Raw genomic sequence first — 49906 nt, forward strand, 5'->3', positions numbered from 1 at the left:
GCCTGGCTTCAGTCTCCTCGTCGCTGGAAAAAGAGCTGCTCCTGCATCGCTGCGCTAGCTTCGTCGCAAACGAGGTTCTTCAAACCTCGCTTCCTGCGGGGCCTTCAGCTCAGGCTTTGCCCGCTGGAGTCGCCGCCTTCCGCTTCATTCAAAGATATTTCTTATTTGAGAGTTATTTCTTTTACAGAAGAACACCAAAGATACACTTTCTGCAGTTTCTTTTGGGTTCTCCAGATATGGAGCAAAACAGCGGAGAAAACCGTACTGCTCCTGCAGCGCTTTGCGCTTCGTCGCAAAGTCTTGCCTGCGGGGCAGCGTAGCGACGAGTCAGCCGAGACCCCGCAAGGAGCGAAGCGACTGAGGAGGCTTGGCGCTCGCCCGCGGCAAAAAACATGTGCTCCTGCAGCACTACGTGCTTCGTCGCAAAGGCATAGCCCCAATGCTTGGGTCCATGCCTTCGCAGCTGTTTTGCGGAATATCGTTTACCATATTAGCTCAAAAAGCAGAAATTTAATGAATAACTTCAGTTAAATTAAAAACAGCCCCGCCGGGATGGCGGGGCTGTCTCTGATTGACTTTATTCTGTTGTAAACTTGTAGCCGAAGCCTCTGACGGTCCGGATATGCACCGGATTGGCTGGATCTTTCTCCACTTTCCGCCGCAAGTTGCTGATATGGACTTTGACCGTTTGGATATCCCCTTCGGAATAATAGCCCCAGATGCGGTCGTATAATTGTTCTGCCGTCCACACGCGGTTTGGGTTTTGGGCCAGCAGGAGAAGCAATTGGAATTCCTTGTGGTAAAGCCGGACCTGCTTGTCGTTGACGTAAAGTTCCCGTGCATCGATATGGATTTTCATATCCCCGAATTCCAGAATGGCCAATTTATCTTCGTCGCCGTTTTTCCAGCCGTTCCTCCGGAGGATGGCACGGATGCGGGCTTCAAGTTCATTGAAGTCGAAAGGTTTGGTTATATAATCATCCCCTCCCGCTTCAAGGCCATTGATCTTATAGGACAGCTCTTTGCGGTAGCTGACAAATAAAATCGGCATTTTCGTCTGCAGACGGATTTGTTCACAGACTTCCAGGCCATTCATCCCCGGCATTTCGATGTCGAGCAAAATGATGTCCGGGTTTTCCTTCGCTAATTTATCCATCGCTTCATAGCCATCTTCAGCGTCTATGACGCGGTAGCCTTTTTTAATCAGGAACAACCGCATGAGTTCGCGGATTCCTTCTTCGTCTTCGACGACCATTACAGTTGCTTCGCTCATGGCGCACACCTCCTATCGTTTTTAAAAACTCAGCGGCAAAGCGATATAGAACACGCTTCCCTTGCCCGGTTCACTTTCAGCCCAGATCTCCCCTTTATGGGAAAGAATGATTTCTTTTGCGATGGCGAGGCCCAAGCCGCTTCCTTTGTAATGTTCCGATTTCTCCATTTTAAAGAATCGGTCAAAAATATGCGGCAATACTTCCTGGTCAATTCCGCTTCCGGTGTCCGCCACTTTTATGATGACTTCGCCCTCAAACTCCTCCAGGTCAAGCACTGCCCCTTCCGTGCCGCTTGCGTAAACTTCAGTTGAAATGGTGATTTTCCCATCTTCAGAGGATGTATGCTTTACTGCATTCCACAGGACATTGGAAAACACTTGATCGATTCTGTCGACGTCAATTGACAGGATAAACTGATCTTCGAGCGGATTGCGTCCTCTTAGGCTGTGTTCGAATTTCCGGCCGCTTTGGGTGACATCGGATTCCATGCCGGTGGTTAGGCGGTTCAGCCACTGGCTCAGCTTCACTTCTTCAAAGCGCAATGTCATATTGCCCGATTTGTATTTGGACAGCTCAGTTAAATCTTCTGTCAGGCGTTCCAGCAGCAACAATTTGTTGTGGATCATGTCCAGGTATCTTGGGTTTTTCTCGTCGATGAGACTTTCTTTGACCGCTTGGATATAGCTGTGGATCAGCGTAATCGGCGTCCCCAGTTCATGTGAGATCGTCGACAGCATTTCGTTTCTGGATTTCTCGATTTCCTGGATTTCATCGTTGACCGTCACCAAGTTCATATTGGTGATTTCCAGCGCCATCGTGCGTTCTTTGATATTGCGCTCCAGGAAATAATTGACGTTCGTGATTTCCTGCGTCAGGCTTCTCAAATTCGCCAGCGTCTCGACGCGCAGCAGAAACTCTTCCTTGTCGCACGGCTTCACCAAATAATCATTGGCGCCTGCCGTGAAAGCGTTCGTCTTATGGCGCATCCCTTCTTCTTCCGACATCATCAGAATCGGCAGTTCCGTTAACGTGAATTCTTTTCGGATGCTGCGGCATAATTCGTCTCCGGTCATATCAGCCAGCGCCCATTCAAGGATAACCAGGTCAATCGGCTGCTCACCAAGAAGTTTCAGCGCTTCTTTCCCTTCGGAAACCCCGGTCACTTCAAACCCTTCCCTCATTAGATGGTAAGTGACCATCTGTCGATTGACATCGATATGGTCGACAACCAGGATGCGGATTTGTTTTTGTTCCCGTCTGCGCTGGCTAAGCGATTGTGTCAGCTCCGCAGCGGACAATTCTTCGATTTCGACTTTCTCGGCTTCCTGCGGTTCGGCCAACTCTTCTTTCATATAGATTGGCAGTGTAAAACTGAACGTCGAACCTTTCCCAGCTTTCGATTCCACTTCCAGCCAGCCGCCTTGCAATTCGACGAGCCGTTTGGAGATGTTCAATCCGATGCCGATACCTGTGCCATGGATTCCGTCAACGTCTGATTCCAGCTTCAATGGAAACGGTTCGAATAAAGTCGGAATCTCTTCTTCTTTAATGCCGATACCGGTATCCCGTACGGAAATTTGAATCTGTTTGCCGATTTGATTAGCGGTAATGACAATTTCGCCCGAAACTGTGTATTTGATGGAGTTGTCCAGCAGGTTGAAAAGAACCTGCTGCACCCTGTCCGGATCAGCAATAACTTCCGGAAGGTCATCCGGAATCGTGTGGTACAAGGAAACGTCTTTGTCTTTGAGCAATGGCCGGCATACCGTTAGCACTGTTTCAGCCAAATCAAGCAGTTTTACCGGTTCGACATGGACATCGAGCGCATTCTGTTTGAGCTTGGAAAAATCCAGAATATCGTTGATCATATGCGCCAATTTCTTCCCGCTTGTAACGATGGTTCCAAGCTGCTGGTTCGCATTTTGAGGAATGCGGCCATAGGTCATTTCCTGCAGCGACTCGGCAATGCCGATCATGCCGTATAAGGGCGTTCTTAAATTATGGGATGTGATGGCAAGCAGCTCATCTTTGCGCTCATTGGCATGCTTCAACGACTCCATTGCCAAGCGCTGCCGTTCAACAGCCTTCCGTTCTAATTCCTGTTTCTCCAGTCGTTTTACTGCAGCTTTATCATTCAGTGCGAGGGCGGCCATCAGAATTCCCAGGCCTACTGCCAGATAACCGCCATGCCGCGTTCTCAGCGTGAAAGGCATATAGCCATTCATCACCAGGAACGAAACTGCAATGCCGAACATCAACAGGAATGTGCCGACTGTGTAATACCTGGCGTAGAGGATATCTTTTTCCAGGCATATCACCGAGATGATGAAAACTGCGATTGAACTGGCAACAAGCATCAGCGGCAAAATGAGGCGGATGGCTTCTAAGTTCATCAGCAGAACGAGCAGCATGATTAAATCTGCCGCAATAAGTCCCTTGAACACTTTTTCAAGCCATGGCAAATGCCGCCGGATATCCAGAAAACTTTCCGTAAACAACAGCAGGAAGATGGTGCTCAAGCCAATGAAAAATAGGATCGAGCGTTCATTCCACCAAATCATATCCGGCCAGATAAATGCCAGCGTCAAACCTGTGAGCGAAGAAATCGCGAATAAAATCGACATGGATAGGAGGGCGAAATACAAAAAACTCAATTGTCTGAGACGCATGAATTGAAACAGATGATAGGCTGTGATGACGATGGCGATACCTGTCCCTAAACCGATCAATGCTGTCGTCGATCTCGTTTCCGCTTCAAATGCCTTTTCTTCCCAAATTGCTACCGGAATTTGCATTGGCCCTCCAGATTTTACATGCAGATAAAAGGTCCCTGCTGCACCTTCTTCCATATCAAGGTTGAAAACGAGATTCCGGTGGTAGTATTCGCGCTCGCCGACTGGCACCGACCGGCCGCTTTCCTTCGCTTCGAATCCACCCCCGGGTGCCGGCATATACAATGTGACATCGTCCAATGTTGAAGAAGCGACTTCCAACAGCCACTTCTTGTCAGCCGTCGTATTTTGCAGATCGAAACGGATCCAGTAAGCACTTTCTGTATATCCTTCATTCAATGTTCCTTCTATATTCGGCATGAACTGCATGCCCAGAATCGGCTGCGAAACCTCTTCCATCGTCAGGCTGCCTGAAATATCTTCTAAAATGGACATTTCGCTATCCAAATGGATTTTATCCATCGAATCGGTCAAAATCAGCGTCTCGCCGCTTTCTTCTAATCCGCCTTCGGGGCTTTTGGCAGATATAAAGAACAGCATGATAAAAAGGATAAATACTATTTTCACGGCTATAGAAACGTTCCGGTAAAGTCGGGACATAATCAAGCACCTCTGTTTTTCTAGAATTCATTTTAGGTCATTATCCAATCAAAAAAACAGCATCAGCCATAAATTCTTATTTAAATTCTAACTTGTATAATTTATTTTGAATATTTAAATTATTTAGATTCGCTATTTATGAACCATAAGTATCATTACCAATTGATAGAATAATACCATTATACTTGGAAAAAGAAAACATTTTTTTATCTGAAAATTCAAATAAAACTATTGACCCAGAACGTTCTTGCGATTACTCTATAAAAAAGGACATTCCAGGTTCATTCGTCGCATGAAATTTGAATCGGGCTTTTCAAGGCCCCAGAAGAGGTGATAGCGATGTTCCAGAAGAAATCTTCAAGCCTTCCGAAAAAGAAGAAGAATTGGTTTGGTATTTTTGTAAAGATTTCCATTGTAATAGGTGCACTATACTTGTTGGTGCTGTTTCCGAAAGCCACCAGTACATTAGATGAAATCCATGAACCGCTCGTCAGGGAAGCATCCCCTAAACGGCAGGAGAAAGTCGTTTTGGAAGATAAGGATCCGATTTCAGTCCTGCTGCTCGGTGTTGATGAGCGTGCAGGTGATAGAGGCCGCTCGGATACGATGGTCGTTGTCGCCATTAACCCGGAAAAAGAATCCACCAAGATGATCAGCATTCCCCGTGACACTTATACGGAGATTGTCGGGCTCAATATGTCCGATAAGATTAATCACGCCTATGCTTTTGGAGGCATTGAAATGTCGATGGATTCCGCTGAAAATCTTTTGGACATTCCCATCGACTACGTCGTCCAGCTGAATATGGAGGGGTTTGAAGACATCGTCGACGCATTGGACGGCGTCAAGGTCGAAAACTCTTTTGCTTTTGATGACTTTGCAGCAGGCGAACTAACTTTGAACGGCAAGCAAGCACTGGATTACGTAAGGATGCGCTACAACGATCCGGATGGGGACTTCGGCCGCCAGAATCGCCAAAAGCAAGTGATTCAGAGCATCATGACGAAGGCCGTTTCCGCTAAAACACTTTTCAATTACCCGAAAATTTTCAATGCATTAGGCAATAACGTAAAAACCAATATGGGCTTCAATGAAATGATCGATGTCCAGAACAATTACCGCGATGCCACAAATGACTTGGAACAGCTTTATTTCGAAAAGGGATACGGTGAAACAATCGGCGGCATCTGGTATTACATGATGGATAAAGAAGAACTTGCTGAGGTGCAGACGGTTTTTAAAGAGCAATTGGAAATCAACCCATAATAAAAATCCAGCCGCATCTTACATGCGGCTGGATTTTTTGGGTTCATTATTTTTTGGGTGCGAGTTCAACAGCTTGGCGCAATGCTTCCACTAAGCTTTTTTCATCTGCCTTGCCTGTGCCCGCAATATCAAAAGCGGTGCCGTGGTCTACGCTTGTCCGGATGATGGGCAGCCCGACCGTAATGTTGACCCCTGACTCCAAGCCCAACACCTTGACCGGACCGTGGCCCTGGTCGTGGTACATGGCAACAACGATATCGAAGTCGCCGCGCACCGTGCGGAAAAACAATGTATCCGCAGGCAGCGGCCCTTGCACATCGATTCCTTCAGCCTGCGCTTTCTCTACTGCAGGCACGATTTTCTCCGCCTCCTCGCCGTAACCGAACAATCCATTTTCCCCAGCATGTGGGTTGATTCCGCATACTGCTATCTTTGGAGAAGCAATGCCAGCCTTGGTCAAGGTCTCGTGCGCCAAGTGAATGACGTGCAGCACACGTTCAGGCGTAATCATATTGATGGCATCAATGATGCCTACATGCGTAGTGACATGGATCACTTTTAAATTCGGAGAGGAAAGCATCATTGAGTAGTCGGTAGTACCGGTCAGTTCAGCCAGTATTTCTGTATGCCCAGGATAAAGATGACCCCCTTTTTGCAAAGCCTCTTTATTCAATGGAGCGGTGCAGATAGCGTCAATTTCTTTATCATTTGCCAAAGCAATCGCTTTAGCTAAATATTGGAATGCCGCATTGCCGGCTTCCGCAGACACTTCGCCGATTGGCAGCGTATCCGGAAGCAGCGCAAGATCCAAACAATCGATTACAGCCGGATCGAATTGTGCTTCTCGCGGATGTTTGATGCGGCGAATCGCTTTTGTGCTGCCCGTGAATTTTTTTGCGCGTTCCAGAATCGACGCATCACCGATTACAAAAGAACGGCTTGTTTCATGCACAACCTTATGTTCGAAGCTTTTTAAAATGATTTCCGGACCGACGCCTGCCGCGTCCCCCATTGTAATTCCAATTATCGGTTTATAAGTTTGCATGTAATCCCGCTCCTCTCAGATAATCGACGGCATCCACCAGCGAATGGCTAGTGCCAAAGCCGCCCGCTTTTGTAATAGCCGCCATTTTTTTGTTTTTCCAGTCCACGATTCCAAGCGGCAATCCCGGCTCTACTTCAACCTTCAATTCCATGTCCTGAATGCCCAGTTTACTGCAGATTGCTTTTGCGGTGTCACCGCCCGTCATGATGATCGCGTCGAAAGCGAATTGTTCCAGCGCTGCTTCAGCGAGCAAACCCAGGCCTTCTGCAATCCCTTTTCCACAAGCAGCTGCTGACAATCCATTGCCGGCTGCCCATTGCTTGACCCGTTCGCGGTTTTCTTCCGAACCATCCACATAAATTACCGCAGCGTCCCATCCATCCTCAGCCAAATGCTGCCGCATGGCGGAAATTGCACGAGCCGGATGTTCCAAAAGTTCCAGCGGATCCGCTTCCGCCATTACCGTCCCTTCTCTTTTCTGCAACGCCGCTAATTGGCCGCTGGTCTGGCCGGATAAACTGCCGGCAGCCACAAGGACTTTTTCTGCCCCGATTTGTTGCCGGCCGCTGTTTTCACTTGTGCTTAATTCTGTATACAGATGGTTGATCATGCCGGCGGATCCAGCCCAGCCGATTGCCAACTCCGTTGCTTTAGCCAAAACTGCCAGTTCAGCGAAATCCGCTTCACCGACCGCGTCGCACACCAGCCATTCCACGCCTCGCTCGAACTGCTCCTGCACCCATCTTGGAGCCTCTTCGCTAAAAAGAACTTCCCGCGTAAGAACTGCAGCCTTGGCGGTTCCCGCTCCCAATAAATCCGGAATAAAGCTTTTCAGGACCGGCGTTTTAGGGTCTTTTGCAAACTCGGTGTCCGTGATTTCTACGCCGTTTACATAGAGAACACCGTGTTCAACGGTTCTGCCCATTACCGGAAAAGCGGGAACGATCCAAATCATGTCCATCCCACCGGCATCTTTCATCGCCTGCAATTCAGCTGCCACTGGTCCTCGCAACGTTGAATCCACTTTTTTATAAAAATCGGTGATGCCGCTCGTTTTCAATCGCATGATTTCCCGGTGGACAATTTGGTAGGCATCCCCTGCAGCCATTGCCCGGCTATCGGTATCAACAATCCAAACGTCGATCCGTTCATCGCCAAAATTTGAAGCGTTCGCTGAATCCGTCAGCAGCACTTTTGTCCGAAGCCCCTTCTGCGCTAGCCGCACACCCGTGTCATTGGCCCCGGTAAAATCATCTGCAATGATGCCAATCCCTTTCGCCACATCCTTCAACCCCTTTGCCGCAAGCAGCTTGTGCCGCTAGCCTTTCTTTCACTATAAATTGAATATTAAATATTGCAACAAACAGAAGACTATTTCCCTCTATAATTAGAATAACGTTTAAAAATGCAACGAAATTGCAAACTCACGATTTGAGTTTGCGCCATAATGTTGCCCGATTGATTCCCAGGCGATGGGCCGCTTTGGTCTGGTTCAGCTTTTCTTCTTTCAAAACATGATTGATGATTTTCTGCTCAATTTCTTTCAGTGTCTCGTTGTCATCGATGCTGATCATCCCATGGGCAGAGTCGCCTATCGGCATGAAGGCTGTTTTCTGCAAAGTAGGGCTTCCAATCACGTACGTTTTTTCAATCAGCGCCAGGTTTTTCACATAAGCTTTCAAAGATGCAGAATTGCTGTCTTTTACTGAATGCACGATGGTTTCCAATGCAGCATTTTCCACTTTGACTGGCTGCGTTCCCAGCGTTTGGTGAAACCCCTCTAGATAAGTTTGGACTAAAGCAGGAATGTCCGCCTGGCGATTCACCAATGTCGGAACCGAAAGCAGGATCGCTTGCTCAAAACCGGTGTGTTCTGCTAATTCCGTCGTCAAAGCAGGAATGGAAATTATCAGCTGGATATTTTTCGCGGCCGCCAGTTGCGCAATTACCGTTAAATAAGCCGTCTTTTTTTCATCCGGAATGGCAGTCAATTCAATAAACAAGGTCGAAATGGAGTCTGGCAGGCTGCTAATCTCTATGTCTTGAAGATTTTGTGCGCTGGCTTCTGCGAAAAATCCGGTTTTGCCGTGAAACACGTGCAGATAACGTGCCAGCTCCTGCTTAGCCAGACCGTCTTTTCCAACCAGCAGCAAAAGAGAAGAAGCACATGCCGGGGCTTCCGCTGCCAATAGCAGGTTTTTCATCGCTGCACTATCAGCTGCCAGCAGCGGGAGATGGTTGATTTGTTCAAGCTGCAATGCTTCCGCCTCCTGTGCATCGAGCCGTTCAAAAAAGAAATAAATGAGCGTGCCATCCCGATCGGCAATGCGTTCTGCCCGCACTGTGAAACGAACCTTACCGTTATGTGCTGTAGACAATACAGGAATTTCGCTGCTTAGCAATTTTATCCGCATCGTTTCCAATTCTTCGTTTGAAATCGGTTGCCCGTCGAACAACGTCCACTGGGCTTCGACTGTCCGTCCATCTTCTCCAAGCGTTATGAAATCGATTTTTTGCCTGGCAAGAACCGTGCTGAGGATGCGTTGCTTGCGCCCGCTTTTTTCCATTGTTGAAATCAAGCGCCGTGCTTCTTCAATCGCCTCCATAACGGACTCACGTCCTGATTGGATCAACAAGCCTTCCATGCCCAGCCGCTCTGCTGCTTCAACTGTCACGACATCACCGAGAACTCGGCTGATCCCTTCTTTTTTCAGTTCCTCCAATACCTGTCCGATTTCTTCCGCCTTTTGTATCGTTGCCACTTTAATATCCATATCCAGCAAGCCCGCTATCGAACCTGCCCCCATCGTGACAGAAGGAAAACCCGCCAATGCGCTGTTTGCTTGGCGAGGTGCCCCCATCAGCGTGATGGCACGCAACAGATCGTAGCCTGAAATCCGGATTTCGATGACCGGCAAATCGATTGCGTTGCGGATCATTTGTGCCGTTCCGCCTCTGCTGATGATTAAATCTGCGCCCTCGCGCTCCATGCGTTCAGCCGCCAACACGCCCGCTTCCAGATTACCCGCTTCAATCAGAAGCTCGACCGTTGGAAACGCATCTTTTAAATCTTCTATCAGCTGCGCCATTGCTTCGTATGGCGGGATGATCCCAATTGTAATATTTCTTGCCACAACCCTTCCTCCTCTTTTTTCTAGTTGTTGCTATTATAGCAATGCACCAACCCATGCGCCGCAATGCCAATGTATTATTCTGTCAACTTCTTGGCCACCCGTTTATAATAGCTGTAACAATAGACTGTAAAGGGGCTGTCTTCATGTGTTTGATTAATTTCCAATTGAACGATCATCCAAAATACAAATTAGTGCTGGCTGCAAACCGCGATGAATTTTACTTGCGCCCGACAGAATCGGCCCATTTCTGGAAAGACGAACCCCAATTATTGGCCGGCCGCGACCTGATGCAGATGGGGACTTGGCTGGGCGTCACCAAAACTGGCCGTGTTGCTGCGTTGACGAATTTCAGGGATCCCTCAGCGCCTGAAGCCGATAAGATTTCACGCGGTTCGATTGTACGGCATTTTCTGTCCACCGACATGGATGCGCGGCTTTTTCTGGAAAACTTGATCCCGGAAGACTATGCAGGCTTTAATATTTTAGCCGGTGATGGCAGCCAATTTTTTTATTACAATAACCTTGAAGCGAAAGCCACGGAAGTGGAGCCAGGAATTCATGGCCTCAGCAACCACTTCCTCGATACGCCTTGGCCGAAAGTCGTAAAAGGCAGTATGCATCTCGAACGCTACCTTTCGGATAACGAGGACGTGCACATCGATGACTTGTTCGACATTCTGCAGGACGCCGAAGAAGCGATAGACGGCGATTTGCCGGACACCGGAATCGGCTCTGAGCTCGAGCGCAAGCTGTCGCCGATGTTCATAAAAACGCCGGATTACGGCACCCGCTCCTCCACCGTCTTGCTCATCGGCCATGACGGCCACGTCGTTTTTGCAGAACGTGTTTACACTAGCGGCAATTTGCAGGAAGACAACCGCTTTGAGTTCGATATTGAACAATGAAGCACGGATTTTGAGCTAGTTCATGTTAAGGTCTCGCTAGGTCATGTTGATTCTCTCACATATCATGTTAACGTGTTGCTAAATCATGCTAACGCCGGTTTAGTTCATGTTAACGCGAGAACCTTTTTCTTCAAACCATAGATGGATGCATTTCGCCTCTGCGAAATGCGCAATTGCTTGAAAGGAGCTGTCCGCAGAAGCGGGCAGCTTTTCCATTTATGCGCTTGAACTTGGATCGTGAAGAGATTTTCACTTTTCCGCTCTCTTCTTAAAGGGGCTTTCCTATGCTAGTTCATGTTAAATGCTAAACAGTTCATGTTGACTGCTGGCTAGATCATGTTGATTGTCCCGCACATCATGTTAAGTTCCCGCTGGTTCATGTTAACGCCAATTTAGTTCATGTTAACGCGAGAACCTTCTCCGTATTTACGCCGAGAAGCTCTTTCACATTGGCAAGATGCGCATTTTCGTCAAGAAGAGCCCTTCGCAGATTCGCGAAGGGCTCTTTTTGAACTTTTATCTTTCCTTGCCGTTATGCAAAGTCGATGGTCATGCTGTCGAGCAGCCTTTTGTACTCGGTGTATTCTTTCTCCCATTCGGCGTTCCGATCGATTTCTTCCCCTTTCAGCAAAGACTCGATGACATCCAGGCAGACATGCCAGCCGGCAAGATCCTTTGCCGTTTGGGGTGTGATGTTACGAATAGACTCAACTAGCTTTAATTTCGTCCCCTGATTCACAGGCGATACTTCAAAACGGACTTCGTCGTCCCACCAATTGAACGCCAGAACTTTGCCTTCCTCAAAATCAACAATCTCCAAGCTGTCAGAATTGCCGTTTCCCATATCGAAAGCCAACGATCCGCCTTTTCGCAAATCGGTAATCTCCAGCTCTGAAAACCATTGATTGAGCTTTTCATTGTCCGCCAGCATTGCCCATACTTGTTCACTCTCAAACGGCAATGTCCGTTCGAATCTTGCCTCATACCCTTGCTCTTTTTGTGTGATTTCTGCCCGCATGCCTGTTCCTCCTAATCTAATAGTCGTGATTCCATTATACACGAACACAAGGCGCTGTTTTGATGGGTGCATCATGCTAGAATCGGGTATAGGAACTTAAGGAGTTGAAGATATGAGATTAGGCTATGCTTGTATGAACACTGAACTGAAAACCGTCTTCCGCACGGTGCGCGTTGCGACTGTGGAAATGGAAGGATCGGCTAAAATAAAGGAATTGACGCTGCAGAATATGCAGACCACTTTGGAAATTTTGAAATGGAATGTGGAGAATGGCATTTATTTTTACCGTGCATCCAGCTCCATTATCCCTTTATCGACGCATCCGATTAACGACTGGACATGGTGGGAAGATCCGGATTTCCTTGAAATTGCTGCACAGATCCGAGAGCTTGTGGAAAAGTATAAAATGCGCATTTCCATGCATCCCGGCCAATATACCGTCCTAAATTCACCAAAAGAATCGGTCGTCGAGAAATCAGTCCAGGACTTGGAGTACCATGACCGGCTGATTCAATTGCTCGGGGGCAACGACTTGATCCTCCATACGGGAGGCGCATATGGCGATAAAGAACAAGCCAAGCAAAGGTTTGCTGAGAATTACGCGCTTCTTCTCTCGCCTTCTATCAAGCAGCGGCTGCGCCTGGAAAATGACGATAAGACGTTTACCATACGCGATGTACTTGACGTCAGCAAAATTGCAGGCGTTCCAGTGTGCTTCGACATCCACCACCATAATTGCAATAACGATGGGCAACCGGTCGACTTTTCGGAAATCCTGGCAACGTGGGAAGGGTTCGGGACGCCGAAAATCCACATCAGCACAGGCAAAGAAGGGTTCACCGATTTGCGCCACCATGACCTTATTGCCGAAGAAGATTTTAATGAACTGCTCTTGCTGCTAGGCGGCACTGATGCAGACATCATGTTCGAAGCGAAGCTGAAAGAGCAATCCGTGCTGCCATTCGTACGCAAACTTCAAAGCGTGCAATGACTCCGCCATGAAATCAATTGAAAAGCAAAAGGAGGCCGAAATTAATTCGGCCTCCTTTCTATTGGGCTGTAGGGAATTCCAATGTAAATACGGTGCCCCTGCCTTTTTCAGACTGGACATTTATTTCGCCGCTCAATTGGTGCGCAATGCTATACGATACCATCATTCCGAGACCGGTGCCTTTGCTTTTCGTAGAGAAATAAGGTTCCCCTAAGCGTTGAAGCTCTTCCTTGGTCATGCCGCATCCTTCATCTTTAATGAGAATCAGCACAGAAGGCGCTTTTTCCTTGATGCGGATCGTCAATATCCCGCCGTCTGGCATGGCATCGATTCCATTGCGGATGATGTTGATGAGCATTTGATGGAACTTTTGGCGGTCCCCCATGATTTTCGCCTGGCAGCCACCATCAATTAAATTGATAGTGACTTTTTCCCAATTAGCGTACGGTGTAAGCACCTTCAGCACTTGCTGAATTTCCATTTTCACTTGGAGGAGCTCAAGCTTGCCGCTCACTGGTTTCGCAAAAACCAAGTAATCTTCGATCAACTGGTCCGCTGCTGTGATTTCGTGAAGCATCGTATCGTAGAATTCAATTTGCTTGTCGCGGCTATACTCATGATCTTTCATTAATTGGACGAATCCCTGAATGCTCTGGATCGGATTGCGGAGTTCATGAGATACCGAAGCCGCAAAATGGCTGACGGTCTCAAGCTTTTCATGCTTCATCAATGAATTCAATAAATATTCCTGGCGCTGGATATGCTCGATCAATAATGCGGCGATTGCCGTGACAGCTCCTTGGCTCAGCATAAGAATGGCCCAAAGGCTGAAGATATTGCCGATCGGGTTGCCGAAAAGCCAATTTCCCAATAGCATATTGAAAACCAAAGAAACGATGGCAATGCCAAAGACCAGCACCACTTTCCATAAGCGGTTGATGCGCATATAAAGAGGGCGCAGAAGCGGGACACTAACAGCAACTGCAAAAATGGTCAATACGCCCATGTACATGCCATCCCCGCCAATGGCGATGCGTCCGATTGCCGCAACCAGGAAAAGAATCGCACTGACAGCCGGTCCGCCGTAAAGTGCTCCGACAATGAGCGGCACTTGCCTGAGATCAAAGATGTATTCTTCCCCCAAAACTTGATAGGGAAAGACCATGCATAAAATGATGGATAGCGAGAACAGCGCAGTCAATATTGCCCGGTGGCTTTTAAAGAAATTGCGTTTGCCCGCAGTCGCAAACATCTGATACATCAGGATGGGGAAAATGATGAAAAAGATATTATTGATCATTCCTGTCATCATTTCAAAAATCTCGTCCATCCCCTCGCTGAAATAGTTTGAAATTCATTATACAACTTGGGCAGTAGGACAATCCACACATTTCAGCCATATCGTCCAGCTCTTTTATGGATAAACGTCATCCGGCATGGCATTCCTGATTTTTTCCAGCGCACGCCCCTTCCTCTTTTTCAAGCCTGAAACGGACAGGCCTTGCTGCTCAGCGAGTTTCCGAATACTCTCGCCGTTGATAAAAAGATCTTCAAGAAGTGATTTTTCCTGCGCCGACAAACGGATGGATTCCAACCATTCTGGCAGTTTATTCTCAAGAAGAGGGTTTGCCGGCTCTTCCGCCCCCGGATTCTCCATTAGCGTAAAACGGATGGAAAACCGATTTTCCCGATTCAATTCATCCAGCATTGCTCCATGGATCGAGCGGTAAGCGAACGGCGTAAAATCTCCTTTTGTTTCGTCAAACCGCAGCCACGCTTGCCATAAGGCTACTTCGCCAATTTGGCGGTATGTTTCAAAATCGCGGTAAATATGCAATTTTCGGATGAGCGCCGAAATCATTGGTGTATATTGCTGCAATACTTCTTCTATTGTATCCACTTCTAATCCTTCTGGACGTCCTTGTTATTCCCGGGTAAGGCTAGCTTAGCCAACCCAGGAGAACTGCACAAAAGCATTATTAACACGTCTAATCTATCATCGAATATTTTTGTATACTCAATACATGACGTTTGTCGTATTAAATTGTCATAAAATATCCTATTTTCTGATTATAGTATTGATTCTCCAAAAACCGAATGGTAAGATTCTCTAGTACGCAGAAAGGGGATCAACTGCTTGGGAAAGTATGATGAGAATTTTATTGACCGTTCCACATTATTTCTGTTGTCTTCATATGAAACAGAGCGCAAGTCGAAAGTGGTGACGAAGCACGGGGAGTATTATTCACGGCTCTCAGCCCTGCAGCTGATAGACAGGGCATGCATGCTTTACGCTTCGACTTACGAAGGCCGGGTCAAGGCAACGAGGCATAACCTTAATCAGCACAAAAAAACACCCATTCTCATCTCAAGTGACGGCGTGGCAGCATTTCCAACAAAATCCCCTTCCCATCCGGAATGCGTTTGGATTTTCAACCATGATTATCGGACCGAATTCGTATCGGTCGGAAAAACTAAAATCATTTACGAACAATATGGCATTTCAGTGGTGCTTGACGTTTCCATCCATACCTTGGAAAAGCAGCGCACGCGTATGTATGAAATGCTGTATTATTATTTGAAAGTTCGCGACAGATACGATATATAATCAGCATATTGCTATTTCGAACCTCCTTTCTTAGAAGCAAAAGACACCTCACTGTGCATTGGACGAGCCATCCAATTCAGAGAGAGGTGTCTTTTTCGTTATGCCGCTTCATCGCGGACCAATAAAAGCAGAATTTCTATTTCCCATTTCTCAGGATCCGGCTCGATTTCCGGATCCGTCAAGAAAATTTCAAATCGTCCGTTCCAAATTTCGTATTCCTCTTCCCAGCGCTTGTCGAATTCCAATCCCTCCGCTTGCGCCCATTGCACCAGCGCTTCATGCGACTCCGGCAAATTATCAGGATGCCCCCGGTGGATCGCCTTCAAATAAGATCCTCCGGGAATCGTGCTGACCACGACCCGCTCATCCCCCGCTGCCATCCGGTCCACTGGCACACCGATTTCCAGCGTAAACGCTTCATCGCCGCCGCTTGAACACCAATACCTGTAAAGCGGCATTCCTTCAGCCTTCAATTTCCTTTTTTGAAGCCACTCAACGATTTCGGGAATCAACGCAGCCGCTTCCTCCCATTCCACATCCACCGTTTCGAACGCGATTGCTGCATACGGCTTTTCCATCTGGTATTCTACCATCGGTTCACTTATATAACGTCGGGCCATCTCAACCCTTCCTTTCAATTATGCTAGAAGTCTTTCCCTTGCAGGTTTCAGAAGCGCCATTATATTCGTTGTTTTCTTGGTCCAGCTTATATAGTAATAATTCGATAACTGCAGTGAAATTCCTGCATGCTGAACCGACATTAAATGTACATATCTTGAGTGCTTCAGGAAATTGATTTCCTGTGCCTTAAGCCTTATTGTTAAGCTATGACCACACGGTTACTTTTTATGACTCAATGGTTACAAGGAGGGATTAAATGGATAAACGACAGGAACTAATGAAGCAAGCTACACGCTTTTTTTCTTCCAAAGGATTTCATCAGACTTCCGTTCAGGAAATAGCCCATGGAGCCGGAATTTCCAAAGGAGCGTTCTATAAACATTTCGATTCAAAAGAGAGCCTATTCGTCGAATTGCTGAAACGGTACCAGCTCGATTTGAACGCTGCGATGGCCGCTCCCCGCTTTACAGATGCTGCCGACAGCAAACAGGCGTTCATTGACAAATTAATCTTTGAAATCGAAAAGACCATTTCCGACAAGGAATTCTTCCTGATGATTTTCAAGGATTTTCCGAAAGACGACAGCGGACAGATGCAGGCTTTGTTCCAGGAATTGCGGACATCGCAGCTGGACATCACCAAAAACATGCTGCTTGAAGTTTACGGGGATGCTGCAAAGTCATTCATCGCCGATTTGGCAGCGCTGTTCGACGGCATGAAGCGCGAGTTTTTCATTTACCTCATTTTCGAAAATAAGCGCCTGGATGTGAACAAGCTTGCACATTTCATTGTTGCCAGTATGGATGCCATCGTCCTGAATTTGGAGCATATGGAACCGGTCCTGTCCGCCATCCCTCACGCGCCGAGCCCATTGGACGAAACTTTTGCAGCATTAGAAGAAAAAATCCGACACACTGCAGCGGACAATGAAAAGCGTTTGTCTTCGCTGCGCCTGTTAAAAGAAGAAGTCCGCAAGCCCGAACGCCAGGATTTCCTGATCGAAGCGCTGATCGCTTATTTGGCGCAAGAACCGGAACTTGAGCCAGAACTTTCCCGGCTCCAGAAGTTGATATAACACCGAACCCATTTTTTATACGAGGAGATTATGCATGAAAAAGATCATTGATTTTTCCCTGAACAATAAATTCGCGCTGTGGATCTTGACGATCATGGTGGTTGTTGCCGGTTTATTCGCCGGATTGACGATGAAACAGGAATCGATCCCGAATATTACGGTCCCTGCACTGACAGTCGTTACGCCGTACCCAGGCGCTGCGCCTGACGAAGTGATGAACGAATTGACGGTGCCGATCGAACAGCGCATCCAGAATTTGAATGGCGTCGAATTGCTGACGTCGTCGTCACTCGCAAACGCGTCATCGATCCAAGTCCAATTCGATTTCGATACGGACATGGACGAAGCGCTGCGTGAAGTCGAAAGTGCCGTGTCCGAATTGACCTTTCCGGACGGCGCGAGCGAACCTCAGATTTCCCGCATCAGCATTGATGCATTCCCTGTCCTGACACTTAGCATCAGCGACGAAGCGCAGTCTCTTGAAGAACTGACAAAAACAGTGGAAGACACGGTAATGCCTGAAATTGAAGGCGTTGCCGGTTTGTCGGACGCCCAAATTTCCGGCCAGCGTTTGGAGAAAGTCACCATGGCTTTTGACGAAGAAGCAATGGCCCGCTATGGATTGACGCAAGATGCCGTGCAGCAATTGATCCAAGCATCGAACCTGACTTTCCCTCTCGGCCTGACGGAATTTGGCGGCGAGATTAAAAACTTGGTCATTGACGGCAATGTGGCAACAGTCGATGATTTGAAAGAATTGCAAATTCCAGCGGTTCCGCAAACAGCACCAACTGGAGAACCGGCTCAAGCCCCTCCAGGCATGGAGACCCCACCTGATGCAGCAACTGCAGTTCCCACACAGATTCCGACGGTCGCTTTGGGCGAACTTGCCGAAATCGAAGTTGTCAGCGAAGCCGAATCGATTTCGCGCACAAATGGCGAAGAATCGATCGGCATCCAGATCGTCAAAGCGCCTGACGCCAACACGGTGGAAGTGGTCAATGCGGTGAAAGACATTGCAGCCGATTTGGAAGAGGAATATGGCCTGACGATCACGACAACATTTGACCAAGGCGAACCGATTGAGCAGTCTGTTGAGACGATGCTCAGCAAAGCGCTGTTCGGTATCCTGTTTGCCGTTGTCATCATTTTATTGTTCCTGCGCAGCTTCAAAACGACGATCATCTCGATCATTTCGATTCCGTTGTCGCTTTTGATGGCGATTTTCCTTTTGAACCAGATGGATATCACCTTGAACATCATGACACTCGGCGCGTTGACAGTGGCAATCGGCCGCGTTATCGATGACTCGATCGTCGTTATCGAAAACATATACCGCCGCATGGCTCTGCCTGGCGAACCTCTGCGCGGCAAAGCGTTGATCCGCGAAGCGACGCGTGAAATGTTCGTTCCGATTTTCTCATCGACAATCGTCACGATTGCGGTATTCCTTCCACTGGCACTCGTCAGCGGGCAGATCGGCGAGTTGTTCCTGCCATTCGCTTTGGCCGTCGTATTTGCGCTGTCGGCTTCATTGCTGGTTGCAGTAACAATCGTCCCGATGCTGGCGCATTCCATGTACGCCAAGCAATTGAACGGCAAGCTTGCCAATAAAACCAGCCATCACGAAGAAAAGCCAGGCAAATTGGCTGGCATGTACAAGCGCGTCCTGGAATGGTCACTGAACCATAAAATCATCACGTTCGGCGCAGCCACCGTCTTGCTTGTGGCCAGCTTGTTCCTGGTGCCGGTCATCGGCGTCAGCTTCCTGCCGGAAGAAGAACAAAAAATGGTCATGGCAACGTATTCGCCGGAACCTGGCCAGACGCGCAGCGATGTCGAACAAATCGCCACTGACGCAGAAGGGTTGATCAGCGAGCGCGAAGGCGTTACCACTTACCAATACTCGCTCGGCGGAGAAAATCCAATGGCCGCCATGTCCGGCGGCGGCAATAATTCCGCGCTGTTCTTTATTGAATACGACAGCGAGTTTGAGAACTTCAGCGAAGAAGGCGGCAAACTCATTGAGGAGCTGAACAGCAGCACCGACGCTGGGGAATGGAAGACGATGGACTTCGCGGCTGTCGGCGGAAGCGGCCTTGAGCTTTTCGTCTACGGCGATAATACGGAAGACATCCAGTCCGCCATCGACCAGATCCAGCCGCTTATGGAAGACAATAGCGGCCTGGAAAATGTGGAATCGAGCCTGACCGAAGCGTATGAGCAATACACGCTCGTTGCGGATCAGGAAACGATGAGCCAATACGGCCTGACTTCTGCACAAGTCGGCATGGCGCTGCGCGGTACTGGCCAAGCGCCGGTGTTGACGACCGTGCAGCAAGACGGCAAAGATTTGGATGTCTATATTGAAATGCCGGAAACCGATTATGCGGACATCAATGATGTCACGGCGATTGAAGTGCCGACTTCGCTTGGCACAACGGTCGCAATAGGCGACATCATGGAAGTCGAAGAAGGCCGTTCACCAGATACGATCAACCGCCGCGATGGCCAGATGTACGCTTCGCTGACAGCGGACGTGCTTGGCAATAATGCATCAGAAATCGCGGCTTCACTCGATGAAAGCGTCAACGGCCTGGAATTGCCGAGCGGCGTTTCAGTCGACCAGGGCGGTGTTGCGGAACAGATCAACGAATCGTTCACGCAGCTCGGACTGGCGATGCTCGCAGCCATCGCAATCGTCTATTTCGTTCTTGTCGTGACATTCGGCGGCGCCTTGGCGCCATTCGCCATCCTCTTCTCCTTGCCGTTCACAGTTATCGGCGTTCTAGTGGCATTGTGGGTGACAGGCGAACCGTTGAGCGTCAACGCGTTGATCGGCGTCTTGATGCTGATCGGCATCGTGGTCACCAACGCAATCGTGCTGGTCGACCGCGTCATCCACAAAGAGAAAGAAGGTTACACGACGCGTGCCGCTTTGCTTGAAGCCGGCACGACACGCCTTCGCCCGATCCTGATGACGGCCCTTGCGACTATCGGCGCCCTCATTCCGCTTGCCATTGGCGCGGAAGGCGGCGGCTTGATTTCGAAAGGCCTCGGCATCACGGTAATCGGCGGTTTGACGAGCTCGACATTGCTGACGTTGGTCATTGTGCCGATCGTTTACGAAGTCGTATCGAAATTCCGTAAGAAACAAGTGAATTAAAAGCCAAAAGCGGGCACACTCGATGAGGAGTGTGCCCGCTTTTTCGTGTTTTATTGAAATACGCTCTGTTATCGTCGGTATACGCTCTATAAGGCTCAAAATACGCTCCATTGCGAATGAAATACGCCCCATTGCAGCCGAAATACGCTTCTGCCGCCGAATCCGGCCCGCTGACGGAACATCAGCGGCCCTTTCCCATTATTTAGCCAGCAAAAATTCGTAGACTTGTTCATCGATTTGATTGTCCTCTGTCCAGCGGTCGTCGAAGTTCTCGCTCAGAGCGAACGTCTTCAGTGCATCTTTCACTGGCCCTTCATAGGAAGGATATTCTTTGTGATCGAGCACCCGCAACTCAACTAGCTTGCGCTTCACCTCTTCGAACACATCGCCTTCAAGCGCCAAAAAATTCTCCGATGGCGCATTGAATAATTGATGGAGCTTGTAAAGCCGCTGCAATTCTTCGATCGGCTCCGGATGGTCGTCGACGCGCAGGTCGACTTTGACATCGTTGTAGCCGCCGTAGCCCGCGCCTTCCTGCTGCACATAAACCGCAGCCGATTGCTTGCCGCGGCTGTCGCCCCCTGCCTGCTGGGCGGCGGCAAGCGCTTCAATCAAGCGTTCGGCAAGCGTTCCAGCTGCGCGTTCGAATGTTTCGCTCATCGCAGTTACCGTCTCTTCGCTGACGAGGATATTGCCTTGCGCTGAATGATGGCGGCCGATCTTGTGGCCCGCCCAGTCGTAGCATTCCGCACCCGTGAATGCAGCCGCTTCGCCATTCGCGCTGACAATCGCAACTTGCCGCAGGCTTTTGCCTTCGTCAGAACCAACAAGTTCTTCAATCACTTCTTCCGGCGATAAACCTTGCTCCAGCAGCGTCAACCCTCTTGGCCCATAAGATGTGTTCGCCCATGATTGCGTAGCGACAGCGCCGACATTCGCTTTGACCCAGGGCACCACCGAACCTACTGCCAGAAATTTGGATTGCACCGCCACCCCGACTTCCCCTGTTGCAGGATCTGCCGCTGCTATCGAAAAAGTCGCTACTAGTTTATGTTTGCTGACTTGCTTCATTTATAAATTCCCCCATCCGTCTATTTATCAGAATAATTAAATCTTACCTTCCCCTGAAATCCATGTAAACTTTTTTGCGGTTGGCTAGATTCAACAATAGCAACAGCAAATACCCATAAAACAAATTTTTATCACAAATACAACCCAACTATTAATTTTCAAAATTATCTGATATAATAGAGTCATATAAAATCTGAATTTTCAAATTAAAAACACATACATAGTAAAATCGCCTCACCTTATTTCTATACATAACCGGGAAGAGCCCGGAAAAACAAAAGGGGTGAGAACCGTGGGAAGTAAACTAGTTAAAGTTATTGCTGCGCTGATGCTCATATTGTTCACGGCATTGTCGTTCTCTCTAAATGCGGAAGCGGCCGCTTCGACCTACGTCACAAAAGGAAGCACAACAAAAAAAGTGGTGGCATTGACGTTTGATGACGGCGCGGACGGCGCGAACATCAACAAGATTCTTGGCATTCTGTCGACCAATAAAATCAAAGCCACATTCTTTTTGACGGGATCTGGCGCCGCCAACCATCCAACGTCGATCAAAAACATCACCACGCAGGGCCATGCCATTGGAAACCATTCCTACTCGCATCCGGATTTCACTAAATTGACAGCTGCCCAGATGAAAGCGGAACTCGATAAAGCGGAAGCCACAATCAAAAACATTACCGGCAAAACATCGAAACCGTTATTCCGCGCGCCTTTCGGGGCAGTGAATTCAGCTGTGCTATCAGGAGTCGGCGCTGCGGGCTACACACATACCATCCAATGGAATATTGACACAGTCGACTGGAAAGGTGTTTCATCGACTGCCATTACTGATAAAGTGGTCAATAATATCGTCCCGGGCTCTATCGTCCTAATGCACACTGGAGCTGGGGCATCCGGTACGCCAGGCGCATTGCCGGGCATGATTTCAAAACTGAAAGCGAAAGGCTATTCATTCGTGACAGTCCAACAGCTATTGAATATGCCAACAGCTGGTGGAACGTATTACACAGTCAAAGCCGGGGATACCTTGTACAGCATTGCGCTTAAATACAAAGTCACCGTCGCTGCTTTGGCCAAAGCCAATAACATCACCAATTACAACTTAATCCGGGTCGGACAAGTGCTGCTTATTCCAGGGACCACCACTCCGCCTCCGGCAACAACTGTCAAATATACCGTTAAAGCAGGCGACACGCTTTACAGCATTGCCACAAAATACAAAGTCACCGTCGCAGCTCTGGCTAAAGCCAATAACATCACCAATTACAACCTGATTCAAGTTGGCCAGGTATTGATCATTCCGGTAGCCGCACCGCCAGTGGCAACAGTCAAGTACACCGTCAAAGCGGGCGATACGCTTTATAGCATTGCCCGGACGTATAATACGACCGTCGCTGCCATTGCCACTGCCAACAAAATTGCCAGTCCGTACATCATCCAAGTCGGACAAGTGCTGATCATTCCAAAATGACGGTGAGCTATCCGCTCCAACGCATTGCTTCATTACAAAAGGATGCGCTAAATTCAGCGCATCCTTTTCGCCATGGCGATTCTGCTCTTTCAATCGTCCGTTTGGATATAGTCATTTCTCGCTAATCGTATTATAATAAAAGCCGGAATAAGTACAGCAATGATTTAGATTTTGGAGATGAGACCGTTTGGAGTTAATCCTGATCGTTAAATTCAGTTTACTGGCGATAAGCGTTATTTTTGCCTTGATCGCCTTGTCCATTCATTTGAAAGCTTATAGCGCCCATAAGAAAACAGGTGCTGAGCGAATCAGCCGCTATGCATACCACCAAAAAACGAAAAAAGCATTCGCCTTTTATGCCGCTTTTGCTGTCACGGCCATTATTGCTTTATTTTTATAGCACACAAAAACGCTTGGAAAACTCCAAGCGTTTTTTTCATGCATTTGAAAAAACCAAATCCACTTCTTTTTTCAAGTCGGCAATCAGCGGCACTTGACCATTCCGCTCCCACACTGCATTGACAATCCCCTGGTAATACCAGGCCTGCTGCTCTTTGCCTCTGTTGAAGCGGCTCCATACTTTTTCGCCATGGCGATCGATATCGAGCCGAATGGAACGCAGGTTGTGCAATTTATCGGCGATGATGACAGCCAGCTCATCATCCGAGCGCTGCGCAAGAGATGACATTGTATGGCGTTTGCGGTCTTCCCAAGGCAGCGATTTGTCAGGCTCAGACGCTGCTTCAACAAGTTTCAGAACCACCGCTCCGAAAAGTGTTAAAATTTCTTCTGCGGTTGCTGATGTATCTTCGAGTGTATCGTGCAATATACCGGCGGCCACCACTTCAGCTCCATGCCCAGCTTCCTGCAGCAGCATCGCTACAGCGAACGGATGGCTGATGTATGGAACGGCTGTGGATTTGCGCATTTGCCCTGCATGTTTGACAGCGGCGAATTGAATCGCCTGATCGATAATCCCTTCCATCTCCTCACACCTTTCTTCCCACAGTATAGCGCGCTTGTCCAACAAAAGCCGGATTGCGGTATTCACACTCACTTTATCTACAGATGTCATTCATCCTTTTTAAAAGATAAGCGGAAAATTTTTGAAACTTTCTACACCCTTCGCATTACCTTTTGCGCCTTTCAGGGTATAATCAATCTATAAAAAGGGCCTTAAAAGCTGGCTGTTCTCTCTAACGCTGTTAGTTCAAGAAAAGAAGTCCAGTTTTGATTATAGTGACCATTAGAAATGAGGAACATAGTTGAAAAAGATAATTTTTACGGTATTTACGCTTCTGTTTTTATTGGCCTTGCCGATGTTGGTATGGCATTTCCAAGAAACCGAGCCGCTTGCAGTTGCAATCATCGATAAAACGGTGCCTACAGAGAACTACCGCGAACATCATGGCTTGACGTGGCTGCTGAATTACAGCGGCTATACAAAAGATGGCGGCAGTGCTTACAAAGAAGATTCGGATTTCTACGGATTTTTGCCGAATGAAGAAGAAAAGGATTACTCGATCCGACAAGTGCCGGATACGCTCGAAGGTTCGGATTTGATTTATGTAGCGGATACCTATGGTGTGTACGAAGAAGATCTCAGCTGGAACTCCAGCACCGGCGATGCTCCCTCCCTCATATACGGCGGCATGGACATGGCCGAATGGGAAACCGTCAAAAGGCAGGTTACTAACGGCGGCTCCGATTTGGTCGTCGAATTCAATTCCTTTTCTTCGCCCACCGATAGCCCAGTCCGCGAAGACATGACGGAATTTCTTGGCGTTTCTTGGACAGGCTGGAGCGGCCGTTATTTCAAAGAACTGGCCGGTTCCGATGAAGAAGTGCCGGCGTGGGTCATTTCACGCTACGAAGATGATAACAGTACATGGGATTTTCAAGGAAGCGGTTTTGTTCTCGTGAACGACAAAGAGGAGAGGATTGTTGTGCTGTCGGAACAAAGAAATGAGGTCGGACCCGATGGCATCCGCATGCAATTCAGCGGACAAGGGGCGGAACGTTTCGGGCTTAGCAGCTCCCCTGCTTTCCAGTATTGGTTCGACATCAGTGAAGCGAAGGCAGACGAATCCGTCATAGCGGGCTACGACTGGGATCTGACTAGCGCCGGTTCGAAGATTTTACAGGATAACGGCATTCCTGAAGCGTTCCCAGCCATCGTCCGCCAACAAAAAGACAATGCGGATGCGTATTATTTTGCAGGTGACTTTGTGGATATCAGCAAGGTGCCTAGTTTTTATCAATATGCGGGCTACAGCAAAATCATGTCCTGGCTGTCCCTCGCCCAGCCTGAATCAGAGACGAGTTTTTATTGGCAGACTTACGCCCCTTTGATGGATAAAATCTTGGGTGATGCAAAAAATCAGCCGCAGCAACTTGCCCATGAAACCATCCAAGCAGAGCAAGACGGCATCAATTATCCATCCCGTATCAACGGCCAGGAGTTTGAAGTCTTCCAAGACGGCGAATGGCGGCCGATGACCATCAAAGGCGTCAATATGGGCATGGCAAAACCGGGCACTTTCCCTGGTGAAGCCGCCATCTCGCAAAGCGAATACGAACGCTGGTTCAAGCAGATTGCCGATATGAACGCCAATGTGCTGCGCATTTATACGCTTCATCCTCCCGGCTTTTACGAAGCCTTAAAGCGCCACAACGAAGCGGCAGAAGAACCGCTTTACCTGCTGCAGGGCTTATGGATTGATGAAGAGCCATTAGCCGAAAAACTGGATGCTTTCGACCCAGAAATAACTGAGCGCTTTCAGGGAGAAATCCGCAAGCTTGCAGATGTGATTCATGGCAAAGCAGAAGTCGGACCGGAGCCGGGGCATGCATCCGGCAATTATACAGCAGACATTTCGCCCTACGTGATTGGCTGGGTCATCGGCATTGAATGGGATCCCGTAATGGTGGAGGAAATGGACCGGCTCTACCCGGATCTCGGAGACTTTTCCGGCACCCACATTTACACGGAAAACGCCAACCCGATGGAACATTGGCTTGCCCAGCAGCTTGATGGACTTGCTAAATACGAAATGGAAACATACCAAAGCATGCGCCCGCTGAGCTTCACGAACTGGGTGACGACCGATAATCTTGAGCACCCGGCTGACGTTGGAGATATTGAAGATATCGCTACAGTGGATCCAAACCACATCAAAGCCAAAGAAAACCTATCGGAAACAGGAATGTTCGCTTCCTACCACGTGTATCCCTATTATCCGGACTTTTTGAATCTCGAGGAAAAATACACCGAATTTATTGACCACCGCGGGGAACGCAATAATTATGCGGGTTATTTAAAGGACTTGAAAGATTCACATGAACTGCCGATCCTCATCGCAGAATTCGGCGTTCCCGCTTCCCGCGGCAAGACCCACGATAACCCGTTCGGCTGGAACCAAGGATTCATCTCGGAAAAACAGCATGGCGATATCGCACAACACCTGTATGAAGATATTATAGAAACAAATATGCTGGGCGGCATCGTTTTCACTTGGCAGGACGAATGGTTCAAGCGGACCTGGAATACGATGGATTACGACAATGCCGACCGGCGTCCGTTTTGGTCGAACGCCCAGACAAATGAACAGCAATTCGGGCTGCTGGCGTTTGACCGCCATAAAGTGAAAGTGGACGGAGAAGATGACTGGGATTCCGGAACTGCACTGTATAAAGATGATAAAGGCAAGATAAAATCGTTGGCTGCAGACCATGACGAACGCTATCTTTACATCAAAACAACATTCAATGAAGACGCGAAGGAGTGGCTGGGCAAAGACACCTTCAATCTATATTTCAGCATCCGGGAAGATGGTGGAATTTCCTTCAATCCGGCGCCTGGTGAAACCGCGAAAGCCGATTTTCAGTTGGCGATCAAAAGTAAAGAGTCCGCTCGCTTGTTGGTAGCGGGCGATTACGATACCTTTTATTATGATTATGCAGTAAAACAAAAATTCATCCCCCAATCCAAGAAAGACATTACAGAAGAATTCCACCCTATCCGCCTAGCGCTGAACAAAGAAATCACCCGGCCCGATACTGGCGAAGTGATTCCGTTCAGCTCTTATGAAACAGGCGTCCTGCAATTCGGCATCGCAAATCCGGATATGGCGCAATACGATTCGCTGAATGACTGGTTTTACTCGGAAGACACCGGCGTTCTTGAAATCCGCATTCCATGGATGCTGCTGAATGCCAAAGACCCGAGCAACAAGGAATTTATCGGTGATCTTCAGAAAGATGGCATCGAAGCATCGATGAAGATTGACGGCATCGGCATATCCGCTGTGCTGGCGGACAGCGAAAACACCATCATCGATTCTACGGGTCTTGGCAAACAATCCTTCTACATGTGGGAAAACTGGACATTGCCCGAATCCGAAGAACGACTCAAGCAATCGTATTACATCCTTCAGGACTATTTCGGCGGAATTAAATAAAGGAACCGCAGCTAGGGTTCCTGTTATAAAAGCAAAGAGGTATCGGACAAAATCCGATACCTCTTTCAGACTGTAGACAAAATCTAATTAACATAAATAACTGTGTATATCCCAACCAATCTGGCCACTTCGCTTTCCGTGGGCTCAGCTTCAGCCTCCTCGTCACTGAAAAAAGAGTTGCTCCTGCATCGCTGCGCTAGCTTCGTCGCAAAGACTTGGGCGAAGACCTTTCGCCCAAGTCTTGCCTGCGGGGTCTTCAGCCTTCGCTGTCCTACAGGAGTCTTCGTGGCCAGACCGGTTGTCAGCATGTGGCTCTCATTAAAGAGAGTAACTAACTACTCCGCTTTTCGTAAGCAATCTCTCAAGGATTCGAAGCGCAATGCGGCGACTCCTGCGGAAGAACGGAGTGATGAGACCCCGCAGGAGCTTGCGACGAGGAGGCTCAGCGCTTCGTCCGCGGAAAGCGTCCGCATGGAGCGCAGAATCCAGTATACCTAAGAGGAAATAACTTTTCACTTTTTAAATAACATAACTATTTATTTTTCTACTACTACAAAGAGGTATCGGACAAAATCCGACACCTCTTTTTTATGTGCTATCTTCTTTCGAAAAAACGCCCTGTCTTTCCATATTGCCCCAAGCTGCATTTTTCTTGAACGCCAATACGAGGCCTTCCACGCGCCAAGCGTTCATGACGATGCGATACCAGAACGACTCCGTTAATGCGAAAAAGTACAGGATGAGGATACTTTTGACATCCGGGTATTTGTGATAGGTCCATTCTTCCAGCAGCACAGCGAGTGCTGACAAGAGAGAACCGTATAAAATCATCACCAGCAGCATGATTAGCACGATGTCGGCATCAACGAGTGAAAACAGCAGTGAAGCGACGATAAACGCATAGCCGAGCACTTCAAACACCGCACTCAATAACTCGATGAGCAGGAAATAAGGCATTGAGAACATGCCGATGCCGCGGTATTTCGGGTTCAAGATCATTTTCCGGTGGATCCAGATAGTTTCAGCCAGCCCCCGCTGCCAGCGAATCCGCTGGGCGCGCAGTGAAGCGACAGTGCTTGGGGCTTCTGTCCAACAGACGGGGTCCTGGATGTATTCGATGCGCTGCTTTGATTTTTCGTCTTTGATCGAGCGGTGGATCCGGACGATCAATTCCATGTCTTCCCCGACTGTTTCCCGGTTATAGCCTCCAACTTTCACGACGCGGCTTTTTTCAAAAACGCCGAATGCACCCGAGACGATCAAAAGGATATTGGCGCGGCTGAAGCCAAGGCGGCCGATGAGAAACGAACGGAAATATTCGATGATCTGCATGATTTCAAGAGGGCTTTTCGGCAAACGCACTTGTTGGACAGAACCGTTGACAATGCGGCAGCCATTGGCGATGCGTACAGTGCCGCCGGTCGCCGTAACCAGTCCATCCGAATCGATGATTGGCTTGATCGTTTTCAGCAATGCGTCTTGTTCAAGGATCGAGTCGCCGTCTATCGCCGCAAAATATGGATAATGGGAGAAGTTTATTCCGGCGTTCAATGCATCCGCCTTGCCGCCATTATTTTTTTCGATTAAAAAAAGATGCGGATGAAGCTTTGACTGAAAAGCCCGAACCATCAATTCTGTTTTAAAATAACTGCGGGCTGCAAGATCGATCGGCTCCATCTCAAAACGGTCTATAAGCTTCGCACTGGTGCTGTCCGTCGAACCGTCATTGATGACGACCACTTCAAATTGCGGATAGTTCAAAGCGAGCAATGATTGCACCGTGCTGGCGATTCCTGTTTCTTCATTGAACGCGGGAACAAGAACAGAAACAGGATATGTGTCTTTATTAATCGACATGCCTTCGATCTGTTCGAGGCGATTCAATTTTTTCTCACGGTTGATTTTAGGTCCAGCAATCGTAAACAAGCCCAAATAAATTAAATTCGCCGTCAGCATATAAATGATGATTGCCCAGCCGAGCCCTTCCAATACCATTTTCAACATATCGTCGTTCATGAGGCCACCCTGCCTTTCCTGGTCAACATATGCTTCGCGATATCACGCGCGTATGCATCGTTGCTCGTTGCAGCAATGTCCTTCAATAAATTCGAACCGCCCTCTAAACCGTATATATTGTCTGCCGCTGCAAAGCGAACCCACCAAACGGGATCTGTAAACAGCAGAGCCATCGGCTTTTTGTATTCATCAAGTTTGCATGCGCCCGCCAATTTGGCCGCATACATCCGCTCTTCCCAGAAAACGGATTTGAAAAATCCGGCCAGCATAGACGGATTCGATATTTTCTCATAGTCGCACAAGCTTTTCATCGCTTTGATGCGCACTTCTTTTCGTTCGTCATGAATCATTTGCTCGACAAAAGGAAAGAAGGCTTCATTTTTCTGTTCGCCATTAAAGGTGATAAAAGCGAAGAGCAGATTCTGCGGCACTTCTTTGCGAGATTCGATGTGTCCAGCCAAATCCGACAATAGCTCCGCGTCCATCCTCACGAGCAGTTCTTTGATGAACCCGACGGATAAAGGCGGCTCGGTAAATAAGGCTTCGCTGATGCGGCCTTCTCCTAATACTGCAGCTGCACGCAAACATTGCCGGTACTCTTCGTCGCGCTTGTGCAAGCCTTTATAATGCATGTATAGTTCTTCCCGCAACTCCACCATTTTGAAATCTTCAATGAAATAAAGGCAATTGATCCGCTCCGCCCATGTACCTTTTTTCAGTACAACTTTGTATCTTTCGGATAAGTGGAGCTGGGCCAACTCTGTAATTCTTTTTCCGTTTAATGCATTTGCATCGGCATGGACCATATTTTCAAGCAAGCGTTCTACCGCAGCTGTTTGAAAACGATTTGCTGCCGGAGCATCCGGCTGCGAGAGCAGGCTTCCGGAAACATAGTCCTTATACTGGGGCTGCAGCCTGGTAATTTCTGCATTAATCGTATTTTCATTGCGGATCATAACCGTTTTCCAGCCCGCCAATCCTATTAATAATATAAATTGCACCATCAGTAAAATACCGATTAACCAAACGAAAAAGCTAGCCATATTCTCACACCCATCCCAATAAATTTTATTTATTATGTTAAATATCAGTTATTATTGTAAATATAAAACAGTTAATACTGCAATATTACTACATGTGAAGAAGGAAAACTATAAAAATAAGAGCACCTCCTATGCGGAAGTGCCCTGTCTAAACTTATGGGAGCTGTTTTTCAAGCTGCTCAATCCATCTATCATACCCTTCACCCATGAGATGAAGGCCGTCAATCGTGATTTCTTTTTGCAGCTGTCCGTTGCCATCTTCGAAATGCGGATGCAGATTTACATATTCGCTATTATTGTCTGCTGCCACTTTTTCAAGAATCGCATTGAAGTCATCAACTCGGCTGTTCGGTAAATCGTTATTGAAGCTGTCGTTATTGACCGGCAGCAGCGATTGCAACACCACACGGGTTTTTTCTTGGTCAAATGACTGAACAATCTTTTCCATGTTTTTCGCGTACGTTTCTTTTTTCACGCCCGCTGCAATGTCATTGACGCCAATCATGATATACACTTCTTCCGGGTTCCGCGACACGACTTCATCTATGCGGTTAAGCACGCCTTTGCTCGTATCTTCAGCGATTCCGCGGTTCAGGACTTTTTCATCCGGAAAATATTCCTGGAAATCCCCATGGTCGGTGATGCTGTCACCGAGAAAAATCTTGTCGGCACTTTCACCTTCAAGCGCTTCAAAAATATCTTTTTTCTGGCGATAATACTCCGGGAATTCCTCTTTCGATTTCATCGCTTGGTATTGTTCTTCTATAAAGCCCATACCACCTTGTTTATTGACAATGACCCCTGCCGCTCCAATCAGCAGTACATTTACTGCGAGCGACGCAATCAATAATGTTTTCTTCATTTTCACCTTAAGCCACTTCCTATTTCTCTGAGATGTAAGGGCATGCGCCCAATACACTTTATTGCCTTCTTCCGGCATTCTTAAACTTGACCGCCAATTCCCATTTTTCGGTGAGCTTCTCTTTCGCAAAAAAAGAGCCGCTCCGAAACCCGGTTACCACCGGCTTCAGAACAGCTCAAGTTCAATTACCCTAATCCTCGTTCCACACTGCTTCCCATTCGATAATTTCGTAATCTCTTGCCCCTTCCACGATAAAAGGGTCTTGTTTAACAAACTCCTCGCATTGTTCATAGGAATCTGCCCGGTAAATTACCAGTCCGCCAGATCCGTCCGTGAATTTGCCATTGACGCGGACATGCCCTTCATCCCTCATCTTCTCAAGAAACGCCAAGTGATCCGGGCGGTACAGCGCGCTTTTTTCTTTATCAGCCATCGGCAGCAGCACAGCAAAATACTTCATGGAATCCTCCTTTCAATTAAACAGTCCATCTCATTTATCATACAATTTTTCCCTTGGAAAATGCCATCGCAGCGCTTTAAATCCATCCCCAATTAAATTATCCGCTGTAAGGCTCCCGTTTGCTGGAGCAGCAACTCGTGGTAGAAATGTTCCAATTCCATCCAAATCGCTTCATTGCTGTAATTGGCTTCAGCATGGACTTTGCCGTTCGCGCCAAGCCGCTGACGCAAAGCTTTGTCATTGATGAGAAGTTCCAGCCTATTGATAACTTCTGCACCATTTTGGGGATTCACCAATAAACCCGTTTCCCAATCACTGACTGTGTCTCGCGCTCCTGTCACATCACTCACAATAACGGGTTTTCCGGCAAGCGATGCTTCAATCGAAACATTGCCGAACCCTTCCCTTTTCGTCAGGAAGAGAAAAATATCCATCATATAGAAATATGGAATCGGATCTTTCTGGTAAGGGACATGGACGATGGACGGATTGTTGAGGATTTCCTGTTTCGTAGTCTCCCCAATCGGATCACCCTCTTCAAAATCTCCCACCACCAACAGCCGGAGCTGCGGGTATCTGTGACTCAAGCCCAGAAACGCTGCAACAGTTTCCTCGACACCTTTGTCTCTTGTAATGCGGCCCATGAAGCCAACCACGAGATGATCTTTTGACAGGCCAAGTTCTTTTTTGAGGGAATCGGTTTTTATTCGCCGCTCATCATCCAATTCAAAATCTGCCAGGTTAAAGCCGTTGAGGCTGCCATTCCCTAAAACTCTGATTTTTTCAGGCGCAGCAATCCCGTAGGAGACCAATTGCTCTGATAGGCTTGGCGAAACGGATAAAATATGCGTCGCGGCTGTCGCTGTAATTTTCTCGGCCGTCAGCAAGATCAATTTTTTCAGCCCTGTTGTCGTCTCCAGCCTCAACCCAAGCACATTATAAATCCGAATTGGCACTCCGGTTATAAAAGCCGCAAGCATCGCGATCAATGCTGCTTTTGGAGTGCCTGCATTGACGATGTCGGGCTTTTCTTTATAGAACAGCTTCACACACGCAATCAATGAGGATAAATCTTTCAGAAGGGAGATTTCCCTCTCCATTTCCACATTCAGTACCTTGACGCCTTCCGCCTGTTCATAATCTTTGATGTAATCCCCTTTGGAACTTAACGCTTTTGTCTCATACCCCTTGTCTTCTAAATAAGTCAGCTGACCCTTCATCAACTTCAAGGTCTGCGCTACAGTTACAGCATGGATCACCTTGCCCGCCATATTCCCCCCGCCTCTCCAAATGTAATCAATCTCTTTTTTCAGATGCTTCCCAATTTCAGTGCAGGCGCCTGAATCTGTTCGACTAAGATGTGGGCATAATCTGTGGGGTTTTCCGCCTTCAATGAGAACACTTTCTCACTATTGCTGATCAGTTCTGTCAAGATCGCTTTTTCCTGCGCTGCGGCATGCTCGATATCCAGCTCCGGGTTAAAAAACTCATACGCAGTTAAAAATGGCGATTTCAAATAATGAAAAGCATTGCGGTTCAAATTCAGCATTTTCCGCACCGCCTCTGCATCATCTTGGATGGCGACCTCATCGACACCTCTCTCCAAGATGGCGACATGAGTGACAATTTCCTCATCAAGGATAGACCCTGTATCCACGTAATCCGTTACAGGCTTCGCCTTGGAGAAAGAGATATATTCAAGAGGCGGCAATATTTTAACGGCCTTATTTTTCATTTTCGATGCAGTGCTTTGCTCCATATTGGAATAGAACCGGAACGTACTTGTCCAAGGCACTGAATAGATTTTTTTGCCGTCGGTGATGGCCAGGTCTTCAGCGATAAACTGTGCGCCATGGTCCATGCACGCCATCATGCTGCTTAAGGTTTTGCCAGTGCTTGGCGGCGCGAATACGGCCACAGCCGCATTGCCTTTTTTAAATGCTGAACAATGAATTGGCGCGTAACCTTTTTTCAATAACAGCAATGTGGCCAAGTCGGTCAGGATATAGCCGACCGAATGGAGATTCATGATCCGGTGCGTGATGAATTTATAGTAATTCGGATTAAACGTGATTTTCGGTTCTTCTGACAATAGATTTTCCGCTTTGATCCTGAGCTTCATCCGCATAGCAAAATTGCGGGTATAGTAAATTACCCCAGCCCCCGGATCGCCATTGAAATAATGGTATTTTCCCAGTTTTTCCAAACCTTCGTCTTCATTAAAATCTTCGATTGCCAGATGCAGCTTGACTTCACATTGTTCGTACTCCTCTTGGGACGCTTCCGGCATATTGTGGCCAAACGACCATTTAAAGTCTTTAGCATTGGTTTTGATGGCTAGCAGCCCTTTAGCTGCAATATAATAATGCATCACTCAAATTCCCCCTCTTATCCGCATAAAGTCTACTTTTTCACAATATTTGCCTTGCTGGGCGCATGCGCTCCGCGAGGCATTGTTGATAAAACCCATCCAGCTCATTCCAAATCGTGGCATTGCTGAAATTCTCAGCTGCCCAGCGCTGCCCGAATTCCCCCATTCGTGCGCGCATCTCCGGAGCCAGAATAAGCAGTTCCAATTTCTCGGCAATATCTTGCTGATTTTCACATTCCACTAAAAATCCGTTTCGCCCGTCGACGATCGTGTCTTTTGCCCCCGTGACATCGGAAACGATTACGGGTACCCCGCAAAGCGCCGCTTCAATCGAAACATTGCCGAATCCTTCCCGTTTGGTCAAGAAAACGAAGACGTCCATCATATGGAAAAAAGGCACTGGGTCTTTTTGAAAGCCCGTAAATGTGATGCCCGGATGGCCTTCGATTTTCGATTTGGTTTCTTCATCAACAGGATCCGTAGATTCATAATTCCCTACGATCAACAGCTTCAGGTTTTCATATTTACTTGCCAATTGCTCAAAAACAGCAACAAGTTCCGTGATGCCTTTATCGTTTGTCAAACGACCGGCAAACCCGAGCACCAGATCGTCCGGGCCGAAACCATATGCCGCTTTCAACTCAGCGATTTGCTGTTGTTTTTCGTTGTCCAGCCGGAAACGTCCGACATCAAAGCCATCCCCGCTCCCTTTGCCGAGCACTGAAATTTTACGGCTGTCTGCGATTTTGAAATCGATGACTTGGTCTCGGAGGCTGTTTGAAACAGCCAGGCAATGGGTCGCTGCCCCTGCAGAAACTTTTTCAGCCGCAAGCAAAATTCTACGCTTCAGGCCGCTGGTGGTTTCCAGCCTCAGCCCCCGCATATTGTAGACCCGGATCGGCACACCGCATATCAAAGCTGCAAGCGTAACAACCAGACCTGCTTTGGGAGTGCTGGCATTGACGATATCCGGCTTTTCGCTGCGCAGGATCCGGATGCATCGGATCAATGCCCTGAAATCTTTTGCCAGCGAAATTTCCCGCTCCATGTCCAGCAGCAGAACCTGCGTTTCTTCAGTGAATTCGAATTCTTGGGCGTATTTGCCTTTCGAACTCAAGGCTTTGGCTTCGTAGCCGCGGCTATTCAAATATTTCAATTGCCCTTGAAGAAAAACTAAGCTTTCCGGAATCGTCACCGCATGTATCACTTTTACCGCCATATGGAATCTCCCCTTATTTCTGCCCCGGCTCCATCCGTCAGTTGTCACGGGCATCCTGATTTTTCTTTTTCGCTTCCGTTTGTTTGCTTTCATCCCTGAAAACACCTTCGGAGTTAAATACTTTCTGCACTGTCTGCAACAGGATATAAAAATCGAATCGCAGGCTCTGCCGTTCGATATACTCGAGATCCAGCTCGATTTTTTCATTCCAGCTCAGTGAATTCCGGCCTCTTACCTGCGCCCAGCCAGTCACTCCCGGTTTTACAAGGAGCCTTTGCATTTGATACGGCGTGTAGCTATCCGTCTGGGAAGTCAGAGTGGGCCTTGGACCGACGAAAGACATGTCGCCTTTGACGATATTGATCAATTGCGGCAATTCATCCAAGCTCATTTTGCGGAGGTAATAACCCACTTTCGTGATGCGGCTATCTGTTTCCAAAACGTGGATTGTGTCATCGCGCAGCGAATCATCGTCCGCCATTGTCCGGAACTTATAAATCAGAAAATGGACATTGTCCTTGCCCCCGCGCATTTGTGTGAAAAAGACGGGGCCTTTCGATTCTGATTTGACAAGGATCGCAATTACCAGAAATAACGGCGACAGCACTACCAGCATCAGCAGTGCAGCGATAAATTCAAAAGCCCGCTTGATAGAGCCCGTCACTTTGTTTTTCCTCTTTACCGGATCTACCGTTCCAAGAGTCATGTAAATTCCTCCCTATAATCTCCATAATTCAACGTTCTCAGGTTTGCTTTGCTGCTCCAAAACGCCTTTGACATCAAAAACCATGCCACCTTGTTTATCCAATAGCGGCTGGATCAGCTTCCAGCCTGCTTCTTTGTATTGTTTATGAGGCATGGCCAATATAACGGCAGATGCCGGCAGCAGTTCATGTTCCGGCGTCAGCATGACACCATATTTCCGGTCTGCGTCTTGGGGATCCGCACAGCAATCGGACGTCTGGACTTCAAAACCGTAATCGTGCAATTCTTCAATAACATCAATGATCTTTGAATTCCGCAGGTCTTGGACATCTTCCTTATAGGTGATTCCGAGAACAGTGACGCGCGTGCCGCGGGAAGGCAGATTGCGCTGGATCAACCGTTTGGCTACGGTCCGGGCGATATAATGCCCCATCCCGTCGTTCACTTTTCGGCCGGCAAGAATGATTTCCGGCTCATAGCCCGCTGCACGGGCTTTATGGGCCAAATAATGCGAATCAATTCCGAGCCTCGGCCCGCCCGCGAGCCCTGGCGTAAATTTCAAAAAGCTTTTTTTGGTGCCAGCCGTTTCCAGCACAGCGCCTGTATCGATTCCCAGATGATTGAATATCAAGGAAAATTCATTGATCAAGGCGATATTGACGTCTTGCTGGGTGTTTTCAATGACTTTCGCAGCCTCAGCCACACGGATTGACTTTGCTTTGAAAATACCGGCATCCATAACGCTGCCGTAGATTTCTGCAACGTAATCGAGGACCGCTTCGTTTTGGCCGGCTACCACTTTCTTGATCTTGGTGATGGGAAGCTTCCGTTCTCCAGGGTTAAAGCGTTCAGGGGAATAGCCGACAAAAAACTCAACGCCGCTTTCCAGGCTGGAATACTCCTCCAGCTTCGGGATGCATTCTTCTTCAGTGGCTCCTGGGTAAACTGTCGATTCAAAGACGATGACAGCCCCTTTTTTCATGTACCTTCCAACAATGCTGCAAGCTTCAAGCAATTGGCTTAAGTCTGGTTGGTCCGCTGAGTCGATCGGCGTAGCGACAGCGATCATGATAAAGCCGGCGGCAGTCAAAGAGGATGGGTCAGAAGTGAAATCAATGCCGGACTCCGCAAGCTGCTGCGCGTTAACTTGACCCGTTTTGTCCTTTCCTTCAAGCAGCTGGTTGATGCGGATTCTATTGCTGTCGTAGCCGATCACACTGTATTTCTTGGCGAAAGCCATTGCCAAGGGCAATCCAACATGCCCGAGGCCCACAACTGCAATAGTCAATTTATCGTTCATCATGCCGCTTTCTCCCCTTCAGACTTCCGGAAACGGCTGCCGGCTATTTTCAGCAATTGTTTGCTGTTGGCAATAGCAAAGGTGATCAGCAGCAATGGAATGATTTTATTGCGGTGGCGCATGGCCGTTCCCGCACTCTGGGTCCCGTATGAATAAACCAGAACGGTGATGCCGAGGAACAGCAGGATGAATATTTTATTGCGCAGCGGCATATCGCTTTTGAATAGACCGTAAATCGTTGCTCCCACCAGGAAAACGTAAATCGATGAATCGAACATGAAGCTCGCTATATCGCCAAAGCCCCGCCAATCCAGCGGAATCGGTGAGAACATGAAGTAAAACATTTTAAGCGGCGCTACCAGCAAAGCCACGATGCCCGTCAAGCCGTTTAAACTGGACAAGTACATCGATCCTCCACGCCCTGAAATTTCCAGAGCAGAAACTGCTGTTCCTTCAGGCCCCATGAACTTACTGAGGAAAAGTTCCGAATTCTGGATCATGATCGCGGCCATGACGACCAGCAGCATGAGGAAGAGTGCATTTTGCGTGACCTTTTTCGATCCGCTCGCGCTAAGGAACATGAATGCCAGAACGTAGGCGATAACAAAACCGATCATGCCGGAATGGAACATCATCGATCCTAGGGCCAACAAAACCGCCATGATGAAGTTCGGGAATGTACCATCGGCGAACCAACGTACGAAATGATAAAGCGAAACTGTGATCAGGAAAATGATGATGGACTCACGCAGCAGGATGCTGGACATGAATATGCTGTTCGGCATAACTGTGAAAATCAGCAGCGCGATGAAAATCAATTTTTTGTCGATTTCAAGATGGATCAAAGCTTTCATCAAGTAGACAGCCGCGAAGACCCAAAATGCCACGTTGAGGAATTGAGCAAAGGGCCTTTGGTCACCGACCATGTAATAGATGGCTGATAAGAAAGGAACGTAATTGGTTGCACCGTCTTCCAGCGGGAACATGCCATTCGCGATCAGCAACGAGATTTCATGGAAATATTCCGTGTCAGTTCCACTGGAGAAGATTTGGATTGAAGGTACATATAAATCGATGAACAGCACCAGCACCCTGATGACAAAACCTGCAAAGATCAGCATCAGCCATTCTTTTTCAAGCGTCCGGTACAAATACAGCGAAATCGCCGCGATGCTGGCAAACAGCATCATCATGCCGTAGCCAGGACCAAGAACGATATAGTCTTTGAGCAAAAAAGTGATTAACACTTCTAAAATGAAAAAAGCTAACACGAAGAGCATGATTCAAGCACCCCCTGGAATATTCTTGCCTATTTTTGTTTTAATAAATCCCTAACGCTTCGCTAACGCCGCTAACCTCGCTTTGTAATAGGCGAGATCACTGAGCTGAAGCAGCCAAAGCATCAGCCCGTAGACCAAAGCACCGGAAATGATGCCTCCCGCTAGCGCCAGCAGTTCTGTCTGCGGACTATCGAGATACGTGAACACGCTTTTTGCAGCGACTCCCATGACCGCTGCTGCGAAAACGGCTTTCGATATGTCCAACAAGATTTTCTTCGTATTCATCGAGCCGACTTTCCGGACCAATGAAATGTATAGAACGGCGGTTGTCGCCAATGCCGAAATGCTGGTCGCGAGCGCCAACCCGTTGATTCCCATGAACCGCGACAACACGATGTTCAATACGACATTCAAGAACATCGCTCCGACCGCACTGATCATCGGCGTCTTGGAATCTTCCAGCGAGTAAAAGACTTTCGCCAGCACTTCCCTCAGGCCGAAGCCCAACATGCCGATCGTGTAGAAGAAGAGCGCGCCGGATGTCATAACAACTGCATCGTCTGTAAACGCGCCGCGGCCGAACAACATCTCCGTCACTTGCTCGGAGAAAATCATCAATCCCACAGTCGCTGGAATGACGAGCAGCGCGACCGTTGTAACGATTTTTCCGACAATATCTTTTAAATGGGCGATATTGTTATTTACTGCTAATTTGGAAATCTTAGGGAACATTACAGTGACAATTGCCGTCACAAAAATTGCTTGTATGAAGAAAACAATCCGGTGGGAATAAGTCAGTGCAGAAATGCCCCCTTCGGAAATCTGAGAAGCCAATGTCTTATCTACTAAAACATTGATCTGATCCGCAGAAACTCCGACAATCACCGGAATAGCCAGCAGCAGCATCTTTTGGATATTCTTCTCCATTGGAGCCGCTGTCAGTTTGTGCCGGTATCCTGTTTTACGGATTGACGGCAAGAGGAAGAGGAATTGCACCACTACCGCGACCACTGATCCGATCGACAGCAGATAGAAGTTCACTTCAAAGCTGAGGTAGATGAAGAAGATGATCAGCAGATTCAATGGCAGCCCGCTGAGCACAGTTGCCAGAAAGCGTCTGTTCACTTCCAAGTAACTATTGAAGATATAAACGAGTGCGGTAAAATAAATGCTGAAAGCGGAAATTCTCGTGAAATCCGAGGCGATCTTAAGCGTTTCCCCTTCAAAGCCGCTGGCAAAGATTTTCACGATTTGTACTGGAAAGAGCTGCATCGCAATCACCAGAACGGTGGACAGCAAAAGGACGATATTCGTTAAGTTGGCTGTGAAGCGCTGTGCGTATTCCGGCCCCTCATTTTCGTTGATCTTAGTGAAAATAGGTATGAAGCTTGCTGCTATCCCCATGCCGACAAAGGAAAAAAGAACGGAAGGTATTGTCTGGGATATCAAGTAAGCATCAGTCAGCCCGTCTGCACCATAAAAATACGAAAGGGAAATGTCCCTTGAAAAGCCAAGCACTTTCGTCGCTATGATTACAGCCATTAGTGCAATGACGGTTTTCTCCATGATTTTCTCCCTCGCTTGCTTGTGTATTCTGTCATGCTTGCTATCCATCTGTATCTGCGGCGTAACATATGACTATCTCCCCTCTTCCGCCACTATTATTGAGCTTTATACTAAAGCGCTTAGGTTAAAAGTAGGTTAAACTGATTTAATATTTAAAATACTTGGAAATTATTGAGTGATTAGCGCTAGATTTTATATGGAGCGGCGAGTTCACCATGAATGCCGCAATAGAAAACTTGCATTTAGATGCCGTTCGGACCGCTCTGTGCAAGGCATTGGCAATGTACCGAAAAGTAACAGCTGTCTCTTAGCTTTGCCTTGCTTCTTGCCGCGGCAGCCCTCAGAAATGAATAATTTTTTCAACCATCTTAAAATCAAATGATCGAATGTAGTTCCTCCTTGCTGTTTTGGACACACAAAAAAGCAGCCCCCAAAACGCTATGCTTACTGGCGTTTTGGGGGCTGCCCCTATTGTTTTTGTATGATTCAATTCAGACGTTCTCTGTTTCTTTCAACGGCCTTGCCCTGTAAGCTGGGAAATATTCCAGATCCGCCTCCACATCCACAGCTTCGCATAATTCTTTGTATATTTCTGGATGCCATATTTTTTTGCCGATATAAAATTTAAAGCCCGTATTCTTCCCGAATTGTTTTTTGAAGAGATAAAGCTTGTCATCCAGGCTATTGGTCCGTCCCCCGCCGTCATGGATCAGATCGACACCGTTTTCTTTGCCCCAAACAACCAGTGCGTATTGGAGAATGTATGCCGGGGACAAGTGGCGAAAATCATTGAGTGTTCCAGAAAGATGGGTATGGATCATGTTGTCGTAGACAAAATTCAAGCCCATTCCGATAGTCTGCCCTTCATATACAGCTTCCACCAACAGCATATTTTCGCCAAAATAATCAATGAGCCTTTCGAAATAGACATCATCAAAATAATAATACGTGTCCGCTTGATTGCGGGCCATTGTTTCATGGTAAATATCTTTGAACTCTTTGAAATCATCCGGACCCATAATTACATTGAACTCCACTCCGGCTTCCAGGGCTTTCCTGATATTCTTGCGCGTTGATTTGGAAAATTCCTTTTGCACCGGATCGTCATATTCTTTCAAATTGGTGCCTACAGTATTGCGGATATAAACCACATCGTAGCAAGTTTCGAAATCTTGCGCGTTGTTGATGACCGGCTGGAAACGGATGAATTCGCTGACAATGTCATGCTCTTCACAATATTGCTGAAAAGCTTCCTTGAATTCCTCCACCAATATTTTCTTATCATCCTGGCTGCATTCCTCAATCAACGGACCGCCATAGCCATAAGGCGTTACAATATCATAATAAGTCCTGCCGTTCAGTTTTATAGGGATCTCACGTTTAATGAACATGTGCCGTATAGTTCCGAGTGGATGATGGAACTGGTATACTTCGCATGTTCCGTTTTCAATCTCCTCGTACAACCGCCCATAATTTTCATCAAAGTATAAATCTCTCAAATTCTCAACTCCATTCATGTAATGAATTCGCTTGAATATTTGCCTGATTTGCTGACTCTTCAGAAACTTGTTGGATAATTCACCATAAAATACAATATATGTATTATTAGAATTATCAGATTATATACAAATCAATTATACATCGCTTGCGACAAAAGTTCTAGGGATAATCGAAAAAATGCGGGATTTTATTAAATTTGTGTCTGCAAAATTTCAGTTACCCATTAATGTTTAGATTTTCCTCACCAAAAAAGGCTTTATTATAGAAAAAGTCCACACAGCATCGTTCCACTGTGCGGACTTTTTCGTTAGACATTTTCAGTTTGCTTCACTTGTTTCGCCCGGTAGGCCGGGAAAAAATGGACTTCATCAACAGTTCCTGAAACTTCGCATAAAGCGTCATAAACTAAGGGATTCCAGATTTTCTTTCCAATGTAAAAATGGCAGTCACTTTCTTTGCCGAATTGTTTTTTGAATAAGTACAATTTATCGTCGGGGCTATTTGTACGCCCCCCTCCAGCATGGATCACATCCACGCCGTTTTCTTTGCCCCATTCCGCTAAAGCATGGTAAATGACAGAGGCCGGAGAAAGATGGTTATACTCCGACAAGGTGCCGGACAGATGGGTATGCGCCAAGTTTCCATAAACAAAATTCAATCCTGCGCCAATTACTTTGCCTTCAAATCTTGCTTCGACCAAAAGCAGATTTTCTCCGAAAAGTTCCATCAATTTTTTAAAATAGGCATCCTCGAAATAGTAGAACGAATCAGCGTGGTTCCTTGCCATCGTTTCGCTGTAGATTTCTTTGAATGCGTCCAGGCTAGCCGGATTCAACGTCACCTTGTACTCCACTCCTGCTTTCAATGCTTGGCGAATGTTTTTACGCGCTGACCTTGAAAATTCACCATCAAACGATGCATCCCTTTCTTTTAAATTGGTGCATACGGTTTCCCGCATATACATCACTTCGAATGCCTCTTCAAAATCGGCGGCGTTGCCAGCAAGCGGGTGGAAACGAATAAATTCTGAAACGATTTTATGGGAAAGGCAATAGTCTTTGAAAGCTTTTTCGAACTCAGCGGCCAGTTCAAGCCTGGAATCCTTGCTGCCTTCAACAATCAAAGGCCCCCCATACCCGTAAGGCGTGACCAGGTCGAAATAATGCTCGCCATTCAAAGCAATCGGTATTTGCCGTTTGATAAATAGGTGCTGGACACGGCCGAGTGGATGCTCAAAGTTGAACATCCCCGCTTCCCCGTTCTCCATCTCTTCGAATAGCTTTCCATAACGATCATCAAAATAAATATCTTTCATGATTCTCTCTCTTCTTTCTCTAATGGAATGCAGTACTTGAAAAAATGAAATGTCTGAAATATTAATTTTTTCATTAGTATATTCCTTCCAGCCAGAAAGTGCTACATTTTATTTTTCATTTCATATAAATAAATCGAGTTGGTGAAAAAAATAAGCTAAAAAGATAAGAGATTTCATTGAAGAAACTTTATTCTTCAAAAAATACATAAAATAAAATCTTAATAGTTAATAATACCTATTTTATAAGCCTCTACTTATGCTTATACTATTCTAGATATTACAATATTTACCTAGGAGGTAAGGGATGAAACGCTTGTTTTTACTGATTCTATCAGCTGCATTAATGTTTGGATTTTTGCCTGCATCCGCTTTCGCAATGGAAGCAAACGACAAAGGTTTTGATGAATTTCTAAAGGAAATCCAGTGGGAAAAATCGGCCTACATAGATTATTTGGAAAGCAAAGGCTATTCTTTGGAAGATTTTGAGTCTGCAGAGGAATTGGGGCTGCCAATCACTGAAGAAACGCTTCAATCCGTTCTTACGGATTTCGAAATGAGCCGCAGCGAATTGAATGCACTGTTGATCGAAAATGGAGACATTGAAGAAGGACAGGATGTCCTGGATACGGAATGGTATTTGTTCATTGAAGAGCTTTCAGATGGCATCAATTTCTATGTGAATGGCGGCACTGCGATTACAGATGATAATCTGCAGGAGCTCCTTGAATACTACGAATTCGAATCCAAAGAAGAACTGGAAAGCTTCTTAAATGAGCAAGGCGATTCAATTGAAAACTACGAATTCATCGAAGACCTCGAGTACGCTTTAGATGATTACATTTATGGCTATGGTGATGAATACGACATTGAAGTCGATATCGAAGGAATGTTTACAGAACTAGGATTGACTTTAGAAGAATTGGAAAGATTAGAAGCTCACTTAGAAACTCTTGATTTTGAAGATCCTGCTTTCCAAGAAAGAGCTGAAGCACTTGCTGACCGCATGATGATGATCGAGGAATTCGAATCAGCAGATGAATTGACGGCGGCTCAGATCTCAGAATTGATCGCAATTTACACAGATGCGCTTAATTTGATGAACTTGGATGCTAAATATTACTTGGTAAAAGGCTCAGAAAAGTTGCCAGTCACATTGGGCACATTAATAACGCTTGAAACAGTTGAAGGCTATGACCTCTTAGTTGAAATTTACAACACACAAGGTACATTCCTAGCTGACTTCATTTTGACAAACGACTCGTTCGGTTCTGACATCATCCAAGAAACGGGTGAAGACATTAAAGTAGTTGAAGAAGAAGTTAAAGAAGAAACTAAAGTTGTAGCTGCTCCGCCTGCAGTTAAAACGCCAGGCAAAAAATCGGAGACAGCACCTGTGAAGAAAACCGTCAAAGGTGGAAAACTTCCGAAAACAGCTTCTGATTACCTTCCAAACGCTTTGATCGGATTGGTTATCGCGCTCGCAGGAGTTGCATTGTTCCGCCGTTCGAAAGCTATGGGACTATAATCGATGAAAAAAAGGTCGAAAGAAGAAAGAAGAATCGGGCGCGGCAAGCGCCTGATTCTTCTTTCCCTGTCAACCGCATTAATTGTTTTCGGGCTTTGGTTCAGCACGACAAATGCTTCAACATTCCTAAAAGGCTACCTTCTATATAAAGCCGATTCTGCCATCGACTCCGCACAAGCGGAACCCGCCGTTGAAGAGCCGGAAGCTAAAAGTACCGGGAAAACGCTGAAACCAAAGGCGCTTTATCAAGAAAAGCCTGTGGAAGGCGACAATATCGGCGACTTGTACATTCCTAAACTCGAAGCCACGCTGCCGATCATCCACGGAACTGACGAAGAAGAATTGGAAAAAGGCGTCGGCCATTTCGCTGGCAGCGTCCTTCCTGGCGAAGACGATAACAGTGTTCTGTCTGGCCACCGCGACACTGTGTTCCGTGAACTCGGTGAAGTCGGCAAAGGCGATTTGCTCGTTGTCACTACTGAAGCTGGCAAATTCACCTACAAAGTCCGCCAAGTCCGGATCGTCGATGAAGATGACCGCACCGTCATCGTCCCGAAACCCAGAGCCACACTCACAGTATCGACGTGCTACCCGTTCGACTTTGTCGGCTACGCACCCGACCGCTATATTTTAGTCGCTGACCTCATTTCTTCTGAATGATGCAGGCATTTTAAAGACCACAAGCAAGCTCAAGAAATTCGAGCTGCTTGTGGTCTTTTTATTTTATAGAATTGATGAAATATCTTCTTCCCGCCCACACAATAAATTATGCCAAAGAAATTTCCCAAACACTCAATGCAATTTTAACAGCTGATATGGAGCCAAACAGCGAGAGAAAACCTTACTGCTCCTGTCTCTGTCTCTGCATCGCTGCGCTAGCGACGAGACAGCCGAGACCACGGAAGCAGCGATAGCGGCCTGAGGAGGGTTGGCGGAATATCAGTTACTACTACTAAAATGAACAGTATTTGATAAAAAACAGTATTTTTATGTAACTTACTGATATTCTTTTTGAATCTTCAGCAACTTTTTTACTAAGGATTGTATTGTTTAATATTTTTAATCGTGTTAATATTCAATTAATTAAGGTAAATATTTATTAAGTTTCATTGATTCTTATTGAAAATAATGTAAGGAGGATGGTGAAATGAAAAAGTATGGGCTTCTGTTCGCTGCTATAATATTGCTGCTGGGAGGTTATCTGGCCTATTTGTTTGAGTTTAAGGAATACAATACATCAGATGCAGAAGTCGACATCCTGACGAAAGAAGAATACGTCATTGAGCTTGCGGATGGTTCGAAAATCGTGTTGGATAAAAACGGCAACTTGATCCGACACATTACAGGCGCAGACGGCAAAGTCACCACAGTCGACGTTGCCGGCAGCTTACCCATCTCACAAGTCAGTGATGGAGCGGTTGCTTCTGCCACTAGCGAAAACGCTAAGTCATCCGCAAAAAAAGGAGAGTCCGGGAATTCCGGCAAAGCTGCTGAATCTAAAGCAGCCAAAGGAAAAACGCCAAAAGCTTCAGTGAAGGATATTAAAAACCAGTACGAGCCTGCTTTAGCGAATATCGAAGAACAAGCCTATGATAATTTGGACAACCTGATCAATCTCGCAAAAAGCGAATACTTGGAAATGGAAGCCAATGACCAGAAAATCAGCTACCCATATTTTTACAATAAATACACTGGCGCGGCCGCTAAACTTGAAGAACGGACCGACAAAGTGTTCAATGCGGTCATGCAAATCATGGAACATGATTTAAAAGTGAACGGGCATTCTACGGAAATAGTCGAGTCTATGCATAAGGAATACAAAAACAAGAAGAACAAACTTCGCCGTGATATCTTGAAAGAAACGGCTGGTTTGTAAATGTACCCATTTAATTGAAATTCCCTTTAATGTATATTGAATAAGAATCCGCCGCGCCGAATCTCCATGCGCCGGCGGTTTTAAGGTTTTTCCTCCCCTAAAATCGATGTATAAGATCTTGAATAAACTTAATTTTACAAATTCTTTGAATAGTATCGCTTAATTCAAAATTATTGGTTAGAATAGAAGTATTATTATAAATTAAGAGCTGGTGGTAGATGCAGGCATTATGCCCACAGCTCTGAGAGCCAGGAAATTGATATGGCTTTTGAACGCAGGATAACGTGAGGAGGAAATGCTGATGAGAGAAAAGATCAATGATTTATTGTCCAAAGAGAATTACGCTTTCGATAAAGACAAATGGAAGTCGATTGAAAATGTGCCTTTCTCGTATAATGCGGGAACTATCCAACTTCTCAACAAGATCAAAAAAAATATGGGAATGGCCAAGGGCATCTATATTTTCAGTGATTCCAATGAACGGATTTTATACATTGGAAAAGGTGCTCCAATCTACAACCGGATCCGCCGCCATTTCGCTAAACTCAAAAAGACCTCCCCTGAAGAGGAAGCCGCATTTCCTGCAAACGATGCCCCGCGCTCAATTTCAATTTACTGGGTTGAAATCGAACAGCCTGAAACCCGGGAAGTTGTAGAGCATATGCTGTGCTATACTTTGAACCCGGAATACAAGAAATGGTATGCAACATAATGGTGATATGGCTGGCAGAACCGGCCATTTCGGTTCTCACCTCCAACTGATATCCCTTTTACTTCATCAAGCATCTTGGGTGCATTGATGATTTTTTCTTTTAAGGCAAAGGCAAAAAACTCTCCAGAAGCAGATGCGCTCCGAGAGAGTTGAGTTTAAACAATGGAGATGTGAAAGACATCTTCTTGCTCCATTTCCTGAACAAGCGTTTTAGCGTAATGCGTAGGATTGGCTTTTTTCAGGGAAAAAACTTTCTCGCTTTTCCGGCTGAGCCCAGACAATATTTCGAGTTCTACCCGAGTTGCATCATCAATCATCAGGCCTGGATTAAAAAATTCGTATGCTGTCAATAACGGCGCTCTGAGGAAATTGAATTCGTATCTGTTCAAGTTCATCAATTTGCTGACAGCAACGCTTTCCGGCAGCTGCAATACTTCATCCGCCCCTTTTTCCAGAATGGCAATATGGGTCACTTCAGCAGTCATCAAGCCTTTCTTTTTCACATTTTTCGATGACGCTTCCCTGCCCTTTTTATCGTTGTTTTTTGAGTAATGGCAAAACGAATTGGTCCACGGAACCGCATAAATTTTGTGGCCATCCGTTATCGCCATATCTTCCGCTATGAACTGTGCACCGTATTCCATACAGGCAGTTGTTGCGCTCAATGTTTTTCCGGTGTCTGGCGGCGCGAATATCGCAATAGTTTTTCCATCTTTTTCAAATGCCGAACAATGGATCGGAGCGTAACCCTTTTTCAGCAGCAACAGCGCTGCAAGATCAGTGACGATGTAATGGACCGAATGGAGATTCATGATTCTGTGCGTGATGAATTTATAATAGGCTTTGTTGACAGTGATTTTCGCTTCATCCGACAGCAGGTTTTCCGCTTTCACCCTCATTTTTTGATTTAATGCGAGTTTGCGTGTGTAATAGATCTTGTCTTCCCCTGGGTTGCCGTTGAAATAATGGTAGCGCCCCATCCCCTTGAGTTGCTCGTCATCATTGAAATTCTCCAATACGACATTGATTCTGACCGCGCATTTGTCGTATTCTTCCCTTGTGGCTTGCGGCATTTCCGTACCAAAACTCCAAGTGAAATTTTTGATATTCGTCTTTACCCCGAGAATGCCTTTCGATGCGATGAAATAATAAATCATCAAATGTCCTCCCCTTCTACAATATCCGCATGATCGTTGGCACTTTCTGCTTGTCAGAGTGCCGGGCATATCCGGACCCCTTTCACCCCCTAAAAAATTTCATTTGAAGCCATTTTAGCGATGAAACGTTAAGGAGAGGTTAAATTGAACCATATCAATTTACATATATGTAATAATATTTACGTTTAAGCGCGCAAAAAAGCCGCCATTGTGCATGGCGGCTTTTTATACGGCATTTATTTTCGGAGGAAAGCCCGGACTGCCCGGTCGGCAGCGCGGCCATCCTCTAAAGAATTGAATTTTTCCTTGAAAGCGATAGCGGCTGCATTCATTTCCGCAGGCGATGCCGCAATCCTGTCAAGTGCATCGAATAATTGCTGTTCAGTTTGGACGATTGGCCCCGGGGCTTCCGCTTCGATATCGAAATAGAACCCTCTCAGCTGATCTCGGTATGTTTCCAAATCATACATGAAGAAAATGATCGGCCGATCCAGTATGGCGTAATCGAAGAAAACAGAAGAGTAATCCGTGATGAGCAAATCTGAAATCAGGTACAAATCGCGGATGTCCGGATAATTCGAAACGTTATAGACGATTCCTTCGTGCGCTGAAAAATCGAAGTTTTCAGCGACAAGGTAATGCATTCTTGATAATAAAACCCATTCAGAGCCGTATTTTTCTTTCCAGGCTTCCAGGTCAAATTTGAAGTCGAATTTATATTGCCCTTTTTTATAAAATTCGTTGTCCCTCCATGTCGGGGCATACAGCATGACTTTCTTATCCCCTGGGATTCCAAGGTTTTTCTTAATCGTACTGCTCAAAGTTTCGGAGGGATTTGCGAGCACATCGTTTCTGGGGTATCCTGACTCGATGACATTGCCCTTATAGGCGAACGCCCGCTTGAAAATACTTGTTGAATAGGCATTTGGCGAAATCAAATAATCCCATTTCTCAGATTCTGCAACAAAATTGCGCTTATAAGCGTCTGTATCAGTACCAGGCATATGGACTTCTTCGATATCGAGGCCCAATTTCTTCAATGGCGTGCCATGCCAAGTCTGCACGTAGACCGTCTTTGATGGCTTCGGCATCCAAAGCGGCAAACGCACATTATTGACCCAATAGCCGGCACGCGGGAATGTCAGGAACCATTGGGGTGTAAAGCGCCGGATATAAGGCACATTGAATTCGTCGAATAATGGCGTGGCACTCTTGTCAACGCTCCACAAAAGATGATATTCCGGAAAATGCTCTTTCATGTATTCGTAAAGCGCTCTCGGATTATCACTATATTGTTTCGCATGGAAGCTTTCAAAAATGACCAAATTCTTTTTCCGCGGGAGCTTGCCCAGAACCACGAAGGCCGTGCGGAAAAGCTTTAATACAAATCGATTGTTTTTCAGAGACTTTACTGTTGTCGCTAGCATTTAGTTACCTCGCTATTTCCTGTTTCTCATTCTCTAAGCAATGCCCTTGGCGAAATCATTTCATCGCAAACGCAGACACGCTCTTCACATCAATGTCCGCCACTTGAAAGTTAAACTATTTCCATATAAATT

General features: G+C 46.8%; 40 protein-coding genes. 14 read left to right on the plus strand and 26 right to left on the minus strand.

Going from position 1 to position 49906, the window contains the following annotated elements; genetic code table 11:
* Nucleotides 1-320, plus strand: a 320-nt coding sequence (locus QMA09_RS13360; protein WP_290213460.1) for a hypothetical protein, incomplete at its 5' end; no start/stop codon positions are given.
* 257 nt (nucleotides 321-577) lie between these two features.
* Here QMA09_RS13360 and QMA09_RS13365 read toward each other — a convergent pair.
* Both QMA09_RS13365 and QMA09_RS13370 read right to left on the minus strand, forming a co-directional pair.
* The gene (locus tag QMA09_RS13365) at nucleotides 578-1273 is read right to left on the minus strand and encodes a response regulator transcription factor (protein WP_135503948.1); all 696 of its coding nucleotides are present in this window, start codon (nucleotides 1271-1273) and stop codon (nucleotides 578-580) included.
* A gap of 21 nt (nucleotides 1274-1294) precedes the next feature.
* Nucleotides 1295-4606, minus strand: coding sequence for an ATP-binding protein (locus QMA09_RS13370; protein ID WP_290213461.1), 3312 nt, complete (start codon nucleotides 4604-4606; stop codon nucleotides 1295-1297).
* Nucleotides 4607-4945: 339 nt separating this feature from the next.
* Here QMA09_RS13370 and QMA09_RS13375 point away from each other — a divergent pair, with 339 nt between their 5' ends.
* Nucleotides 4946-5872 (plus strand): LCP family glycopolymer transferase, encoded by a 927-nt coding sequence (locus QMA09_RS13375; RefSeq protein ID WP_135503952.1) that lies wholly within the window; start codon nucleotides 4946-4948, stop codon nucleotides 5870-5872.
* A 46-nt stretch (nucleotides 5873-5918) separates the two neighbouring features.
* On the opposite strand, the gene pdxA is transcribed toward QMA09_RS13375, so the two are convergent.
* From pdxA to QMA09_RS13390, 3 genes are all read right to left on the minus strand, one after another.
* Nucleotides 5919-6917 carry a 4-hydroxythreonine-4-phosphate dehydrogenase PdxA gene (pdxA, locus tag QMA09_RS13380; protein ID WP_290213462.1) on the minus strand — a complete coding sequence of 333 codons (999 nt, stop codon included), beginning with the start codon at nucleotides 6915-6917 and terminating at the stop codon, nucleotides 5919-5921.
* Nucleotides 6904-8199 carry a four-carbon acid sugar kinase family protein gene (locus tag QMA09_RS13385; protein WP_135503954.1) on the minus strand — a complete coding sequence of 432 codons (1296 nt, stop codon included), beginning with the start codon at nucleotides 8197-8199 and terminating at the stop codon, nucleotides 6904-6906. The genes pdxA and QMA09_RS13385 overlap by 14 nt, the downstream gene beginning before the upstream one ends.
* Nucleotides 8200-8341: 142 nt before the next feature.
* Nucleotides 8342-10051: a PrpR N-terminal domain-containing protein gene (locus QMA09_RS13390; protein WP_135503956.1), complete on the minus strand. Its 1710-nt coding sequence runs from the start codon at nucleotides 10049-10051 to the stop codon at nucleotides 8342-8344.
* Between the two features lie 143 nt (nucleotides 10052-10194).
* Between QMA09_RS13390 and QMA09_RS13395 the strand changes: the two genes are divergently transcribed.
* Nucleotides 10195-10956, plus strand: coding sequence for an NRDE family protein (locus QMA09_RS13395; RefSeq protein WP_135503957.1), 762 nt, complete (start codon nucleotides 10195-10197; stop codon nucleotides 10954-10956).
* A 532-nt stretch (nucleotides 10957-11488) separates the two neighbouring features.
* Here QMA09_RS13395 and QMA09_RS13400 read toward each other — a convergent pair.
* A complete protein-coding gene (locus QMA09_RS13400) occupies nucleotides 11489-11974 on the minus strand; it encodes an SRPBCC family protein (protein ID WP_158290608.1) in 486 nt (161 codons plus the stop codon).
* Between the two features lie 112 nt (nucleotides 11975-12086).
* Between QMA09_RS13400 and uvsE the strand changes: the two genes are divergently transcribed.
* On the plus strand, nucleotides 12087-12965 hold the full coding sequence (gene uvsE, locus QMA09_RS13405; protein ID WP_135503961.1) for a UV DNA damage repair endonuclease UvsE: 879 nt from the start codon (nucleotides 12087-12089) through the stop codon (nucleotides 12963-12965).
* 58 nt (nucleotides 12966-13023) lie between these two features.
* On the opposite strand, the gene QMA09_RS13410 is transcribed toward uvsE, so the two are convergent.
* Together QMA09_RS13410 and QMA09_RS13415 are read right to left on the minus strand one after the other, a co-directional pair.
* Nucleotides 13024-14295 (minus strand): ATP-binding protein, encoded by a 1272-nt coding sequence (locus QMA09_RS13410; protein WP_221300774.1) that lies wholly within the window; start codon nucleotides 14293-14295, stop codon nucleotides 13024-13026.
* 84 nt (nucleotides 14296-14379) lie between these two features.
* Nucleotides 14380-14865 carry a sigma-70 family RNA polymerase sigma factor gene (locus tag QMA09_RS13415; protein WP_135503963.1) on the minus strand — a complete coding sequence of 162 codons (486 nt, stop codon included), beginning with the start codon at nucleotides 14863-14865 and terminating at the stop codon, nucleotides 14380-14382.
* Between the two features lie 237 nt (nucleotides 14866-15102).
* Between QMA09_RS13415 and QMA09_RS13420 the strand changes: the two genes are divergently transcribed.
* Nucleotides 15103-15573, plus strand: a complete 471-nt coding sequence (locus tag QMA09_RS13420; RefSeq protein WP_135503965.1) for a competence protein ComK — start codon at nucleotides 15103-15105, stop codon at nucleotides 15571-15573.
* Between the two features lie 98 nt (nucleotides 15574-15671).
* Here QMA09_RS13420 and QMA09_RS13425 read toward each other — a convergent pair whose 3' ends face one another.
* The gene (locus QMA09_RS13425) at nucleotides 15672-16193 is read right to left on the minus strand and encodes a GyrI-like domain-containing protein (protein WP_290213463.1); all 522 of its coding nucleotides are present in this window, start codon (nucleotides 16191-16193) and stop codon (nucleotides 15672-15674) included.
* A 257-nt stretch (nucleotides 16194-16450) separates the two neighbouring features.
* Between QMA09_RS13425 and QMA09_RS13430 the strand changes: the two genes are divergently transcribed.
* On the plus strand, nucleotides 16451-17269 hold the full coding sequence (locus tag QMA09_RS13430) for a TetR/AcrR family transcriptional regulator (protein WP_290213464.1): 819 nt from the start codon (nucleotides 16451-16453) through the stop codon (nucleotides 17267-17269).
* A 34-nt stretch (nucleotides 17270-17303) separates the two neighbouring features.
* Nucleotides 17304-20435, plus strand: coding sequence for an efflux RND transporter permease subunit (locus tag QMA09_RS13435; RefSeq protein WP_290213465.1), 3132 nt, complete (start codon nucleotides 17304-17306; stop codon nucleotides 20433-20435).
* A gap of 198 nt (nucleotides 20436-20633) precedes the next feature.
* Here the strand turns inward: QMA09_RS13435 and QMA09_RS13440 are convergent, their stop codons facing one another.
* Nucleotides 20634-21506 carry a DUF1028 domain-containing protein gene (locus QMA09_RS13440; protein ID WP_290213467.1) on the minus strand — a complete coding sequence of 291 codons (873 nt, stop codon included), beginning with the start codon at nucleotides 21504-21506 and terminating at the stop codon, nucleotides 20634-20636.
* A gap of 328 nt (nucleotides 21507-21834) precedes the next feature.
* Here QMA09_RS13440 and QMA09_RS13445 point away from each other — a divergent pair, with 328 nt between their 5' ends.
* Both QMA09_RS13445 and QMA09_RS13450 read left to right on the plus strand, forming a co-directional pair.
* Nucleotides 21835-22980: a LysM peptidoglycan-binding domain-containing protein gene (locus tag QMA09_RS13445; protein WP_483313558.1), complete on the plus strand. Its 1146-nt coding sequence runs from the start codon at nucleotides 21835-21837 to the stop codon at nucleotides 22978-22980.
* Between the two features lie 187 nt (nucleotides 22981-23167).
* Entirely contained in the window at nucleotides 23168-23380 is a 213-nt protein-coding gene (locus QMA09_RS13450) for a hypothetical protein (RefSeq protein WP_135503975.1), read from the plus strand.
* A gap of 36 nt (nucleotides 23381-23416) precedes the next feature.
* On the opposite strand, the gene QMA09_RS13455 is transcribed toward QMA09_RS13450, so the two are convergent.
* Entirely contained in the window at nucleotides 23417-24055 is a 639-nt protein-coding gene (locus tag QMA09_RS13455; RefSeq protein WP_290213470.1) for an HD domain-containing protein, read from the minus strand.
* Nucleotides 24056-24245: 190 nt separating this feature from the next.
* Between QMA09_RS13455 and QMA09_RS13460 the strand changes: the two genes are divergently transcribed.
* Nucleotides 24246-27440 (plus strand): hypothetical protein, encoded by a 3195-nt coding sequence (locus QMA09_RS13460; protein ID WP_290213472.1) that lies wholly within the window; start codon nucleotides 24246-24248, stop codon nucleotides 27438-27440.
* Nucleotides 27441-28028: 588 nt separating this feature from the next.
* Here the strand turns inward: QMA09_RS13460 and QMA09_RS13465 are convergent.
* From QMA09_RS13465 to QMA09_RS13525, 13 genes are all read right to left on the minus strand, one after another.
* Nucleotides 28029-29456, minus strand: a complete 1428-nt coding sequence (locus tag QMA09_RS13465; RefSeq protein ID WP_290213474.1) for a glycosyltransferase family 2 protein — start codon at nucleotides 29454-29456, stop codon at nucleotides 28029-28031.
* Nucleotides 29453-30499, minus strand: coding sequence for a HEAT repeat domain-containing protein (locus tag QMA09_RS13470; RefSeq protein WP_135503981.1), 1047 nt, complete (start codon nucleotides 30497-30499; stop codon nucleotides 29453-29455). The genes QMA09_RS13465 and QMA09_RS13470 overlap by 4 nt, the downstream gene beginning before the upstream one ends.
* Nucleotides 30500-30653: 154 nt before the next feature.
* Nucleotides 30654-31361: a GDSL-type esterase/lipase family protein gene (locus QMA09_RS13475; RefSeq protein WP_290213487.1), complete on the minus strand. Its 708-nt coding sequence runs from the start codon at nucleotides 31359-31361 to the stop codon at nucleotides 30654-30656.
* A 190-nt stretch (nucleotides 31362-31551) separates the two neighbouring features.
* Nucleotides 31552-31821, minus strand: coding sequence for a YciI family protein (locus tag QMA09_RS13480; RefSeq protein WP_135503984.1), 270 nt, complete (start codon nucleotides 31819-31821; stop codon nucleotides 31552-31554).
* A gap of 92 nt (nucleotides 31822-31913) precedes the next feature.
* Entirely contained in the window at nucleotides 31914-33092 is a 1179-nt protein-coding gene (locus QMA09_RS13485) for a glycosyltransferase family 4 protein (RefSeq protein WP_290213475.1), read from the minus strand.
* A 38-nt stretch (nucleotides 33093-33130) separates the two neighbouring features.
* Nucleotides 33131-34195, minus strand: a complete 1065-nt coding sequence (locus QMA09_RS13490) for a hypothetical protein (protein WP_290213476.1) — start codon at nucleotides 34193-34195, stop codon at nucleotides 33131-33133.
* Between the two features lie 37 nt (nucleotides 34196-34232).
* Complete coding sequence (locus QMA09_RS13495; protein ID WP_290213477.1) at nucleotides 34233-35411, minus strand: glycosyltransferase family 4 protein; 1179 nt, start codon at nucleotides 35409-35411, stop codon at nucleotides 34233-34235.
* A gap of 37 nt (nucleotides 35412-35448) precedes the next feature.
* Nucleotides 35449-36117, minus strand: coding sequence for a sugar transferase (locus QMA09_RS13500; RefSeq protein WP_290213478.1), 669 nt, complete (start codon nucleotides 36115-36117; stop codon nucleotides 35449-35451).
* 12 nt (nucleotides 36118-36129) lie between these two features.
* On the minus strand, nucleotides 36130-37419 hold the full coding sequence (locus QMA09_RS13505) for a nucleotide sugar dehydrogenase (RefSeq protein ID WP_356779474.1): 1290 nt from the start codon (nucleotides 37417-37419) through the stop codon (nucleotides 36130-36132).
* Entirely contained in the window at nucleotides 37416-38696 is a 1281-nt protein-coding gene (locus tag QMA09_RS13510) for a hypothetical protein (protein ID WP_290213479.1), read from the minus strand. The genes QMA09_RS13505 and QMA09_RS13510 overlap by 4 nt, the downstream gene beginning before the upstream one ends.
* Before the next feature lie 51 nt (nucleotides 38697-38747).
* Nucleotides 38748-40262 carry a murein biosynthesis integral membrane protein MurJ gene (gene murJ, locus QMA09_RS13515; RefSeq protein ID WP_290213480.1) on the minus strand — a complete coding sequence of 505 codons (1515 nt, stop codon included), beginning with the start codon at nucleotides 40260-40262 and terminating at the stop codon, nucleotides 38748-38750.
* A gap of 491 nt (nucleotides 40263-40753) precedes the next feature.
* Nucleotides 40754-41761: a lipid II:glycine glycyltransferase FemX gene (locus QMA09_RS13520; RefSeq protein WP_290213481.1), complete on the minus strand. Its 1008-nt coding sequence runs from the start codon at nucleotides 41759-41761 to the stop codon at nucleotides 40754-40756.
* Nucleotides 41762-42069: 308 nt separating this feature from the next.
* On the minus strand, nucleotides 42070-43077 hold the full coding sequence (locus QMA09_RS13525) for a lipid II:glycine glycyltransferase FemX (RefSeq protein WP_290213482.1): 1008 nt from the start codon (nucleotides 43075-43077) through the stop codon (nucleotides 42070-42072).
* Between the two features lie 304 nt (nucleotides 43078-43381).
* Here QMA09_RS13525 and QMA09_RS13530 point away from each other — a divergent pair, with 304 nt between their 5' ends.
* The 4 genes from QMA09_RS13530 to QMA09_RS13545 all read left to right on the plus strand — a co-directional run bounded on the left by QMA09_RS13530 (nucleotide 43382) and on the right by QMA09_RS13545 (nucleotide 47190).
* Nucleotides 43382-44602, plus strand: coding sequence for a processed acidic surface protein (locus tag QMA09_RS13530; protein ID WP_290213483.1), 1221 nt, complete (start codon nucleotides 43382-43384; stop codon nucleotides 44600-44602).
* Nucleotides 44603-44605: 3 nt separating this feature from the next.
* Nucleotides 44606-45262, plus strand: coding sequence for a class D sortase (locus QMA09_RS13535; protein ID WP_135504004.1), 657 nt, complete (start codon nucleotides 44606-44608; stop codon nucleotides 45260-45262).
* Between the two features lie 487 nt (nucleotides 45263-45749).
* The gene (locus tag QMA09_RS13540; protein WP_290213484.1) at nucleotides 45750-46478 is read left to right on the plus strand and encodes a hypothetical protein; all 729 of its coding nucleotides are present in this window, start codon (nucleotides 45750-45752) and stop codon (nucleotides 46476-46478) included.
* A gap of 301 nt (nucleotides 46479-46779) precedes the next feature.
* Nucleotides 46780-47190: a GIY-YIG nuclease family protein gene (locus tag QMA09_RS13545; RefSeq protein WP_158290565.1), complete on the plus strand. Its 411-nt coding sequence runs from the start codon at nucleotides 46780-46782 to the stop codon at nucleotides 47188-47190.
* A gap of 155 nt (nucleotides 47191-47345) precedes the next feature.
* Here the strand turns inward: QMA09_RS13545 and QMA09_RS13550 are convergent, their stop codons facing one another.
* Together QMA09_RS13550 and QMA09_RS13555 are read right to left on the minus strand one after the other, a co-directional pair.
* Nucleotides 47346-48347 (minus strand): hypothetical protein, encoded by a 1002-nt coding sequence (locus tag QMA09_RS13550; protein ID WP_290213485.1) that lies wholly within the window; start codon nucleotides 48345-48347, stop codon nucleotides 47346-47348.
* Between the two features lie 236 nt (nucleotides 48348-48583).
* The gene (locus tag QMA09_RS13555) at nucleotides 48584-49774 is read right to left on the minus strand and encodes a CDP-glycerol glycerophosphotransferase family protein (protein ID WP_290213486.1); all 1191 of its coding nucleotides are present in this window, start codon (nucleotides 49772-49774) and stop codon (nucleotides 48584-48586) included.
* Nucleotides 49775-49906: the final 132 nt, after the last annotated feature.

The sequence above is a fragment of the Planococcus sp. APC 3906 genome, from assembly GCF_030407685.1.
In the GTDB taxonomy this organism is placed as follows: Bacteria; Bacillota; Bacilli; order Bacillales_A; family Planococcaceae; genus Planococcus; species Planococcus koreensis.

Bases quoted from the DNA above. Each gene is read 5' to 3' on its own strand.
- QMA09_RS13365 (WP_135503948.1), bottom strand. From the start codon at position 1,273: ATGAGCGAAGCAACTGTAATGGTCGTCGAAGACGAAGAAGGAATCCGC.
- QMA09_RS13370 (WP_290213461.1), bottom strand. From the start codon at position 4,606: ATGTCCCGACTTTACCGGAACGTTTCTATAGCCGTGAAAATAGTATTT.
- QMA09_RS13375 (WP_135503952.1), top strand. From the start codon at position 4,946: ATGTTCCAGAAGAAATCTTCAAGCCTTCCGAAAAAGAAGAAGAATTGG.
- pdxA (WP_290213462.1), bottom strand. From the start codon at position 6,917: ATGCAAACTTATAAACCGATAATTGGAATTACAATGGGGGACGCGGCA.
- QMA09_RS13395 (WP_135503957.1), top strand. From the start codon at position 10,195: ATGTGTTTGATTAATTTCCAATTGAACGATCATCCAAAATACAAATTA.
- QMA09_RS13400 (WP_158290608.1), bottom strand. From the start codon at position 11,974: ATGCGGGCAGAAATCACACAAAAAGAGCAAGGGTATGAGGCAAGATTC.
- uvsE (WP_135503961.1), top strand. From the start codon at position 12,087: ATGAGATTAGGCTATGCTTGTATGAACACTGAACTGAAAACCGTCTTC.
- QMA09_RS13410 (WP_221300774.1), bottom strand. From the start codon at position 14,295: ATGGACGAGATTTTTGAAATGATGACAGGAATGATCAATAATATCTTT.
- QMA09_RS13425 (WP_290213463.1), bottom strand. From the start codon at position 16,193: ATGGCCCGACGTTATATAAGTGAACCGATGGTAGAATACCAGATGGAA.
- QMA09_RS13430 (WP_290213464.1), top strand. From the start codon at position 16,451: ATGGATAAACGACAGGAACTAATGAAGCAAGCTACACGCTTTTTTTCT.
- QMA09_RS13435 (WP_290213465.1), top strand. From the start codon at position 17,304: ATGAAAAAGATCATTGATTTTTCCCTGAACAATAAATTCGCGCTGTGG.
- QMA09_RS13440 (WP_290213467.1), bottom strand. From the start codon at position 21,506: ATGAAGCAAGTCAGCAAACATAAACTAGTAGCGACTTTTTCGATAGCA.
- QMA09_RS13445 (WP_483313558.1), top strand. From the start codon at position 21,835: ATGCTCATATTGTTCACGGCATTGTCGTTCTCTCTAAATGCGGAAGCG.
- QMA09_RS13455 (WP_290213470.1), bottom strand. From the start codon at position 24,055: ATGACATCTGTAGATAAAGTGAGTGTGAATACCGCAATCCGGCTTTTG.
- QMA09_RS13465 (WP_290213474.1), bottom strand. From the start codon at position 29,456: ATGAACGACGATATGTTGAAAATGGTATTGGAAGGGCTCGGCTGGGCA.
- QMA09_RS13470 (WP_135503981.1), bottom strand. From the start codon at position 30,499: ATGGCTAGCTTTTTCGTTTGGTTAATCGGTATTTTACTGATGGTGCAA.
- QMA09_RS13475 (WP_290213487.1), bottom strand. From the start codon at position 31,361: ATGAAGAAAACATTATTGATTGCGTCGCTCGCAGTAAATGTACTGCTG.
- QMA09_RS13480 (WP_135503984.1), bottom strand. From the start codon at position 31,821: ATGAAGTATTTTGCTGTGCTGCTGCCGATGGCTGATAAAGAAAAAAGC.
- QMA09_RS13485 (WP_290213475.1), bottom strand. From the start codon at position 33,092: ATGGCGGGCAAGGTGATCCATGCTGTAACTGTAGCGCAGACCTTGAAG.
- QMA09_RS13495 (WP_290213477.1), bottom strand. From the start codon at position 35,411: ATGGCGGTAAAAGTGATACATGCGGTGACGATTCCGGAAAGCTTAGTT.
- QMA09_RS13500 (WP_290213478.1), bottom strand. From the start codon at position 36,117: ATGACTCTTGGAACGGTAGATCCGGTAAAGAGGAAAAACAAAGTGACG.
- QMA09_RS13505 (WP_356779474.1), bottom strand. From the start codon at position 37,419: ATGATGAACGATAAATTGACTATTGCAGTTGTGGGCCTCGGGCATGTT.
- QMA09_RS13510 (WP_290213479.1), bottom strand. From the start codon at position 38,696: ATGCTCTTCGTGTTAGCTTTTTTCATTTTAGAAGTGTTAATCACTTTT.
- murJ (WP_290213480.1), bottom strand. From the start codon at position 40,262: ATGGAGAAAACCGTCATTGCACTAATGGCTGTAATCATAGCGACGAAA.
- QMA09_RS13525 (WP_290213482.1), bottom strand. From the start codon at position 43,077: ATGAAAGATATTTATTTTGATGATCGTTATGGAAAGCTATTCGAAGAG.
- QMA09_RS13530 (WP_290213483.1), top strand. From the start codon at position 43,382: ATGAAACGCTTGTTTTTACTGATTCTATCAGCTGCATTAATGTTTGGA.
- QMA09_RS13535 (WP_135504004.1), top strand. From the start codon at position 44,606: ATGAAAAAAAGGTCGAAAGAAGAAAGAAGAATCGGGCGCGGCAAGCGC.
- QMA09_RS13540 (WP_290213484.1), top strand. From the start codon at position 45,750: ATGAAAAAGTATGGGCTTCTGTTCGCTGCTATAATATTGCTGCTGGGA.
- QMA09_RS13545 (WP_158290565.1), top strand. From the start codon at position 46,780: ATGAGAGAAAAGATCAATGATTTATTGTCCAAAGAGAATTACGCTTTC.
- QMA09_RS13550 (WP_290213485.1), bottom strand. From the start codon at position 48,347: ATGATTTATTATTTCATCGCATCGAAAGGCATTCTCGGGGTAAAGACG.
- QMA09_RS13555 (WP_290213486.1), bottom strand. From the start codon at position 49,774: ATGCTAGCGACAACAGTAAAGTCTCTGAAAAACAATCGATTTGTATTA.